Raw genomic sequence first — 56,507 nt, forward strand, 5'->3', positions numbered from 1 at the left:
ATGCCAACAACCGACCTGATGCGCCGGTCGACGATCCTGGTCGTCGACGACGAGCCGGCCAATGTCGTGCTGCTGGAGCGTCTTCTGAAGCGCGAGGGCTTCACCCGCCTGCTGACCACCACCGATCCGCGCCGGGCCCTGCCGCTGTTCCAGGAGCATCCGGTCGATCTCGTCCTGCTCGACCTGATGATGCCGGAGCTCGACGGCTATGCCTTGCTGGAGGCCTTCTCCCGCCTGATCCCGGCCCAGGCCTATCTGCCGATCCTGGTGCTGACCGCCGACGTCACTCTGGCCGCGCGCCGCCGTGCCCTCTCGCTCGGCGCCCGGGACTTCCTGACCAAGCCCTTCGACGCGGTCGAGGCGGTGCTGCGGATCTTCAACCTGCTCGAGACGCGGCTCCTGACGCTCGAGCTCGCCCGGCACGGCCTGGCGCGGCCCGAGACCGAGCGGCCGCTGTTCGAGTAGCGCGGCGGCCGAAGCGTCGTCGCCAGATCATCCATCCCCCACCACTCCGAGGGACCTCCCGTGGACTTCTCCTGGATCTCCGACCCGACCGCCCTGGCCGCTTTGGCGACCCTCGTCGTCATGGAGGTCGTGCTCGGCATCGACAACCTGATCTTCATCTCGATCCTGACCAACAAGCTGCCGGAGCACCAGCGCAGCAAGGCGCGCCGGATCGGCATCGGGCTGGCGCTGTTCCTCCGGCTCGCCCTGCTGGGCACGGTCTCGATCATCGTCCAGCTCACCGAACCGGTGTTCGAGGTCCTGGGCCATCCCTTCTCCTGGCGCGACCTGATCCTGATCGGCGGCGGCCTGTTCTTGGTCTGGAAGGCGACGAAGGAGATCCATCACAGCGTCGACCCGACCCCGGCCGACGACGTCTTCGGCACCGCCAAGGTAACGCTGGGCTTCGGCGCGGCGATCGGGCAGATCCTGATGCTCGACCTCGTCTTCTCGCTCGACAGCATCATCACGGCGGTCGGCATGACCGACCATGTGGCGATCATGGTGATCGCCGTGATCGTCGCCGTGGCGGTGATGCTCGCCGCCGCCGATCCGCTGTCCCGCTTCATCCACGCCAACCCGACCGTGGGGATGCTGGCGCTCGGCTTCCTGATGATGATCGGGATGACGCTGATCGCGGAAGGCTTCGGCGCCCATGTGCCGAAGGGCTACGTCTACGCCGCCATGGCGTTCTCGGCCCTGGTCGAGGGGCTGAACATGCTGTCCCGCCGGGCCGCGCGGCGCCGGGCGGCATCGGCGGATGCCGCCCCGCGCAAGCCGGCGGGGTAGCCGCCCGGGCACTGCGATCCGCGGGATGGCGGACGGAGACCTGGGCGCCGGCATGTGCCGGCGCCCAGGTCTTGCCATCCAGGCTGTCCCGGCCACATCCCGCCCGCCTTCGCCCTGGATTCATGATGATTGCGCTTGAGGCGATATTCTGTCGATTTCTAGATTAATCGATTTCTTTTTATTTCAATAATACTGGCTTGAGCCGGTTCGGCTCGTTTTGATAACAGGATGCTCCGTTCGATTTGAAGATTTGTCGTCGCCGGGCGCAGGCCGGCTGCGACGCTTCAGCGGCGCGACAGCGATGAAGGCCGCCCTGGCCGGCCGACGGATCCAACCTGACTGGAGGATGTTCCCCATGCACCGCAGAGACCTGATGATCTCCGGGCTTGCCCTGCTGATGCTGGCCGGAACGGCGTCCGGCGCCGGCGCCGCCGACTGGTGGGGCAAGAAGCTGCCCGGCCAGCCGCAGAACTTCATCTTCGGCTATGGATCGCTGATCAACACCGCGTCCCGCACCTCCACCGCGACCAAGCCGATCGACGCGATCCCGGTGCGGGTCTCCGCCTCCTTCGGCTACATCAGGGCCTGGGTCGACCGCGCCAGGTCGGGCTTCACCGCCCTCGGGCTGCGCAAGCCCGGCGCCGGCGAGCAGGCGATGACGATCAACGGCGTGCTCTATCCGGTCGAAGGCGACGACATGAGCCTCTTCGACCAGCGCGAGGCCGGCTACAAGCGCATGGAGGTGCCGCGCGACGCGATCGAGGGAGTGTCCTGGGAGCAGGTGCCCACCGAGGGGAAGATCTGGGTCTATGTCTCGGTCGGCAAGGACGGCACGCCCGGCGAAGGCCTGCAGCCGCCCTCGGCCGACTATCCCCTGCTGCAATCCTATGTCGATGTCGTGATCGACGGCGCCCTGGAATACGGCCCCGACTTCGCGCGCGAGCTGATCGAGACGACCGCGGATTGGAGCCCCTATTGGCTGAACGACCGCGAGCTGCCGCGCCGGCCCTGGGTCTACGACAAGAACTACGCGATCGTGGACAAGCTGCTGGAGGAGACGGCCCCGGCCGGTTCCCATCTCAAGGACCGTCTGTTCCCCGAGGTCTACGCGATCCGCAACGTGGCGCCCGCCGCCCAGTAGAGATCTTGCGAGCGGGAGAGGCGGTGCGAAGGCGGAGCGCTATGACGCCAGCCGCCGCCGTTCCTCGCGCCGGGCGGCCTGCACCTGCGGGTCGGGGTCGAGCCCGGCCGCCAGCAGCGCCCTGGTGTAGGGCTCGCGCGGCGCCTCGAAGATCTCGCGCACGATGCCGCTTTCGACGATGCGGCCGGCGCGCATGACGATGACGCGGTCGGCGAAGTCCCGCACCACCGGCAGGTCGTGGGCGATGAAGATGAAGGCGATGCCGAGCTCCCGCCGCAGCCGGTCGAGCAGCGCGATCACCTGGGCCTGGACCGAGACGTCGAGCGCGGAGACGGCCTCGTCGCAGACGATCAGCTCCGGCTCCAGCGCCAGCGCGCGGGCGATGGCGATGCGCTGGCGCTGGCCGCCGGAGAACTGGTGCGGATAGCGCCGGGCGCAGTCCGCGGGCAGCCCGACCTGCGCCAGCAGCTCCGCCACCCGCTCGCGCCACCGGGCCTTCGGCAGGATCTCCGGATGGATCGCCCAGGCCTCGGCGATCAGGTCGTGCACGGTCATGCGCGGGTTCAGCGACTGGGTCGGGTCCTGGAACACCATCTGCATCTGCCGCCGCAGGCCGAACAGCTCCTTCGGCGGCATGGCGAAGAGGTCCCGGCCCTTCCACAGGGCTCGCCCGCCGCTCGGCGTGTCGAGCTGCAGCAGCACCCGGGCGAGGGTCGACTTGCCGGAGCCGCTCTCGCCCCCGATCGCCAGCGTCTCGCCGCGATGCAGCGCGAAGGAGACGCCGTCGAGCGCCCGATAGGTGCCGTAGGATTTGGCGACGCCCTCCACCGCCAGCAGCGCCGCGCCGGCCGCCGGCTCGTCATGCATCCGGCCCTTGCCGGGCGCGGCGGCGATCAGGCGGCGGGTATAGGGGTGGCGCGGATGGTGGTAGACCTCCGCGGCGCTGCCGGTCTCGACGATCTCGCCCGCATTCATCACCACGACGCGGTCGGCCACCTCGGCGACGACGCCCAGGTCGTGGGTGATCAGCAGCAGGCCCATGCCGGTCTCCTGCTGCAGCTCCTCCAGCAGGGCCAACACCTCCGCCTGCACGGTGACGTCGAGCGCGGTCGTCGGCTCGTCGGCGATCAGCACGTCGGGCTTCAGCGCCAGCGCCATGGCGATCATCAGCCTCTGCCGCTGGCCGCCGGAGAACTGGTGGGGATATTTGCGCAGGGCCGCCTCCGGATCGGGAATCCCGACCCGGCGGACCAGCTCCAGCGCCCGGCGGACGGCCGTATCCTTCGCCTCGCCATGGGCGGTCATCGCCTCCACGATCTGCCAGCCGACGCTGTAGACCGGGTTGAGATGGCTCAACGGGTCCTGGAAGATCATGGCGATGCGCCGGCCGTTGATCCGGCGCCGCTCCTCGGCCGAAAGCCTGAGCAGGTCCCGGCCGTCGAACAGGATCTCGCCGCCGGTGATCTCGCCCGGCGGCCGGTCGATCAGGTCCAGGATCGCCGAGGCCGAGACCGACTTCCCCGAGCCGCTCTCGCCCAGGATGGCCAGGGTCTCGCCGCGGTCGAGATGCCAGCTGATGCCCTTGACGGCCTCCACGACACCGCCCGCGGTGTGGAAGCGGACGGCGAGGTCGCGGACCTCGAGCAGATGCTCAGCCATTGGTCTTGGCCCTCGTCTCCAGCCGCCAGCGCTGCACCGGGTCGAGGGCCACGCGCAGCCAGTTCGACAGCAGGTTCAGCGACAGGGTGGTGAGGATGATGGCCAGGCCGGGCCAGAAGGCGAGCCACCAGGCGTTGCGCAGATACTCCCGCCCCTGGCTCACCATCAGCCCCCAGGTGATCTCCGGCGGCTGGATTCCGATGCCGAGGAAGGACAGCGAGGATTCCGCCAGCATCACGAAGGCGAAGTCGAGCGTGGCGATGGTCAGCAGCGTCGGCAGCACGATCGGCAGGATGTGGCGCAGGACGATGCGCCGGTGCGAGGCGCCCATCACCTTCGCCGCCTGCACGAACATGCGCTCGCGGATCTCCAGCACCTCGGCCCGGGTGGTGCGCAGATACACCGGGATGCGGGTGATCGCGAGCACGATCACGAGATTGGCGACAGACGGCGCCAGCACATAGAGCACGACCACGGCCAGCAGCAGCGACGGGAAGGACATGATCACGTCGGCCAGCCGCATGATCGCCGGGCTGGTGCGCCGGCCGCCATATCCGGCGACCAGGCCCAGGGTTGCGCCCAGGATGGCCGAGCACAGGACGGCGCCGGCCGCGACCGCCAGCGTGTTGCCCGCCGCCACGACGATGCGCGCGAGCAGCGGGCGGCCCAGGGCGTCGGCGCCGAGCACGAACAGCCAGCCGCGGTCGAGCGAGAAGGGCGGCGCGTTGCGGCCGCGCAGGTTCTGCGCGGTGGCGGCCTCGGCGAGGAGATGCGGCCCCAGGATCGCGCACAGCACGACCACGAGCAGCACGATCGCCGCGGCGAAGGCGAGCTTGTCCCGCCACAGCATGCGCAGCACGCGCCCGGGCGACCAGGCGTCCGGAGCGGGAGCCGTCGCGGGCATATCGGCCACGGGGCTACTGCCGGATGCGGGGATCGAGGACGGCATAGGCGAGGTCGATCAGCAGGTTCATGACGAAGATGGCGACCGCGGTCACCGTGATCGCCGCCAGGATCACGTTGAAGTCGCGCTGCAGGATGGCGTCGATCATCAGCTTGCCGACGCCGGGGAAGCCGAAGATGGTCTCGACCACCACGGCGCCGTTCAGCAGGGCGGCCGCTTGGTCGCCCATCACCGTGATCACCGGCAGCACGGCGTTGCGCAGCGTGTGGACGAAGATGATGGACGGGGTCTTCACGCCCTTGGCGCGCGCCGTCTTCACATAGGCGGAGCCGAGCGCCGACAGCATCGACCCGCGCACCACCTGCACCAGCAGGCCGAAGGGCCGGATGAACAGCACCGCGATCGGCAGGATCCAGTGCCACGGCGTGCCGGTGCCGGAGGTGGGCAGCCAGCCGAGGTTGATCGAGAACAGGACGATGGCGACGATCGCGATCCAGAAATCGGGCGCGGCCGCGGCGACCAGGGAGACGGTGGAGGCGAAGCGGTCGAAGACGCCGCCGATGCGGAAGGCGGCGAGCGACCCGACCACCACCGCCGCCGCCATCACCAGCGCCATGGTGATCAGCGCCAGCTGCAGCGTCCAGGCGAAGCCCTCGAGCACCACGTCGATCGCCGGCCGCGCCTTGCGGATGGATTCGCCGAAGTCGAGATGCAGCAGGTCCCAGAGATAGCGGCCGAACTGCAGCAGCAGCGGGTCGTTCAGGCCGTGGATCCGGCGGAACTGGTCGCGCATCTCCTGGGTGGCGTCAATCGGCAGGAATAGCGCGGTCGGGTCGCCGGTCATCCGCGACAGGAAGAACACCAGCACGATCAGGCCGATCAGCGAAACCAGGCTGGCCAGCGTGCGCTGCCTCACGAGTTTCAGCATTCCGGTCCGCCTTCCGCGCCTATTTGAAGCCGATCTCGGCGAGCTGCAACTGCGAGTTGGTGGCGATGGTCGGCTTGAAGTCGATCCGCTCGTTCACCCGGGCGAAGCTGACCATGTGGAACAGCAGCACATCCGCCACGACGTCGTCATGGAGATAGGCGAAGAGCTGGGACCACAGCCTGGCGCGCTCGTCGCCGGAGGCGGCGCTGGCCTGCTCGATCAGCGCGTCCGCCTTCGGGTCGCTGATGCCCGACTGGCGACCCTGCGAATGGTACTTGAAGTACATCGAGAACACCGGGTCGCCCTTGGCGTTGTCGTGCTGCGCCGCGACCAGCTGCGGCGCGCGGCCTTCAGGGTAGGGCTTGGAGTAGAGGCCCTCGAACTCCGCCACCTCGTGCATCTTCAGGTCGACGTTGAAGCCGGCCTCCTGGAGCATGCCGAGCAGCGCCTCCATCACCTCGGTGACGTTCGGGAAGTTGTTGGTGCGGCCGACCAGCTCCAGCCTGGTGTCGACCGGCACGCCGTCGGCCTTCGCCTGGGCCAGCAGGGCCTTCGCCCCCTCCGGGTCATAGGCCGGCACCTTGACGTCCTTGTTCCAGCCCAGCGTGGTCGGCGGGACGATGGCGGTCGCCAGCTCGGTCCCCTTCGGCAGGATCGTGCCGATGAAGGCCTCGCGGTCCACCGCCATGTTCAGGGCCTGGCGCACGCGCTTGTCGTTCAGTGGCGCCATCGAATGGTCGAGGCGCAGATAGAAGGTCTCCGAGTTCAGATAGGAGAAGTCGGTCGCCGGGTTGGTCGCGTCCTGCTCCGAGATCGAGGGCGCGATGTCGGCCTCGCCCGTCTCCACCATCGCCGCGCGGACCGCGGAATCCGGCCGGAACACGTAGGTCGCCTTGGTCACGGCCGGGGGCTTGCCCCAATAGCCGTCGCGGCGCTGCAGCACGATGCTCTGCCCCGGGGTCCATTCCGACAGCACGTAGGGGCCGGTGCCGACCGGCTTGCGCGTGAACTCGACCGGCGTCTCCGACGGCACGATGGTCAGGAGCGACATCAGGAGCGGCAGGATCGGCTGGGCGGGATCGGTGGTGATGTCGATGGTGTGGTCGTCCACCACCTGGGTCGAGATCGTCATGCCGCCGAAATAGCGCGGGGATTCGCAGCTGATCTTGTCGCTCATCGCGCGCTCGATCGAGTGCTTGACGTCGTTGGCGTCGAAGGCCGAGCCGTCGGAGAAGGTGACGCCCTGCCGCAGATGGAAGCGCCAGGTCTTGTCGCTGACCGCCTCCCAGCTCTCGGCCAGCCGCGGCACCAGGCCCTTGCCGCCGCCGACATCCAGCTCGGTCAGCGTCTCCGAGACGTTCTCCAGGATGATGCGGCCGATGTTGGAGCGCGTCGCCATGCAGGGCTCGACCAGGTCGACCTCCTCGCCCAGCACGATGATGACGTCGGTCTTGGCCTGCGCGAAAGCCGGGCCGAAGGACAGCACCGCCAGCGCGGCGCCGATCAGCGGAACTCTGGGCAACACCCTTGGCCTCCCTGACGATGGTCGTTCCGGCATCCGGATCCGGCGACGCCGCCGAGGTTCCCCGCATGCCCGCCTTCCTGTTGCCTCGGACTATGCGGTTTTCGAGCCGGTGTTGTCAACTTGTGGTTCACGAGCTGCGCCTCCAAGACTCGCTGCAGAACGGATAATGCTTTTAGTGATTTGAAATCATGGAGGATTTTGCAACCTTCATGGTTTTGGGATACGCTGATACAACTTGACAACTCGTCGTCCGGCCAGCATCGTGCGGACCGTCCACGATCTGGGGGAGGGACCGTTGAGCCCCGATGAGATTGCCGCGCGCATGACGGGCGTCGTCGCCCCCGGTCCGGCGGGACGGCTCGAGGCCTTCCTGCCGTCGCCCGTGGCGCAGAACCACGCCGCCTTCCTCGCCTTCCTGCCGGACGGCTCGCTCGCCTGCGCCTGGTTCGGCGGCACCATCGAAGGCGCGTCGGACATCTCCATCCACGTCTCGACCCTGGCGCCCGGCGCCGCGCAATGGGCCGCGCCGCGGCGGATGAGCGGCGATCCCGCGCGGTCGGAGCAGAACCCGGTGATCTTCGTCGATCCGGACGGGCGCATCGTTCTCGTCCACACCGCGCAGCCCGCCGGCAACCAGGACGAATGCCTGCTGCGCTGGCGGACGCTCGTCCATGCCGGCGGGCAGATCTCCGCCGGGCCGGCGCGCGAGCTCGACCTGCCGCGCGGCACCTTCGTGCGGGCGCCGATCGTGCTGCGCGACGACGGCGCCTGGATGATGCCGGTGTTCCGCTGCGTCGGCCTGCCCGGCCGGCGCTGGACCGGCAGCCACGACACCTCCGCGCTCGCCGTCAGCCGCGACCGCGGCGAGACCTGGCAGCTCACCGAGGTGCCGGGCTCGGTCGGCTCGGTGCACATGACGGTGGTGCCGCTCGGAGGCGGGCGGCTCGCCGCCTTCTACCGGCGCCGGCAGGCGGATTTCGTGCACCGGTCCGACAGCGCGGACGGCGGGCGCACATGGTCGGCGCCGCGGCCCACCGACGTACCGAACAACAACTCTTCGATCGGCGCCATCCGCCTGTCCGACGGCCGCATCGCGCTGCTGTGCAACCCGTCATCGGCCGCGACCTCGCAGGATCGGCGCCGGTCGCTCTACGACGAGATCGGGGATGGCGGCGACGCGCGCCCGGACGCCGAGGGCGGCTGCTCGCCGGTCTGGGGCGTGCCCCGCGCGCCGCTGGCCCTCTGCGTCTCGGAGGATGAGGGCCGCAGCTTCCCCCTGCGCCGGATCGTCGAGGACGGTCCGGGGACCTGCCTGACCAACAACTCGCTCGACGGCCGCAACAGCGAGCTGTCCTATCCGGCCCTGGTGGAGGGGCCGGACGGGGCGCTCCACCTCGCCTTCACCTGGCACCGGCGGGCGATCAAATATGTGCGCCTCGCCCCCGGCTGGATCGACGGGCGCGGGGCCTGAGCCGGAGCCCCGGCGCCGGTCAGAACGAGACCTGCTTGAAGGCGCGGGTCTGGGCGGTGAGGGCCTGTTCGGTGGGCAGCCGCTCCATCGAGCTGGCGCCGTAGAAGCCGTGGCAATGGCGGCAGCGCTGCAGGACGTAGGCGGCGTCCTCCGGCATCGCGATCGGCCCGCCATGGCACAGCACGATGATGTCGGGGCGCACGGCCAGCGCCGCCGCGGCCCAGTCGTCGATCAGGGCGACGCAATCGTCCAGCGTCTTCGCGGTCTCGGCGCCGATCGCGCCGCCGGTGGTCAGGCCCATATGCGGCACGATGATGTCGGCGCCGACCTCGGCCATCGCCACCGCCTCTTCGGCCGAGAACACATAGGGCGTGGTCAGCAGGTCGAGGGCATGGGCCCGGGCGATCATCTCGACCTCCAGCCCGTAGCCCATGCCGGTCTCCTCCAGGTTCTGGCGGAACACCCCGTCGATCAGGCCGACGGTGGGGAAGTTCTGCACCCCGGCGAAGCCCATGGCCTTGAGCTGGCCCAGGAAATGGTCGGTCAGCAGGAACGGATCGGTGCCGTTGACCCCGGCCAGCACCGGCGTCTTCTGCACCACCGGCAGCACCTCGCGCGCCATCTCGACCACGATCTCGTTGGCGTTGCCATAGGCGAGCAGACCGGCGAGGGAGCCGCGGCCAGCCATGCGGTAGCGGCCGGAGTTGTAGATCACGATCAGGTCGATGCCGCCGGCCTCCTCGCATTTGGCGGAGAGGCCGGTGCCGGCGCCGCCGCCGACGATCGGCTCGCGGCGCTCGACCATGCGGCGGAACCTGGCCAGGAGGTCGGCGCGGGCGAAGCGGGTCATTCGGGCATCCTCGACGGTCAGTGGTGGGCGATGGTCCGGAACTCGCGCACCAGGGCGGCCGCGAACTCCGGGTCGTTGATGTGCAGCGGCAGCTCGATCAGCCGCCGGTCGGCGGTCTGCCGCAGGTCGCGGCGCAGCGCCTGGAACAGGGCGTCGTCCGCGGCGGGATCATGGAACGGTTGGCCCCGCGCGTCGATGGCCGAGATGCCGCCGAGCGGCAGCAGGAAACGCACCGGCCCGGGGCAGAGGTTGAGGCGCGCGGCGATCCAGGTGCCGATCGCCGCATTCTCCTCCGGCGTCGTCCGCATCAGCGTCACCTGGGCGTTGTGGACATGCAGGCGCCGGCCGCGGAACTTTTCCGGCACCGTCTCCATCGCCCCGAAATTCACCATGTCGACGGCGCCGGTCGATCCGACATAGGGCAGGCCGGTGCGGGCGATCGCGCCGAACCGGTCCTCGCTGCAGGCGAAGACGCCGCCGACCAGGTGGTCCGCGACCTCGGTGGTGGTGGCGTCGATCACGCCGCGCAGGAAGCCGCCCTCGGCCAGCTTCTCCATCGACTGGCCGCCGGTGCCGGTGGCGTGGAACACCAGGCAGTCGTGATCCTGCTCCAGCAGGCGACGCACCTCGGTGACGCAGGGCGTGGTGACGCCGAACATGGTCATGCCGATCGCCGGCCGGTCGCCGGCGCCGGCAGTGGCCCGCCATGTCGCCATGCCGGCGACGGCATGGGCTGCGTTGGCGATCACCCGCCGGCTGATGGCGTTCAGCCCGGCGATGTCGACCACCGAATGCATCATCGTCAGGTCCGTCGCCCCGACATAGGGCGCGACATTGCCGGAGGCGACGGTCGACACCATCAGCTTCGGCAGCCCGACCGGCAGGGCGCGCAAGGCCGCCGTGACCAGCGCGGTGTTGCCGGTGCCGCCCAGCCCCAGCACGGCGTCGATATCGTCGCGCGTCGCCAGGTAGCGGGTCAGCGCCGCCGCCATCGCCGTCACCGCCACGCCGCGGTCGCCGGCGCCCAGCACCGCGGCGGCGCCGTCCGGGTGGTGGCCGGCGACCTCGGCCGCGGTCACGTCGGCCTCCTCGCCGCCGCCACGGGTGCCGACATCGACCAGCTGCGCCGCGACGCCGGCCGCGCGGATGCAGTCGCGGGCATAGGCCAGCTCCGTCCCCTTCGTGTCGCAGGTTCCGATCACCAGGACCGCCATGTCTCTCCCTCCCCGTCGCCCGGTCGCCACGCCGGCTTCGCCAAAAAGCATATTGCATATTGTGTATTCTTAACAAGCGGGATAGGGTGGCCTCCATGAGCGCTGAAAAACACCTCACCCTCCGCGAGCGGATCCGCGACGAGCTGGTCCGGATGATCGTCAGCGGCGAGCTGCCGGCCGGGGCCTCGATCGACGAGAAGAAGCTGGTCGAGCGGCTGTCGACCAGCCGCACCCCGTTCCGCGAGGCGATCGGCACGCTGGAGCGGGAGGGGCTGATCGAGATCCGGCCCTATCGCGGCTTCTTCGTGCGCCAGCTGTCGCGCAAGGATGTCGAGGACCTGTACGACCTGCGCGAGACGCTGGAGGCGATGGCCGCCAGGCGGGCGGTGGAGCGCGCCACCGACGGCGACATCGACCGGCTGTCCGCGGTGCTCGACCGCGCCGTGCAGGCGCTGCGGGCGGACGACATGGCCGCCTATGCCGCGGAGGATCGGCGCTTCCACGAATTCATCGCCGAGCTGTCGGACAACCACGCCCTGGTCGACACGCTGTCGCGCCTGGCGCTGCAGATCCAGATGTGCCGGGTGATCGCCAATCGCAGCCGGGATTTCGCGGAACGCGCGGCGGATGAGCGCGACCGCATCCTGGGCGCCTTCCGCCAGCGCGACGCCGGACTGGCCGCCCGGCTGATGGCCGAGCACATCGCCGATGTCCGCCAATCCGTCATGGCGCAGCTGATGGCCGACGCCGCGGAAGGCTGATCGCGCATCGGGCCGGCCCGGCAAGAGGCCCAGCGCCCGATCAACAGGGAGGATCTGGGAATGTTGAGACGTCTTGGCCTGGGGCTCGCCCTGGCCGCCGCCGGCTTCGCCGCGGGCCTCGCGCCGGCGAAGGCCGAAATCCTGAAGATCTGGGGGCCGGAGCAGATCACCGATCCGGTGATCGCCGATCTCTGGAACGGCCTGAAGGCCGATTTCGAGAAGGCCAATCCCGGCACGACGGTGGAGTTCATGGTGCCGACCGGCACCATCTCGAACGGCGCCGTGCAGGCGGCGATCCAGTCCGATGCCGGCCCGGACCTGGTGCTGACCAATTCCGGCGTCGGCCGGGTCGGCATCGTCGCCAAGGCCGGGCTGGTGGTGCCGCTGACCCGCTATTACGACGAGCGCGGCTGGAAGGCGCAGCTGTATCCCTGGCTCTACGACACGCTGAAGGGGCAGTTCGGCGGCGAGATCTACGAGATCCCGGACGGGCTCGACGTCATCGGCGTGTTCTACCACAAGGACATGTTCGCCGAGCATGGCTGGACCATGCCGGACAGCTATGAGGGCTTCCTCAAGCTGCTCGGCGAGATCAAGCAGGCGGGCATCCAGCCGCTGACCGTCGGCCCGCGCAACAACGCCAATGGCGGCCACCTGTTCGGCAACCTGCTGCAGGGGACCGCCGGCCGTCAGGGGGTCGGCGAGGTGCTGTCGGGCCAGCGGCCCTGGGCCGACCCGGCCATGGTCAAGGGCGCGCAGCGCCTGGTCGACCTGGTTGCCGCCGACTATGTCCAGCCGCAGATGGTCGGGCTCGACCTCGACGCCGCCGCCCGGCTCTGGTTCACCAAGCGCGCGGCGATGATGGTGGCCGGGCCCTGGTTCACCAACAACGCCCGCAAGGCTGGCTTCGACATGGCCAATGCCGGCTACGCGACGATGCCGTCGGATATCGCCGGCGACTCCCTCGCCACCGGCGGCGTGGGCTGGAGCTGGATGCTGCCGAAGACCTCGCGCCACCCGGACCTCGCCCTGAAATGGCTCGACTACATCCTGTCGGATGCGGTGATGACCCGGCGGGCCTCGCATGCCAGCAGCTGGATGGTCTATCCGCGGGCGCTGTCGGGCCTGACGCCGAGCCAGCCGGTGCTGGCCAGCGTCTTCGCCGCGGCCGACAAGGGCGTCGGCTACAACCCCAGCGTCTACATGCCCGGCAACGTCCTCGAGACCTATCTGCAGGTCATCCAGGGCCTGATCGGCGGCCAGATCGACGCCGCGGCAGGCATGGCCCAGATCGACGGCCAGATGCAGCAGGAACGGGATGGCGGCCCGCAGCCCTTCCCCGCCCGGCCGGGCGGGGAAGGGCTGCGGGCCGCCATCCCGTTCCTGCTGCCGGCGGTCGGCCTCTACGCCCTGTTCACCCTGCTGCCGATTGCCGACACCCTGCGCCTCAGCGTCACCGCGGCGGATACCGGCGCCGGGGCGGCCGCGGGTAGCGGCTTGCAGAACTACGCCCGGCTCGCGGGCGACCCGATCTTCTGGCAGGCGCTGCGCCAGACCGTGGTCTGGCTGGTGCTGCACCTGGTCTTCGCCGGCGGCCTGGGCTTTGCCCTGGCCCTCGCGATCTCCGGGCTCAAGGCCGGGCGGATCTTCTACCGCTGCGCCTTCTTCCTGCCGCATGTGGTGTCGCTGGCCGTGGTCGGCGTGATCTGGAGCAAGATCTACGACCCCTATTTCGGCCTGATCAACGGCGCCCTCCACACCCTCGGCCTCGACAGCCTGGCCCGCGGCTGGCTGTCGGAGCCGTTCCTGGTGCTGTTCTCGATCAACCTCGCCAGCAGCTGGCAGGGCTTCGGCCTGTACATGCTGCTGTTCATCGCCGGGCTGCAGGGCATCGACCGCACCCTCTACGACGCGGCGGAGGTCGACGGCGCCACCGCCTTCCAGAAGCTGCGCCACGTCACCATCCCGGGGCTGCGCGAGGTCATGACCTTCGTCGCCTCGCTGGCGCTGATCAACGGGCTGAAGGGCTTCGCCACGATCTGGGTGATGACCCAGGGCGGGCCGTTCTACCGCAGCGAGCTCTTGACCACCTACATCTACAAGCTGGCCTTCCAGCTGCAGGATCACGGCCGGGCCGCGGCGCTGTGCGTCGTGCTCAGCCTGATGGCGATCGCCATCACCGTCGGCTTCAACCGCTGGCGGGAGCGGATGCGATGAGCCGCCGCTCCCGCTCCGACCGCTGGCGGGCGCTGGGCCTGCTGCCGCCGCTCGCCTTCCTCCTCGGGCCGTTCCTGTGGCTGCTCGCCTCCAGCCTGAAGACCGAGGCCGAGATCGCCACCGCCGACCCGTTCTCGGCGCCCGACCGGCTGATGTGGGCCAATTATGTCGACGCCTGGCGCATCGGGTCGTTCGGCGAGCTGATCCTGAACAGCCTGGCCAACGTCGCGGCGGTCGTGGTGCTGATGATCCTGGTCTGCGCCCCGGCCGGCTACGCCTTCGCCAAGATGCGGTTCCGCGGCAGCGGGGCGCTGTTCTATCTGCTGATCCTCGGCCTGACCGTGCCGATCCAGGCGATCGTCATCCCGCTGTACCAGCTGCTCTCCGGCCTCGGGCTGCTCGACAGCCTGGCCGGGATCACCCTGGCCCAGGTCGGCAACGGCATCCCCTTCGGCGTGTTCCTGATGCGCAACTTCTTCCGCAACGTCCCGCATGAGCTGCTGGAGGCGGCGCGGGTCGACGGCTGCGGCCATGGCCGCATCCTGCTGCGGATCTTCCTGCCGATCTCGGCCCCCGCGGTGCTGGCCCTGGTGGTGATCAGCGCGCTCGGCACCTGGAACGACTTCTTCCTGCCGCTGGTGGTGCTGATCTCGCCCGAGGTGCAGACCCTGCCGCTCGGCCTGGTGCGCTTCGCCGGAACCTATTCGACCGATCACCGCCTGGTCTTCGCCGGCACGGTGATCTCCTTCCTGCCGATCGTTCTCCTCTACATCGCCACCCAGCGCCGCTTCACCGAAGGCCTGACCCAGGGTGCCCTCAAGGGATGACCGCATGACCAGCATCACCTACAACTTCGAGTATGAGCGGCGGCTGAAGGCCTGCTTCATCGGCGCCGGCGGCCATTCCTACCGCAACATCTACCCCTCGCTGCGCTACGCCCCCGTCGATCTCGCCGCCGTGTGCGACGTCGATGGCGCCCGGGCCGCAGACTACGCCCGGCTGTTCGGCGCCGGCCGCAGCTACACCGACCACCGCGAGATGCTGGCGGCCGAGAAGCCCGACGTGGTGTTCATCGTCACCGCCTACCATCCGGACGGCCGGGTGCAGGCGACCGGCCTGGCCCAGGACGTGCTGGCCGCCGGCGCCCATGTCTGGATGGAGAAGCCGACGGCCGCCAGCCTGGCCGAGGTGCGCGATCTGGAGGCGGCGAGCGGGCGGCACGGCCGCTTCGTCATGACCGGGCTGAAGAAGGTGTTCTTCCCGACCATCGAGAAGCTGAAATCGATCATCGACAGCCCGGAATTCGGCCGTGTCTCGTCGATCGCCTTGCGCTATCCGCAGGCGCTGCCGCCGCCGGAGCGCCGGGGCGACCTGGTGGCGATGCAGAGCTTCCTCGACCACATCTACCACCCGGCCGCGATCCTGCTGCACCTGATGGGACCGGTCGACCGGATGAGCTACGAGTGGGAGCCGGCGAACGGCGCCGCCGTGGCGTCGCTGCGATTCAAGAGCGGCGCCATCGGCAGCCTGCATTTCGCCGCCGGCCAGTCCGGCACCAGCCCGCTGGAGCGGGTCGAGGTGATCGGCGACCGCGCCAATGCGGTGGTCGAGAACGGCGTCCGGCTGACCTATTACCGGCGGGCGGCGCTGCCCGCCTATGGCCGGGCCGCGTCCTTCATCCAGGGCGACGACGAGGCCCCGATCGTGTGGGAGCCGGAATGCTCCCTGGGCCAGCTCTACAACAACAACCTGTTCTATCTCGGCTATGTGCCGGAGATCCTGCATTTCTGCGACAGCGTCCTGGCCGGCACGCCGCCGGCCAAGGGCACGCTGCAGGACGCCGCCCGGATCATGGCCCTGTTCGAAGCCTTCCAGCGCACGCCGGCGGGCGTGACCGTCAGTCTCTGACCTCTTCTCGGAGTTCGACTTCCATGACCACCCATCCCTGCGTGGCCGATGCCGCCCGCCGCGAGACCGCCATCCTCGACTGGGGCCGGCTCGACTGGCTGGTGACCGGGGCCGCCATGCCCGGCGCCGAGCTGACCTTCGGCCTGGTGACGATCAAGCCCGGCGAGCGCAACCCGCTGCACTCCCACCCCAATTGCGAGGAGGTGCTGTACGTCGTCTCCGGCCGCTGCGAGCACCGGCTGGGCGACGAGATCCTGGCGCTGGAGCCCGGCTCGGCCATCCGCATCCCGCGCGGCGTGCCGCACTGGGCGCGCTGCGTCGGCGACGAGCCGCTGCAGGCGGTCATCGCCTTCTCCTCCGGCGACCGGCGCGCCGACCTGCACGAGGAGCAGGGCGTGGCCTGACGGCCAATGGACCTGCCGCATCACAGGGCCAGGTCCAGCACGCGGCCCTCGAAGATCCGGTCGCGCGATCCCTCCAGGTGTCGGCGCATGGCGGTCCGGGCCAGCTCGGCGTCCCGGCTGCGGATCGCCTCGAAGATCGTCCGGTGCTCCTCCAGCACGCCGGCGAGGCCCGATCGCGGCCCCATCAGCGACACGCCGTGGAACTTCATGCCGACGGCGATGTGCTCGCGCAGCGCCTGCAGGGACGACACGTAGTAGTGGTTGTTCGCCGCCTTCGCGACGGCGAGGTGGAAGGCGAAATCGGCGTCCTCACGGTGCCGGTGCGCCCGCGTCGCGTCGCGCATCAGGTCGAGGGCCGCGGCGATCGCCGCCAGCGCCGGCTCGTTCCAGCGCAGGGCGGCGTAGTGGGCGTGATCGGGCTCGATCGTCAGGCGGAACTCGTAGCAACGCTGGATGTCGGCGATCGTCTCGACCGGTGAATAGCCCAGCGCAAGCCGATCCGCCTGCACCGCCTGCGGCTTGACGAAGCTGCCGGCCCCGCGTCGCGAATAGATCAGCCCGTCCTCGCGCAGCCGGCCCAGCGCCTCGCGCACGATCGGGCGCGACACCTGGAACTGCGCCGCCAGCTCATGCTCCCCCGGCAGCTTCTGGTCGGGCTGGAACTGGCCGCCGCCGATCTGGGTCAGCAGATGCTGGTAGACCTTCTGGACCAGGGGTGTCTGGCGCCCGCGCCCCGCCGCGTCGGCCGCGGCCAGGACGGAGTTGTCTTCAAGGGCGCCCTGTTCGGCCATGACATCGTCTCGCAGGTGATGGCCCGGGTCTCGGCGGGCGCGGATCATCCTATTATCTGCGGTTTCCGGCCGCCCAGATCAACCGTTCTCCCCTGTCCGACGGACGTCGGCGCAGCGGAATGTTGTTAACCTGTGATCGCGGTCCCGCGTTCGGCCGGCCCGTTTCCTTCGATTTGTTTTTACAACATGTTGACAACAAGATGGGCCGGCGGTTCAATGCGACATCCGAATGCGACGGGCATCGCCCGGGCGAGAGACTTCACGCGAAAGGCCGGGGGAGGGCGATGACGCGGCTGCAGCTGATCGCAGACGACCTGACCGGCGCGCTCGACACGGCGGCGCCGTTCGCCGGCGCGGCCGGACCGATTCCGGTCTACTGGACGGACGCGCCGCACGTCTCGCCGGCGGCCGGCATCGCCCTCGACAGCGGCACGCGGGAGGCCGGGCGGGACGAGGCGCGGATCATCCTGGCAAGGCTGGTCGCCGGGCTGCCGAAGGCGCCGGACGCGATCTTCTACGCCAAGCTGGACAGCCTGCTGCGCGGCCATGCCGGGGCGGAGATCGCCGCCTGGCTCCAGGTCCTGATGCCGGCCTATTGCATCATCGCGCCGGCCTTTCCTGCCCAGGGCCGCATCACCCGCCACGGCGTGCAGCTGGTGCGCAAGGCGGATGGCTGGTGGCCGGTCGGGGCCGACCTGGGCGCCGAGCTGCGGCACGAAGGGCTGGCGGTGCGGCATCGCCGCCCCGGCGATCCGGTGCCGCCGGGCATCAGCCTGTGGGACGCCGAGACCGAGGCCGACCTCGCCGCCATCGCGGCGGCCGGCCGCGCCCTCGAGGCGCCGGTCCTGTGGTGCGGCAGCGGCGGACTGGCCGGCGCGCTGGCAGGGACTCTCCGCCGCCCTGCCGCTCTCCCCGTCGAACCGGCCGGCCCGGTGCTCGGGCTGTTCGGCACCGACCATCCCGCCACCGCGGCGCAGCTGGCCGCCTGCGGGCCGCTGGTCACCGTCCTGCCCCATGGCGGGAATGACGCCGCCGCCCGCCTGGCCAGGCAGCTGACCGACCGGGGCATCGCGCTGGCCACCGTGTCGCTGCCGGACGGGCTGGCGCGCGACGAGGCCGCCCGGCGCATCGGCGACGAGCTGGGGACCCTGGCCCGGCGGATCGACCCGCCCGGCACTCTGCTGGGCGCCGGCGGCGAGACCCTGCGGTCGCTGTGCGTGGCCTTGGAGGCCGAGCGGCTGGATCTCGATGGCCATCTCCTGCCCGGCGTGCCCCACTCGATCCTGCGCGGCGGGCGGTTCGACGGCGTCCGCGTCATCTCGAAATCGGGCGCGTTCGGCGACCCCGGGCTGCTGCGACGGCTGCTCGGCCTCGAACGGGCGGAGCTGCAAGGAGCGCACGCATGACACCTCATCTCGCCATCACCATGGGGGATCCGGCCGGCGTCGGCCCCGAGATCATCGTCAAGGCCTGCGCGCGGCTGCAGGACAGGCTGGCGGCCGGGGAGCTGCGCCTGCTGGTGATCGGCAGCCGGGTGTCGCTGGAGGCGGCACGGACGGCGCTGGGCAGCGAGCTGGAGTTCCCCGAGGTGCGGGAGGGCGACGCGTCCTGGCCGGCGCTGGCCTGCCTGCAGGCCGGGCCGGAGGGCGAGCCGATCCGCCCGGGCGTGCTGTCGGCGGATGGCGGGCGCTTCGCCTATCTGGCGGTGGAACGGGCGGTGCGGCTGGCCCAGGCCGGGCGCATCCAGGGCATGGTCACCGGACCGCTGAACAAGGAGGCGCTGAACAAGGCCGGCTACCATTTCGCCGGCCATACCGAGATGCTGGCCGAGCTGACCGGGGTCCGCGGCTCGGTGATGATGCTGGCGCACGGCAACATGCGCGTCAGCCACGTCACCACCCATATCGCGCTGCAGGACGTGCCGGCCCGGCTGACGCCGGAGCGGCTGCGCACCGTCATCGACCTGACCGACCGGGCGCTGGCCGGGCTGAGGCTGCCGCGCCGCCGCATCGCGGTCGCCGCCCTGAATCCGCATGCCGGGGAGGGCGGGCTGTTCGGCCGGCAGGACATCGACATCAGCGAGCCGGTGATCGCCCGCTGCGTGGCCGACGGGCTGGACGTGGTCGGCCCGGTGCCGGGCGACACCGTCTTCGTCAAGCTGCGCGCCGGCCAGTACGACGCGGTGGTCGCGATGTATCACGACCAGGGCCACATCCCGGTGAAGCTGCTGGGCTTCAACGTCAATCCGGAGACCGGGACCTGGGACGCGCTCAGCGGCGTCAACATCACGCTGGGCCTGCCGATCATCCGCACCTCGGTCGACCACGGCACCGCCTTCGACATCGCCGGCAAGGGCATCGCCAACGAGCTGAGCCTGATCGAGGCGATCGAATATGCCGAGGCGCTGGCCGCCGCCGGCGCCGCAGCCTGACGGACCCCGCCATGACCACCGACGACATGACCGCCGGCGACCCGACCCGCCCGATCGACCTGACCCGTCCGCGCCGCGTCGAGTTTGGCTCGGGCACCGCCCCGGCCGCGGGCCGCTGGATCCGGGAGAACGGCTTCGCCCGCGTGCTGGTGGTGGCCGACGCCTTCAACGCCGCCCGGGTCGACCTGCTGGGCCTCGCCGGCGCGGCCGTGACGGTGTTCGCCGAGATCAAGCCGGAGCCCGACCTGCCGAATCTGGAGGCGCTGCTGGCCGTGGCCGAACGGGCCGAGGCCCAGGTGGTGGTCGGTTTCGGCGGCGGCAGCGCCATGGACATGGCCAAGCTGGCCGCGGTGCTGCCCGGCAGCGGCCAGTCCCTCGCCGATGTCGCCGGCGTCGAGAAGGTGGCGGGCAAGCGCGCGGCCCTGGTCCAGGTGCCGACCACCGCCGGCACCGGCAGCGAGGCCGGGACCCGCGCCCTCGTCACCGACCCGGTCACGCGCAGCAAGCTGGCGGTGCAGAGCCGGCACATGCTGGCCGACCTCGCCGTCATCGACCCGGACCTGACGCTCAGCGTCCCGCCCGCGGTCACCGCCGCCACCGGCGTCGACGCCCTGGCCCATTGCGTCGAGGCCTATACCAACCGCAAGGCGCATCCGGCGATCGACCTCTACGCCCTGGAAGGCGCCCGGCTGGTCGGCCGCTGGCTGCCGCGGGCGATCGCGGATGGCGGCGACCGGGCGGCGCGCGCCGGCCTGGCCCTGGCCTCGTTCTACGGCGGCCTCTGCCTGGGCCCGGTCAACACCGCCGGCGGCCATGCCGTCGCCTATCCGCTGGGCACCCGGCACCATGTCGCGCATGGCGCGGCCAACGCCCTGGTCTTCCCGCATGTGCTGGCCTTCAACGCCCCGGCGGTGCCGCAGCGCACCGCCGCCGTGCTGGCCGCGCTGGGGCTCCGGGCCGCGACCGACCCCGGCGCCGTGTTCGACGCCGCCTATCGCTGGTGCGCCGGCCTCGGCTGCGAGATGCGGCTGTCGGCCTATGGCGTGCCGCAGGACGACCTGCCGCGTATGGCGGAGGAGGCGCATGCCATCCGCCGGCTGCTCGACAACAACCCGCGCGACCTGTCGCGCGACGACATCCTGGCGATCTACCGCGCGGCCTATTGAGCCGAGTACGCCAGACACGGAGGAAACATGATCACCGGTCCTTTCGTCGCCATCGTCACCCCGTTCGATGGGGACGAGGCCATCGACCATGCGGCGCTGCGCCGCCAGGTCGGACGCCAGGCCGCCGCCGGCAACGGCGTGTTCTGCGCCGGCACCAATGGCGAGTTCTACGCCTTGTCGGTCGAGGAGAAGGTGCGGCTGGCCGAGACCTGCGTCGAGGCCGCGGCCGGCCGGGTGCCGGTGCTGGCCCATATCGGCGAGATTGCCACCGGCCAGACCATCGCCCTCGGCCGGCAGGTCGAGCGGCTGGGCGTCAAGGCCGTCTCGGCGATCACGCCGTCCTTCATCGCCTGCTCGCAGGCGGAGCTGACCGACCACTACCGGCGCGTGGCCGATGCGCTGTCGGTGCCGCTGTACCTCTACAACATCCCGGCGCGCACCGGGAACACGCTGGAGCCGGACACCGTCCGGACGCTGGCCGACCATCCCAACATCATCGGCATCAAGGACAGCGCCGGGTCGCAGGAGAGCCTCGACGCGTTCCTGGCGATCGCCCGCGACCGTCCGGATTTCGACGTGCTGGTCGGGCCGGATTCCCTGGTGCTGCACGGGCTGCGCCATGGTGCGGCGGGCTGCATCTCTGGCCTCGGCAATGTCTGCCCGGTGACCCTCAACGGCATCCATGCCGCCTTCGTCCGCGGCGACCTGGCGGCGGCCGAGGCCCGCCAGGCCCGATTCAGCGCCCTGCGGCGGGAGTTGTACGCGCTAGGCTTCCCGCCGGCGATGGTCAAGCGCGCGCTGTGCCATGCGATGCCGGAGGTCGGCCGCAGCCGCGGCCCGGTGCTGATCCCCGAGACGGCCGACCGCCGGATCGCCGAGATTTCTGCGGCCTATGTCGAGGCCGCGGGCCAGCCGGCGGAATGACGGTGCGCAACGTCCTGGCGCTGCCGAGGGGCGAGGAGGTGCATCCGCGCCACGTCGTCCGCATCTGAGCGGTCGCCCCCGATCAGCCCAGGTAGCGCTTGAACCACGCGATCGTCCGGTCCCAGGCCAGCTTGGCGGCGGCCTCGTCGTAGCGGGGCGTGGAGTCGTTGTGGAAGCCGTGATTGGTGCCGGGATAGATGTAGGCCTCGTAGGTCTTGCCCTGGGCCTTCAGGGCGGCCTCGTAGGCGGGCCAGCCGGCATTGATGCTGGCGTCGGTCTCGGCGTAGTGCAGCAGCAGCGGCGCCCTGATCCGCGCCACATCCTCCGGCTTCGCCTGCCGGCCGTAGAACGGCACGGCGGCGCCGAGCTCGGGATAGGCCACGGCCGCGGCGTTGGCGACGCCGCCGCCGTAGCAGAAGCCGGTGATGCCGACCTTGCCGGTGGTCAGCTCGCTCTTCATCAGGAATTCGACCGCAGCGAAGAAGTCGTTCATCAGCTTGGCGGGATCGACCTTCTGCTGCAGCTCGCGGCCCTTGTCGTCGTTGCCGGGATAGCCGCCGACCGAGGTGAGGCCGTCGGGGGCGAGCGCGACGAAGCCGGCCTTGGCCACGCGCCGCGCCACATCCTCGATATAGGGGTTGAGGCCGCGGTTCTCATGCACCACGACCACGCCCGCCACCCGGCCGGCGGCCTTGGCGGGACGGACCTGATAGGCACGGACCTCGCCGTTGCCGTCGGGCGACCGGTAGGTGATGTACTCGGCGACGATGTCCGGGTCGGTGAACGCGACCTGTTGCGCCATCGCGTAGTTCGGGCTCAGCGACGCCAGGATGGCCGCCGCGCTCAGCCCGGCGACGGCGAATGTGCCGGCGCGGTCGAGGAACTCGCGCTTGGTGATCTTCCCATGGACGTAGAAGTCGTAGAGCTCGAGCAGCTCCGGCTGGAAGTCCTTGGCCGTGAGACGGGTCATGAAGCGCTTCCCTTTCCAGGCCGCCTCGAGTCCTGAAGCGGCGACACGAACCTCACGTTCGTCGCGGCCGGAACCGTCGGCGGAATCGTCGCGGCTGCGGCGGGACGACCGTCTCGCCATCCGGCCCCCGCATTCTCTCATCTCGCCACATTTCGGGCTGACGGCGGCCTATGGCTCGCGGGCGCGGGCGGCCAGGGCCCGTGCGCCCGCCAGCGACAGGCCGTCCAGGGCGCGGCCGGTCAGCCCGGGGTGCTCCGAAGCGGCCAGCCGGGTCAGGACGTCGCCCGGAGGCATCTCCAGGAAGACGGTGGCGCCGTGCTCGGCCATCAGCGCGACGCTGTCGGACCAGCGCACCGGATGGGCCAGGTTGGTCGCCAGTTCCTCCCGCACCGCGTCGGCATCGCGCAGCATCCGGGCCCGGCGGTTGCCGATCATGGCGATGCGCGGCGCCGCGATCGGCACCGCCTCGGCCTCCGCCGTCAGCGTCGCCGCCGCCCGGTCCATGAGCGGCGCATGCGACGGCACGGCGACGGCCAGGCGCTCCGCCCGCCGGGCGCCGGCCTGCCGTGCGGCCTCGATCGCCCGGTCCAGCGCCGCATCGGCGCCGCTCAGCACGAACTCCGCCGGGCCGTTGAGATTGGCGAGGTACAACGGTGCGGCCGCGCCGTGGATCGCGCCGACGATCGCCTCGACCCGGCGCTGCGGCAGCCCGGTCACCGCGACCATGCCGTATCCGGCCGGGCAGGCCTGCTCCATCAGCCGCGCCCGGCGGTCGACCACGCGCAGCGCGTCGGCGAAACCGATGGCCCCGGCCGCCACCGCGGCGGCGAAGGACCCGACCGACAGGCCCGCGACCATGGCGGGGACGACGCCTTCCGCCGCCAGGGCCCGCGCGACGGCGACGCCGGCGACGGTCAGGCCGATCTGCACCGCCACCGTCGATTGCAGGGCGGTCTCGCGATCCAGCTCCCGGACCTCCTGCCCGAGTGCGGCCCTGGCCTCGGCCAGCGTCGCCGCGACGGCCGGATGGTCCGGCAGGCGGTGCAGGAAGCCGGGGCTCTGCGCGCCCTGGCCGGGGAACAGGAAGGCGAGGCTCATGCGGGCTCGGCCCAGGGATCGCGGACCAGCCGCGGCCCGGTGAAGGTCTTGACCGCGACGGCGCCGCCTGCGGCGACCTCGGCCAGGCTGCAGGCGCCGAGCGGCGTCTCCACTGCGACGTCGACCCGGGCGGGCAGGGCCGCCAGCAGTGAGCGGGCCTCGGCGGGGCCGATCCGGCCCGGGGCGCGCAGGACGATGTCGAGATCGCTGTCCGGGGTCGCCGTCGGATGTCCGGTGGCGAGCTCGAAGCCGACGCTGCCGGCCAGGCCCCAGTCCGACCCGGCGAGCAGTGCGGCGACGGAGTCGAGCGCGGCCAGCGCCGGAATTTCGGCTTGGCGCGGATGCGCGTGCCAGGCCCGGGCGGCGGCCAACTCCTCCGGCGTGACGCACGCGACGACCGCGGCAGGCGGCAGCCAGGCGGCGCAGCGTTCGGCACGGCCGGATCCGCGGATGCCGACCGGCAGCAGGCCGTTGCACGCCATCGCCCGCCGCACCACTGCCCCGGGTACCGCCGCCAGCGACGCCACCGTCCAGCCGGGCAGGTCCCGGGTCACCTCGAGGACGGCCGCAGAATCGACCCGCAGCAGGTCGTGGGGGCGGAATGGTCCGGCAAGCGGGGTAGCGCCTACCTTTTCCAAGTCCCCCCTCCCCTTGCGGGAGGGTAGGGGGGACTCGATTGTGGTTCCGCCCCGTTCTCTCATCTCACTCGGCGTCCCACTGCTCGGCCAGCCGCCGGCGCACCTCGATCGAGGCGGCGCGGCCGTGTTGCGCCGCCGGTGAGGCCAAGCGGGAGGAGAGGTCGCGGCGGCCCGAAGCGCGGATATCAGCCACTGCCGCCACAAGCTCGGCCCGCACCCGCTCGACATCCGCAGCGCCCGGCGTGTCGGCCGCAACGCCCTCGATCAGCCGGTGCAGCAGGCCCAGCCCGGCATAGGCGCGGATGCCATAGGCCATCGGCGGGACCTGCTCGCCCAGCCGGTCGAGCTCCGCGACCGTGCGGCAGGTGACGCGCGCCGCGGCCTCCCGGCCCATCGCATGCACCAGCACGCCGTCATCGGCCAGCGCCAGGATCCGGTTGGCCTGGTAGCCATGCGCCAGGAAGGCGCCGGACATCGCCTTGCCGACCAGGAGCGCCACCACCGGATGCCCGGCCAGCCGGGCCGCGGCATAGGCGTCGGCGGCCGCGGCGCAGGCCAGGTGGATGCCCAGCATCTCCTCCTGCCGTCCATAGGCCTGGCTGGTGACGTCGACCAGAGCGATGACCGGGCGCCGAGGGCCCTCTCGATCGGCGTCGATGACCTCACGGACCGTCGCGGCCAGGCCCCAGCCTTCGTCCAGCCCGACCTCGCCGTGCCGGGCCCGCGGGAAGCGGTTGGCCGGATCGGGCACCACCGCGATGAAGCGCGCGGTCTCGCCGCCCAGCGGCGCATCGGCGGCCAGCACGGTTGAGGTGCCGTCGACGGCCGTCCCCGGCCCGGCCAGGGCCGAAAGCCAGGTCCGGCCCAGGCTGTCGGATGGGATGCTGGTCATGACACGCTCTCCTCGCCCCACAGGTCCCGCAGTTGTTGCGGCGTCGGCGGCGCGGCCGGGTCGATCGCCGCCAGTCGCGCCCGGTACAGATCGACCGCCATGCTGCGATGCTGCCGCGGCGGCCCGGCGGCGAAGGCGGCGCGCACCGCGTCGGCGATCGCCCCGGCATCATCCGCGACCAGCGCGTCGACGAAGCCGGCGGCCCGGCGCTGTTCGCCGCCGATCAGGCTCCAGATCAGAGTGCGGTCGGAGGAATCCAGCTCCTCGATCCCGGCCTCCTGCTCGATCACCTCCGGCCCGTTCATGCCCAGCCGGGCCTGGCGGGTGACGATCAGCGTGCTGCACAGCGCCGCCGCCAGCGACATGCCGCCGAAGCAGCCGACCATGCCGGACACCACCCCGACCACCGGCACGTGCGGCCGCAGCGCCAGGATGGCGGCCTGGATCTCGGCGATGGCGGCGAGGCCCAGATTGGCCTCCTGCAGCCGCACGCCGCCGGTCTCGAACAGGATCACCGGCCGGGTCGGGATGCCGCGCTCATGGTCGGCCAGGGTCCGTTCCAGCGCCCCGGCGATCTTGGCGCCGGCGACCTCGCCCATGCTGCCGCCCTGATAGGCGCTCTCGATCGCGGCCACCACCGCCGGCCGGCCGTCGATGCGGCCGCGGGCCAGCACCACCCCGTCGTCGGACTGGGTCGGGATGCCCTGCAGCGGCAGCCAGGGCGACACCAGCCGGTCGAAGGGCCCGAGGATCTCGCGGAAGCTGCCTTCGTCCAGCAGCGCGCGGGCGCGCTCGCGGGCGGTCCGCTCGATGAAGCTGTTGCGGTTCGCGATGGCGTTCATGACCGTGTCGCCTCCACCGCCTGCTCCAGGCGCAGCGCCACCATGCCGGGCGTGGCCCCGAAATCGTTGATCTCGACCGATGCCGCGACGCCGTGGCGGGCGATGAAGCGGTCCAGCACCGCCTGCCACACCGCGCCGTAGCCGTCGACGCTGGTGGTGACGCGGATATGGGCCTGGCCGTCCGGCGAGGGCTCGATCAGCACCTCGAGGTTGCCGGAGCCGACGACGCCGACATGGGCGCGCCGCGGCACGGGCGTCGTCGCGGGGTAGTCGAAGCTCAGGCGTTCCATGGGGCGAAGCTCCGGTTGATGCGGTCGAGGAACAGGGCGGCGGCCAGCAGGTCCGCCGAGCCGCCGGGCGACACCCAGCGGGACAGCAGGTCGGCGTCGAGCGCCCGCAGCGCCGCGCGGCCGGCCGGGGTGGCAGTGCCGCCGGCCGCCAGCACGGCGCGGGCGCCGGACTGCGCCGCCGCCAGCGCCGGCCGGCCTCCGCGATGCAGCAGGCAGGTGTCGTCCAGCGACGCCATGACCGCTAGCAGCGCGTCCAGCCGCGCTTCGGTCTCGGCGGCCCCGGCGGCACGGCTGGCCCGCAGGGTGGGGAGGGCGATGTCGACGACATGCGGGAAGCCGGCCCGGGCCTCGCCGCGGGCGCCGGCGGCGCCATGCGCCTGCCGCACCCGCTCGCCGTTGCTGGACGCCCGCGGCGCGAAACGGTCGGGCCAGAATGCGATCGCGGCGGCCGCGGCGGCGATGCGGCGGGTATCGACCGGGCCGGCGATTGCCGCCCCGGCCAGCAGCAGCCCCAGCGCCCAGATCGCGCCGCGATGCGCGTTGCTGCCGCCGGTCGCGGCCATCATGTGGACCTCGCCGGCCCGGCCGATCGCGGCCAGCTCCTCGCGCAGCGCCTGATCCGGGACGCGGTCTCGGGCGGCCTCGGCCATGGCGCGGAAGGCCGGGCGCAGGGCCCGGGCGCTGCGGCGCAGCGTCTCCAGGTCCAGGTCGCGATGCGCGCCGGGGCCGCGCCGGTCGACCAGCCCCGGCTTCGGGGTCAGCTCCGCCTCCTCGATCAGCGCCCAGACGGCGAGGTCGGCGAGGGTGTCGGGGGTGAGAACGGTCGAAGGATTCCCCTCTTTAGTCCCCCCTCTCCTCGCGGGAGGGGGTAGGGGGAGGGGGTTGCCGAGGACAGGCTCCGCGCGCTGGTGGTCAGATCTTCGATCTCGCCGGCCAGTGACAATCCGGGCCGGCTTGGGCCGAGGGAACCCCCCCCCTAGCCCTCTCCCGCAAGGGGAGGGGGGACTCAGGAAACTTAAGGCATCGATCTTGCCCATGGCCGGTCACCAGCTGCGGAACCGGGCCGGCGGCCGGTACAGCCCGCCGGACCAGTCCACCAGGTCGTCGATCGACCGCGCCGCCAGCAGCGAGCGCTGGGCCTGCAGCCGGCTGACGCCGAGATCCTCGGGATAGGCGACGATGCCGCGGGCGCGCAGATCGGCGGTCCGCTTCGCCTCCGCCCGCCGGCCGATCTCGGTGGCGCCGGCCACCGCGGCGATGGCGGCGCGCCGCTCCTCGCCGCCCTCGGCCTTGTAGAGATAGGCGATGCCCTCCTCGGTCACGACATGCGAGACGTCGTCGCCGTAGATCATCACCGGCGCCACCGGCATGCCGCTGTTGCGGCCGACCTCGACCGCGTCGAGCGTCTCGACGAAGGCCGGAACGCCGCCGGACTTGAAGGTCTCGACCGTCTGCACCACCAGCTTGCGGCCGCGCGCGACCGGCGCCTTCGAAGTCATCAGGCTGAGCCAGGCGTCGCTGGCGTGGCGGCGGCCGCGCGGGTCGTGGCCCATATTCGGCGCGCCGCCGAACCCGGCCAGCCGCCCCAGCGTGACGGTGGAGGAGTTGCCGTCGGCATCCATCTGCAGGGTCGAGCCGATGAACAGGTCGACGCCGTACTGCCCGGCCAGCTGGCAGAACACGCGGTTCGACCGCAGGCCGCCGTCGCGGCCGACGAAGAAGATGTCCGGCCGGGCGCGGATATAGTCTTCCATCCCGACCTCGCTGCCGAAGCAGTGGATGCTCTCGACCCAGCCGCTCTCGATCGCCGGGATCAGCGTCGGGTGCGGGTTCAGCGCCCAGTTGCGGCAGATCTTGCCCTTCAGCCCCAGGCTCTCGCCATAGGTCGGCAGCAGCAGCTCCACGGCCGCGGTGTCGAAGCCGATGCCGTGGTTCAGCGCAGTGACGCCGTGCCGCTCGTAGATCCCGCGGATGATCATCATCCCCATCAGGATCTGCAGCTCGCCGATATGGCGCGGGTCGCGGGTGAACAGCGGCTCGACCGCGAAGGGCCGATCGGCCTCGACCACGAAATCGACCCAGGACGCGGGGATGTCGACCCGCGGCAGCTCGTCGACGATCTCGTTGACCTGGGCCACGACCACGCCGTGGCGGAAGGCTGTGGCCTCGACGATGGTCGGCGTGTCCTCGGTGTTGGCGCCGGTGTAGAGGTTGCCGTGCCGGTCCGCCTTCTCGGCGCAGACCAGCGCCACCTGCGGCGTCAGGTCGACGAACATCCGGGCATAGAGCTCGACATAGGTGTAGATCGCGCCGATCTCGAGCTTGCCGTCCTCCAGCAGCTGCGCCACGCGCAGGCTCTGCGGCCCGGCAAAGGAGAAGTCGACTTTGCGGGCGATGCCCCGCTCGAACAGGTCAAGATGCTCGCGCCGGCCCAGGGTCGAGATCAGCAGGTGCAGGTCGTGCACCTTGCCAGGGTCGAGCCCGGCCAGGGTGCGGGACAGGAAATCCGCCTGCTTCTGGTTGTCGCCTTCGAGCGCGACGCGGTCGCCCGGCTCGATCAGCGCCTCCAGCGCGTCGCCGATCCGCTCCGGCTTCAGCACCGGGCCGTCGGCGAAGGCGGCGGCGCGCTCCAGGCGCCTTTGCTTGCGGGCGGGCAGCGTCGACCAGGGCTGATCCATGGTGTGTCTCCGCAGCATGTCGGGTCGACGGGTCAGTGTATACGAATGCCGTCGGTGTTCCGGAATATGAATACAGAGATTGCGTTTGGCAAGGCGTTGGGATACGTTATCGTCGTTAAAATCAATTAACGTGCACGGGGGAGGCCTGATCTTGGCCCTTCAGGATACGCCCGTCGACGACCGTGCGTCATTGTCGGAGCGCATTCGCCTGGCGCTGACCGACGAGATCTCCACCGGCCGCCTGCCGCCCGGCACGGTGCTGGACGAGGCGCAACTGGCCGACACCTATGGCGCCTCCCGCACGCCGGTGCGCGACGCGGTGCGCCAGTTGGCCGCCGCCGGGCTGGTCGAGATCCGGCCGCGCCGCGGCATCGTCGTGCTGCCGATGACGATCGAGACCCTGTCCGAGATGTTCGAGGTCACGGCCGAGATCGAGGCGATGTGCGCGCGCATGGCGACCAACCGGATGACGGCGCTGGAGCGCGGCCGGCTGATCGAGCTGCACGAGGACTCCGAGGCGCTGCTGCGGTCCGGCGACATCGCCGGCTACGACGCCTTCAACCTGGCCTTCCACGAAGGCATCTACCGCGCCACCCACAACGGCTTCCTGGTCGAGCATGCGCTGCAGCTGCGCGCCCGGCTGCTGCCGTTCCGGCGCACCCAGCTGCGCTATCCCAACCGCCTGGTCCAGTCGCGCGACGAGCATGGCCGGATCCTGCGGGCGATGACCCGCGGCGACCCGGACGAGGCCGCCTTCGCCATGCGCGAGCACATGCTGAACGCCGGCAGCGCCCTGGCGCGCTTCCTGACATTGGAGCCCGGCCAGACGGGCTGACGCCGCGGCCACGGGACGCCGCCACCGGACAACGAGAACGACAGGAGAGGAAACGCGTGTCTGCGCAGATCGCATCCATCATCGGGCTGGTGGTGATGTTCGTCATCGCCACGGCCCTGCCGATCAACATGGGCGCCCTCGGCTTCGCCATGGCCTTCCTGGTCGGCGGCGCCGTGATGGGCATGTCGGCGACATCCATCCTGGCGGGCTTCCCGGGCGACCTGTTCGTCACCCTGGTCGGCATCACCTATCTCTTCGCCATCGCCCAGAACAACGGCACGGTCGACTGGCTGGTGCACTATGCCGTGCGCCTGGTCGGCGGCCGCATCTCGGTCATCCCTTGGGTGATGTTCGCGGTCTCCGCCGTGCTCACCGCCATCGGCGCGGTCAGCCCGGGCGCGGTCGCCATCATCGCGCCGATCGCGCTGCGCTTCGCCGCCCGGTACAAGATCCACCCGATGCTGATGGGGCTGATGGTTGTGCACGGCGCCCAGGGCGGCGGCTTCTCCCCGATCAGCATCTATGGCGGCATCACCAACCAGGTGGTGCAGCGCGCCGGGCTGCCGGGCGACGAGATCGTGCTGTTCCTGTCCAGCCTGGCCTTCAACGCCGCGGTGGCGCTGGTGATCTTCTTCCTGTTCGGCGGCCATCGCCTGCCGGTGCGGCGCCCGGCGGAGGATTTCGAAGGGCTGGTCGACGCCGTGCCCGCCGGCGCCTCGGTCCCGGTCAGCGGCCATGGCGGCACGCCGGCGCGGCCGGCCGCCCCCCGGCCGGATGCCGTGCACCGCGAGGGCGAGGACCATCACGTCGCACTCGATCGCGAGCAGGCGCTGACCCTGGCCGGCCTCGTGGTGCTGGCCGTCGCCTCGCTGGCCTTCAACTTGAATGTCGGGCTGGTGGCCATGAGCGTCGCCGTGGTCCTGGCGCTGCTGTGCCCGCGCGGGCAGAAGGGCGCGGTCGACAAGATCAGCTGGTCGACCGTGCTGCTGATCGGCGGCGTCATCACCTATATCGGCGTGCTGCAGAAGGCCGGCGCGGTCGATTATGTCGGCGGCGGCGTCTCGACCATGGCGGCGCCGCTCCTGGGCGCGCTGCTGCTGTGCTATGTCGCCGGCGTGGTCTCGGCCTTCGCCTCGTCGGTCGCGGTGCTGGGCGCCACCATTCCGCTGGCCGTGCCGCTCCTGATGCAGGGCCATCTCGGTGTGCCCGGCATGGTGGCGGCGATCGCGATCTCGACCACCATCGTCGATGTCAGCCCGTTCTCGACCAACGGCGCGCTGGTGGTGGCCAACGCGCACGGCATCGACCGCGACGCCTTCTTCCGGCAGATGCTGATCTACAGCGCCATCATCGTGCTGATCGGGCCGCTGCTGGCCTGGCTGGCGCTGGTGGTGCCGGGGCTGCTCTGACCCCGGTGGGTTCGGGCCGGCCGCCGTCAGGGCCGGCCGGGAGGGGATGGCGGAAGAGAGTGGGAGTCGAACCCACCAAGGACCGGCTCGCGGCCCCTCCCGGATTTGAAGTCCGGACGCCCCACCGGGGACGATTCTCCTCCAGGCCCCTCGGCCGGCATCTCGCCGGTCGAGGGACGAAACAGGTCCAGCCGGTGCCGGTTCAGCCGGCGCAGGTCCCCCCGGCGCAGGGTCACCCCGTGGCGGTCGAAGAACTCCAGGATCTGAATAGCAACCTTGCGGCCGCTGTCCACCTGATCCCGGAATTGCGCCGCGGTGAAGCCGGTCTCGTGGGCCTCGGCCAGCCGCACCAGGATGCCGACGATCTCGGCGACGGTCGGGCGCAGGAAGAAATGGTCGTGCGCCACCTCGTCGGCCCGGCCCATGCGCCCGATGCGCTTCAGCAGGCGCCGGATCTCCGCCTCGTCGACGCCGGTGTCGCCGGCGATGTCGCGCACCCGCGGCGGGCGGAACCGCGCATCCCCGCCGAGGCGCGGGCGGATCTCGTCCCACAGCGCCTCGTCGGCCTCGGGCAGATGCGCCTCGTGGCCGGTCAGCCGGACCCAGGCGCCGTCCAGCGCCACCTGGTCGGCCCGCGCCAGCGCCCGCAGCAGGGCGGCGAAGGCCGGTGCCGGCAGGCGCGGCCGCGACTGCAGGCGCAGCCGTTCGAAGCCGATGCCGGGCAGGTCGGGGTTGTCGCGGTGGAAGGCGCCCAGCGTCTCCAGCAGCCCCTGGGTCAGCTGCGTCCAATCCTCCGCGGCCAGGACGACGCGCTGCCCCCCCGCCGCGATCCGGACCAGGCCCAGCCGTTCGGCCAGCTCGTCCACCCGCGCGGCGCCCAGCGCCCGGTCGCGGCCGAAGGCGTCGAGGTCGACCAGATGCTGCGGGGCGGCCAGCAGTGCGGTCAGCGCCGCCTCCGGGTCGTCGAGCGCCAGCGCCGCCAGCTGGGCCAGCCGCTCCGGGCCCCTGCGCTTGCGCGCCGGGGCCCGCAGATCGACCAGGCGCCCGCCGCCGATGGTGCGCTGGGCCGAGGTGTCGCGGACGACGTAGCGGTCCCCGGAAGCGGCGGCGACCGGCCGGTCCAGCACCAGCTGGACGAAGGCCTCGCCACCCGGCGGGATCGGGTCGTCGCCCAGCAGCACGATCCGCGCCCCGACCTCGGCCGCCGCGGTGTGGAAGCGCACCGGGAACCACTGCCCGATCGGCCTGCGCTCGCTCGGCAGCACCCGCAGCGTCGCGTCCACCCGGTCGGTCGGGGCGTGCAGGGCGGGGTCGAGCACGACGTCGCCGCGGGCGAAGGCCTCGCGCGTCACCCGTTCCCCCGCCAGGTTCAGGGCGCAGCGCTCGCCGGCGCGGCCGCGCTCGGCCGGGCGGTTTTGCGCATGGATCGACCGCACCCGCACCGGCAGGCCGGACGGGCTGGCCATCAGCTGGTCGCCGACCGCGACCGATCCCGACAGCACCGTGCCGGTGACGACGGTGCCGGCGCCGCGCAGGGTGAAGGACCGGTCGACCGCCAGCCGGAACCGGCCCGACGCCTCGCGGCCGGCGAACTCCATCGCCTCCAGCGCCAGCCTCTCGCCCAGCTCCTCGACGCCTTCGCCGGTGATGGCCGAGACCGGCAGGATGTCGGCCCCGGCCAGCGCCGTTCCGGCCAGGGCGGCCCGGATCTCCGCCGCCACCGCTTCGCGCCGGTCCGGCGCGGCCAGGTCGGCCTTGGTCAGGGCCACGACGCCGCGGGAGATGCTGAGCAGGTCGATGATCGCGAGATGCTCGCGGGTCTGCGGCATCACGCCGTCGTCGGCCGCCACCACCAGCAGCGCGAAGTCGATGCCGGAGGCGCCGGCCAGCATGGTGTGCACCAGCCGTTCATGACCTGGCACGTCGATGAAGCCCAGCACCTCGCCCGTCGGCGTCGGCCGGTAGGCGAAGCCGAGGTCGATGGTGATGCCGCGGGCCTTCTCCTCCTTCAGCCGGTCGGTGTCGACGCCGGTCAGCGCCCGCACCAGAGCGGTCTTGCCGTGGTCGATATGGCCGGCCGTGCCGATGATCACGGCGTCGCCTCCGGCAGGGGCCGGCGGGCGAGGGCTTCGGCCTCGGCGATCCCGGCGGGGTCGAGCGCGGCCCGGGCCGGCCCGAGGGAGCGGCCGGCCAGGGCGCTGCCGCCGGCCTGGCCGCGGATCAGCCAGGCCAGGGCCAGGACCGGATCCGCCGCCACGCCGGATCCCAGGTGATAGGCCGCGCCGAGCATGGATTGCGCGTCGGGTTCGCCGCGATCGGCGGCCATGCGCCACCAGCGCACGGCCTCGGCGGGGTCGCGCGCCACGCCGAGCGCGTTGTGATGCAGCATGCCCAACCGGGTCATGGCCGTGGCGACGCCCTGCCCGGCGGCGCGCTGCGCCCACAGCCGCGCCTCGGCCGGATCGAACAGAGCGCCGTCCTCCACCAGCATCCAGCTCAGCATGTCCTGGGCCGCGGCGTCGCCCTGTTCGGCGGCGGCGCGGTACAGCGCGGCGGCACGGCCGTCGTCCCGCGCCACGCCTTCGCCGCGGAAATGCAGCGTCGCCAGGTTGCGCTGGCCGACCGGGTCGCCGGCTTCCGCCGCGAGGGTCAGCCACCGTACGGCCAGCGTCAGGTCGCGCTCGACGCCCAGCCCCTCGGCGAAGCAGGCGCCGACATTGCTCTGGGCGCGCGCTACGCCCTTCCGCGCCAGCGGCCCCCAGATGGCGAGGGCGGCCGCATGGTCGCCGGCGCGCGCCGCGGCCGAGGCGGCGGCCAGCTGCTCGGCTATGCCGGGCGAGGGGGGCGCCGCCGCGCGGGCGCGGGTGAGGCGGTCAAGCCAGCCCATCACCCGCTCCAGCCGCGAGCGCGGCGAGAGAGGCCAGGAACCCGCCCTCGTCCTCCAGGCACCGCAGGTCCAGCAGCAGCGCGCCGTCGGCGACGCGCCCGATCACCGGCACCGGCAGCCCGCGCAGCGCGGCCGCCAGGGCGTCCAGCGCCCGGCCGCTTCCCTCCCGCGGAATCAGGGCCAGGGCGGCGCTGGGCAGCGTCTCCAGCGGCAAGGCGCCGGATCCGATCTGGCTGGCGCAGGCCCGGACCTCGACCGCGGCGCGGCCGGCCAGGGCCTGCTGCACCGCGGGCAGGACGCGGCGGGCCTGCGCCTCGATCTCTTCGGCCTGGCGCGCCCGCAGGCGCAGGGTGGGCAGGCGCTCGGCCAGCCGGGCGGGATCGCGGTACAGCCGCAGCGTCGCCTCCAGCGCCGCCAGCCGGATCTTGTCGACCCTGAGGGCCCGCTTCATCGGGTTGCGGTTGATCGCGGCGATCAGCTCGGCGCGGCCGACGATGAAGCCCGCCTGCGGTCCCCCCAGCAGCTTGTCGCCGGAGAAGGTGACGAGGTCGGCGCCGTCGGCCACGGCCTCGCGCACCGTCGGCTCATGCGCCAGGCCAATGGCCGAGAGATCGGCCAGGGTGCCGGAGCCCAGGTCGTGCACCAGCAGGATGCCGTGCTGGCGCGCCAGCGGCGCCAGCTCCCGCGCCGCGACCTCGGCGGTGAAGCCGGCAATGCGGTAGTTCGAGGTGTGGACCTTCAGGACCAGCCCGGCTTCCGGCCCCAGCGCCGCCGCATAGTCCTTGGGATGGGTGCGGTTGGTGGTGCCGACCTCGGTCAGCACCGTGCCGGCCCGTGCCATGATGTCGGGCATGCGGAAGGCGCCGCCGATCTCGATCAGCTCGCCGCGCGAGATGATCGACCGGCGCCCCTGGCCCAGCGTGTTCAGCACCAGCAGCACCGCCGCCGCATTGTTGTTGACGACGGTCGCGTCCTCGGCGCCGGTCAGCTCGCGCAGCAGGTCCCGCAGATGGTCGTCGCGCTCGCCGCGCCGGCCGGTGGCCAGGTCGAATTCCAGCGACACCGGGCTGCGCATGGCCTCGACCGCCGCCTCGACCGCCGCCTCGGCCAGCAGGGCGCGGCCGAGATTGGTGTGCAGCACCGTGCCGGTCAGGTTGAAGACCGGCCGCTGGGTCGACCGCGCTCCGGCGGCCAGCGTCGCCGCGGCGGTCGCCGCCACGCCCTCGGCATCGGGCACAGGCGCGCCGCCGCGCACCGCCTCGCGCGCCACGGCCAGGGCGCCGCGCACCGCGGCAGCGGTCTGGGCATGGCCGAAGGCGGCCAGCGCCGGCGCCACGACGGGGCTCTTCAGCACGTGGTCGACCGAGGGCAGGCCGCGCAGGCGGGCGGCAGCGTCTCCCGCCATGTCAGTAGCCCAGCAGGAAGGGGTTGAAGCCGCCGCGCTCGTACGGGCCCTCGCTCATCAGCAGGTCGAGGCCGAGGCTGGCCGCGTCGTCCGCCACCGGCTCCAGGTCGGGGTCCTTCACCTGGTACAGCACCTTCACATAGTGATGGCAGCTGTCGCAGGTCTCGGCCTTCACCGTGCCGGCGCCGCCCTCGACCTCCTGATAGCCGATGCCCTTGGTGCTGCCGCACAGCACGCATTTGATGCGGACCTGGTGCCAATAGGTTCCGCACAGGCTGCAGGCGCAGAAGCGGATGCCGTGCGCGCCGCGCCAACCGACCACCATGGTGCTGACCGGCGGCCCGCCGCAGCAGGGGCAGGCGCCGTCGCCGACCGGACCCAGCGCCGCGGCGTCCAGCCGCGCGGCCATCCGGCTGAAATGGACCTGCAGCGCCGCCGCCACGAAGGCGTGCTCGGCCAGGGCGTCCGCCGGGACCGCGCCCGACAGCACGGCGCGCAGCATGCCGTCGCGCCCGGCCCGGTCGGCCGCGCGGACCCGGGCCAGCGCCCCGGCGGCAGCCGGCGGCATCTCGATCTCGGCCGCGGCGCCGGTGAAGCGGTCGAAGATCGCCTCGAAGGCCGCGTCGGGGGCGAAGCCGGTGCGGTCCAGCGGCGGCATGGCATGGGCGCGGGCGCGGGCCAGCGCCGCCGCGTCGGGCATCGCCGGCTCGGGCAGGTCGTCCTGGATCCGGTACTGCAGCTCGACGAGGTCGGCCAGGAAGCGCAGATAGGGGCCGATCTCGCTGCGCGCCGCCAGGGCGCGCAGGCGCAGCGTGCGGTCGATGCACAGCTGCAGCGGGTCGGGCAGGCGGGCGAAGGGCGGGGCCGCGACCTCGCCGATCACGGTCGGGTCGGGCCGGGCCGTATCGTCACTCATTCTCGATCCTCACGAACCCGACGGGCCACGTGATGCGGGACTCGTCACTGCTGTGTCTACGGGGCCGTCTTCTTGTCCGCGCCGGGCCGCCGCGCCACCAGCTCGCGCAGCCATTTGCGGTGGTGGCGCCAGGCCCAGCCGCCGGTCACCCGGCCCCTGGTCATGGCGCCGATGGTGCCACGGACCCAGATCGCCGCATAGACGTGGACGATCCAGACGCAGATGATCACCACCGCCGCCAGGGCGTGCACCAGGATGGCGATGCGCTTCTGCTCGATCGTGGTGAAAGGATAGAAGTACTGGTCCCAGACCACGAAGCCGCTGGCGATCAGCACGATGATCAGGATCGACATGCCCCAGAACACGAATTTCTGGCCGGCATTGTACTTGCCCAGCTCGGGCAGGTTCTCCTCGCGCCCGGCCAGCACGTCGCGGGCCCGGCGCAGCCAGGTGTTGTCCTCGCTCTTCCACAGATTGGCCTTCCAGAAGCGGATGAACAGACCGCAGAAGGAGAAGAACAGCACCACGCCGATCCAGGGATGCAGCGTCCGCGTCATCTGCCCGCCGCCGAACAGCGCGGTCAGGAAGAACAGGCTGGGATGGAACATCGCCAGGCCGGACAGGGCCAGCAGCACCAGGCTGGTGGCCGTGATCCAGTGGTTGATCCGGGCGCCGACCGTGTAGCGGTCGACGATCACCGGCTTGCCGGGATGGACGTCGTCGCCGGGCAGGACGTCGTCCGGCCGGGGATCGGTGGCGGCGGTCACGGGCGTCGCTCCTCCGTCAGCTCCTCGGCATGCTGCTCATCCTCCGGCGTCACGCGGTTGGCGCCGGCGAACAGGTGGTGCAGCACGCCGGCCACGGCGGCCAGGCCGATGGCGCCGAGGCCGACGACCTTGGTCACGCCCTTCCAGGCCTCGACGATCGGGCTGATCGTCGGGTCCTTCGGCAGGCCGGCATAGATCTCCGGCTTGTCGGCGTGGTGCAGCACATACATCACATGCGTGCCGCCGACGCCGGGCGGGTCGTACAGCCCGGCATTCTCGAAGCCGCGGGACTTCAGGTCCTTGATCCGGAAGTCCGCCCACTCCTTCATCTCGTCCTTGGTGCCGAACACGATGGCCTGGGTCGGGCAGGCCTTCTGGCAGGCCGGGCCCTGGCCGACCGCGACGCGGTCGGAGCACAGCGTGCACTTGTAGGCCTTGTGGTCGGTCTTGGAGATGCGCGGGATGTTGAACGGGCAGCCCTTGATGCAATAGCCGCAGCCGATGCAGTTCTCGTGCACGAAATCGACGATGCCGTTCGAGTACTGCACGATGGCGCCCGGCGCCGGGCAGGCCTTCAGGCAGCCCGGGTCCTCGCAATGCATGCAGCCGTCCTTGCGGATCAGCCATTCGAGGTTCTGGGTCTCCGGGTTCTCCCATTCGGTGAACCGCATCAGCGTGAACATGTCCGGCGTCAGATCGTGCGGATTGTCGTAGACGCCGATGTTTTCGCCGACCGGCTCATGCGTGTCGTTCCACTCGACGCAGGCCGACTGGCAGGCCTTGCAGCCGATGCATTTCGACACGTCGATCAGCTTGGCCACCTCGGTCTGCCGCTGGGCCGGCGGCGTGATCGTGGAGGCCGAGCGCCGGATCAGGTCCTGGTCGCCGAATTTCGGGGCGCCCGGGGCGACGGTGGGGTTCGGGATCGGGGGAAACATGGTCCTATCTCCCTCACGCCACCGGCGGCCCGGACGAGGCCTCGATGTTGACGCAGAAGGCCTTGAACTCCGGCGTCTCGATGTTGGCGTCACCGACGAACGGCGTCAGGACGTTCGCCCCGAAGCCCTTCTTCGCCGCGCCGACGAAGCCCCAATGGATCGGGATGCCGACGATGTGCACGGTCTTGCCGTCGCACACCAGCGGCCGGATCCGCTTGGTCACCACCGCCTTGGCGAAGACCGAGCCGCGCTTCGACCACACCCGCACCCAGCCGCCCTTGGCGATGCCCTTCTCCGCCGCCAGCTGCTCCGAGATCTCGACGAAGAACTCCGGCTGCAGGACCGCGTTCACGTGGTTGTTCTTGGTCCAGTAGTGGAAATGCTCCGTCAGACGGTACGAGGTCGCGGCGTAGGGGAAGTCCGGCGAGGCGATGTCGGCGAACTGGGCGAAGTCGTCCGCGAACACCCGGGCCGCCGGGTTGCCCCGCACCTTCGGTGCGATGGCGTTGGCGACCGGGCTCTCGAACGGCTCGTAATGCACCGGGAACGGCCCTTCCCGCATCAGGCCGCGGGCGAACAGCCGCGAGACGCCTTCCGCGTTCATGATGAACGGCCCGACATCCTCCGGCTTCGCCGTCGGCGAGATGTCCGGCACGTCATAGCCGGTCCACTTGCTGCCGTTCCATTCGATCAGCTTGCGGGACGGGTCCCAGGGCTTGCCGGAGACGTCGCAGGAGGCGCGGTTGTACAGGATCCGCCGGTTGGCCGGCCAGGCGAACGCCCAGTTCAGATAGGCGCCGGTGTCGTCCGGGTCGGAGTTGTCGCGCCGGGCCATCATGTTGCCGGCCTCGGTGAAGCTGCCGGCATAGATCCAGCAGCCGCTGGCGGTCGACCCGTCGTCGCGCATCACCGCGAAGTTCGGCAGCTGCTTGCCGGCCTCGACGATCTTCTTGGTCGGGTCGGCCGGGTCGAACAGGTCCACCAGGGCGGACCCGTTCATCTCCTTCGCCAGCTCCTCCGCCTTCGGCTCGCCCGGGTCGGCATAGGCCCAGTTCAGGTTCAGGATCGGGTCGGGGAAGGCCCCGCCCTCGGTCCGGTACAGCTCCTTCAGCCGCAGATGGATCTGCGCCATGATCCAGGCGTCGGTCTTCGCCTCGCCCGGGGGCGTGCCGCCGGGCCAGTGCCATTGCAGCCAGCGCCCGGAATTGACCAGCGACCCCTCGTCCTCGGCGAAGCAGGTGGTGGGCAGCTGGATCACCTCGGTCTGGATCGAGGCGGTGGCCGCATCGTTGTAGACGCCGTGGTTCTCCCAGAACCGCGCCGTCTCGGTCTCCAGCGGGTCCATCACCACCAGCAGCTTCAGCTTGGACAGCGCCTCGGCCAGCTTGGCCTTGTTCGGGAAGGCCTGAAGCGGGTTGAACCCCTGGCAGAAATAGAGGTTCATCTTGCCCTGCTTCATCAGCTCGAAGGCCCGCAGGATGTCGTAGTTGGGCACGTCGAGCTTCGGCAGCCAGTCATAGGCGAAGTCGTTCTCCGGCGTCGCCGCCGCGCCGAACATCGCCTTCTGGAAGCTGACGAAGAACTTCCTGTAGTTCTGCCAGAAGCTGGTCTGGTTCGGCCGCAGCGGCTTGTAGCCGCGGGTCGACATGTAGGTGGCGAAGTCCTTTTCCGTGTCCCGGGGCAGGTTCATGTAGCCGGGCAGCGAGTTCGACAACAGCCCGATATCGGTCAGCCCCTGGATGTTGGAATGGCCGCGCAGCGCGTTCATGCCGCCGCCGCGGATGCCGATGTTGCCCAGGATCAGCTGCAGCATCGCCATGGTGCGGATGTTCTGGGCGCCCTTGGAATGCTGCGTCCAGCCCAGCGCGTACATCGAGGTCATCGCCTTGGTCGGCGACGAGCACTCGCCGACCATCTCGGCCACCTTCAGGAACTTGTCCTTCGGGGTGCCGCAGATGCGCTCGACCATCTCCGGCGTGTACTGGGCGACGTGCTGCTTCAGCAGGTTCCACACACAGCGCGGATGCTGCAGCGTGTCGTCGACCACGGCATAGCCGTCCGGGCCGATCTCGTAGTCCCAGGTCGACCGGTCGTAGTCGCGCTTGCCCTCGTCATAGCCGGTGAACAGGCCCTCGCTGTAGCCGAAGCCCTCCTTCACCAGGAAGGTGGCGTTGGTGAAGGCCTTCACATACTCCCACTGCACCTTGTCGTTCTGGATGCACTGGTTGATCAGGCCCAGCAGGAAGGCAATGTCCGTGCCCTGCCGGATCGGCGCGTAGAAATCCGCCACCGACGCCGAGCGGGTGAAGCGCGGGTCGACGACGATCAGCTTGGCGCCGCGGTTGGCCTTGGCCTCCGTCACCCATTTGAAGCCGCAGGGATGGGCCTCGGCGGCATTGCCGCCCATGATGACGACGAGGTCGGTGTTCTTGATGTCGGTCCAGGAGTTCGTCATGGCTCCACGGCCAAATGTCGGGGCGAGACTCGCCACCGTCGGGCCGTGTCAGACGCGCGCCTGGTTGTCGAACGCCAGAATGCCGGTGCTGCGCACCACCTTGTATGTCGCGTAGGCGGTTTCGTTGGTGGTCGCCGAAGCCGCGAGGAAGCCCGTGGTCAGCCATCGGTTGACCGTCGTGCCGTCCTTGTTCTTGGCGATGAAGTTCGCGTCGCGGTCGTCCTTCATCGCCCGGGCGATCTTGTCCAGCGCCTCGCCCCAGGAGATCCGCTCGAACTTGTCCGATCCCGCGCGCCGCAGCATCGGATGCTGCAGCCGCGTGGCGGACCGGACCGTGTCCAGCAGCGCCGCGCCCTTCGGGCACAGCGTGCCGCGGTTGGTCGGGTGGTCGGAATCGCCCTCGATATGGGTGATCTCGGCCTTCTCGCCCTTCCGGAGGTCGCCCTTGGAGTAGAGGATGATGCCGCAGGCCACCGAGCAGTAGGTGCAGGTGTTGCGGGTCTCGGTGGTGTTGGCGAGCTTGAACGGCCTGATCGCGGCGGCGTAGGCCGCCTCGATGTCGCCGAAGCCGAAGGCCCCGAGCGTCGTTCCCGCCACACCCGCGCCGGCCCCTTTCAGGAAGCCGCGGCGCGAGAGCTTCATGTCCATCTGGACCTCCCGGAAGCCTGTTCCGCAAAAAACATACCGAATTAGGACAAAGGCTACGCTTGGAACGGTTCCAAGTCAAACGGGCGATGGGTTCCTATACCTTCGTATTGTTTTGCTATTACAACAGCTTATTGCGGCTCATTCGCACGGGGGAAATGGAGGGGTGAGACGGCGAGACGCGGCAGGCTCCGGGTTGACCTTCCGCCCGCCTTCGCCGTCTAATCGCCGCCGTGGCGTTTCCCAGCGCTCCCGCGTCGCGGGGCTGCATCGATGCCGACAGGCCGGTCCGGCCGCCCGCAGGGCGGTGCGATGCCGCTTGGCCGCTGGTGCCGCCGTCTTCCGTCATCCCCGAATTCCCGCAGCCGGCCGTGTCGGGCCGCCCGCGCCCGCGCGCGGATCAGGAGCGCAAACCATGAGCAGCCGTCGTGATCTCCTCCGGGCGGGCGCCGCCCTGTCCGCTGTCTGGGCCATTCCCGCCTGGGCAGGGCGGGCCGCGGCAGGCGATGCCGTGTTCGCGCCGTCGCCGGGCGACTGGCGCAGCTTCGCGCTGACCACCCGCATCGCCCTCGACCGCGCCAAGGTCGGTCCCGGCCGGGTCGAGGCCTGGGTGCCGCTGCCCGGGCTGGAGGCGGCGGGCTGGAGCCGACCCGGCGACACGCGCTGGACCACCAACGCCGCCTCAGCGGCCATCGAGCACGACCCGGCGTCGGGCGCGGCCCTGCTGCATCTCGCCTGGGCGGCGGACGACGCCGCGCCCAGGGCCGAGGTGACCAGCCTGGCGGCGCTGCGCGACCGCGCGGCCGATCTCGCGGCGCCCGGTCCGGCCCCGGCCCTGGCCGAGGCGGAGCGCCGCCGGTACCTGCAGCCCAGCGCGCTGATCCCGACCGACGGCATCGTCCGGGAGACGGCCGACCGCATCACCGCCGGCGCCGACGGCGATCTCGCCAAGGCCCGCGCGCTCTACGAATGGGTGGTCGCCAACACCTACCGCGACGCCGCTTTGCGCGGCTGCGGCAGCGGCGACGTCGCGGCGATGCTGCGGGCCGGCGCGCCGTTCGGCGGCAAATGCGCCGACATCAACGCGCTGTTCGTCGGCCTGGCGCGCGCCTCCGGCATTCCCGCGCGGGACGTGTACGGCATCCGCGTCGCGCCGTCGCGCTTCGGCTACAGGAGCCTCGGCGCCAACAGCACGACCGTCACCAAGGCGCAGCACTGCCGGGCCGAGGTCCATCTGGCCGGCTTCGGCGGGGTCGCGGCCGATCCCGCCGATGTGCGCAAGGTCGTGCTGGAGGAGCCGCCGGGCAGGCTCGCCCTCGACGATCCCAAGGTGGTGGCCGCGCATCGCGCCCTGTTCGGCGCCTGGGAGGGCAACTGGATCGCCTATAACGACGCCCATGACGTGGCGCTGCCCGGCAGCGCCGGCCCCGCGGTCGGCTTCCTGATGTATCCTCAGGCCGAGGTGGCGGGCGTGCGGCTCGACTGCCTCGACGCCGACACCTTCGCCTACAGCCTGGAATCGGCCGAGATCTCGGCGTGATCGGAGGAAGCCCCATGATCCCGGCACCCCGCGACGGCGACGTCGCCGCCCCGGTCCGCCTGACCAGCCTGGCGCATGGCGGCGGCTGCGGCTGCAAGCTGGCGCCCGCCGTGCTGCAGGAACTGCTGGCCGGCCAGCCGGCGGCGGCGCCGTTCCGCCAGCTGCTGGTCGGCACCGAAACCGGCGACGACGCCGCGGTCTGGCAGCTCGACGACGAGCGCTGCGTCATCGCCACCACCGACTTCTTCATGCCGGTGGTCGACGACCCGCGCGATTTCGGGCGGATCGCGGCCACCAACGCGATCTCCGACGTCTACGCCATGGGCGGGCAGCCGATCTTCGCGCTGGCCATCCTCGGCATGCCGCTGGGCAAGCTGCCGGCGGAGACGGTGCGCGAGATCCTGGCCGGCGGCGCGTCGATCTGCGCCGAGGCCGGGATCCCGGTCGCCGGCGGACATTCGATCGACGCTCCGGAGCCGATCTACGGCCTGGCGGTGATCGGCACCTGCCGGCCGTCGGAGCTGCGGCGGAACTCGGGCGCCCGGCCAGGCGACGCGCTGATCCTGACCAAGGCGCTGGGCGTCGGCGTCTACTCCGCCGCCTTCAAGAAGCAGGCGCTGCCGGCCGAGGCCTATGCGGAGATGGTCGCCAGCACGACCCAGCTCAACCGCATCGGCGCCGAGCTGGGGCGGGAGGCGGCGGTGCACGCCGTCACCGACGTCACCGGCTTCGGCCTGCTCGGCCATGGGCTGGAGATGGCGCGCGGCGCCGGCGTCACCCTGGCGATCCGGCAGGACGGGCCGGCGCTGTTCGCCCAGGCGGAGGCGCTGGCGCGGGACGGCTTCGTCACCGGCGCCTCGCACCGCAACTGGGCCAGCTACGGAGCGGAGGTGACGCTGCCCCCCGGCCTGCCGGAGTGGCGCCGCCACCTGCTGACCGACCCGCAGACCTCCGGCGGGCTGCTGCTGTCCTGCGCCGCCGACCGGGCCGATGCGCTGCTGGAGCGCATCACCGCAGCCGGCCATCCGGCCGCCCGCCGGATCGGCACGGTGGAAGCCGGCCCGGCGGGTGTGCGGATCGAGGCGTGACATCAGCCGGTCGATGGACGCATAGCCTCTTTCGCTTGCGAGACCTTTTCAGAATCACCCGAACCGTCCCGTGCCTTTCACTCTCCCCCCTCCCGCAAGGGGAGGGGGAGGATAGAAGAGATGGGCCGGCTCAGACGGCGGTGTTCGGAAAAAGTCTCGTTTGCGGAAGAGGTCATCCCGCCAGCACCACCCGCACCGTGCGGCCGGCGGCGCCGGGCGGCAGGTCCACGGTGACGCCGTCCTCCGCCCTCCGGCCGGCGGCTTCGTCGCCGATGCGCAGGTCCAGCACCCGGTCCGGCGCCAGCGACGGGAAGCGCAGCCAAGCGCCGGCCGGCAGCTCCGCCGGCAGGGTGACGGCAATGTCGCCCTCGCCGAAGCGCAGCTGCGACAGCCGGCCCCGGAGATTGGTCTCCAGCAGGGTCCTGCTGCCGCGGCGCAGGGCCAGCACACCCTCCGCGACCGCGACCGTCACCGCGCCGGCCGGGCTGGCGATGGGCCCGAGCGTGGCGTCGGCGCCGTCATTCACCAGCTCCCACCCGCCCCAGGGGTTGACGTCTATCACCCGGGCGACGCCGAGGGCCGGCATCAGCGCGCCCCAGCTGTAGAAGCCCTCGGTGTCCGGCTGGTCCATCGGCTCGCCGGTCTCGGCGTTGAAGTTCTCCGGGCACAGCCGCCGCTCGTCCCAGGCCCGGCGGAACAGCCGCAGGCTGTCCTCGGCCAGCTTCGCCGCCTCGGCCTCGAAGCCGTTGCGACGCAGCCCGTGCCAGACCATCCAGTTCAAGGGCGGCCAGATCCGGCCGCGCCAGTAGGAATTGTCCTTCGCCGCCGGGTCGTCGCGGGTCGTGCCGGGGATGACGAAGTCGCCGCCGAAGGTGGCCGGGTCCTCGAGATGAGCCAGCAACTGCTGCGCCTGCTCCGGCGAGGCGGCGCCGCAGATCAGCGGATAGAAGCTGGTCGGCCCCAGGCTGCGGGCGAACTGGCCGGACCACAGCCGGTTGGCGAAGATGCCGCGGCTGTCGTCCCACAGCTCCGCACCGATCTTCGCCCGGGTGCGGGCGGCGGTCTCGGCGTGCGACGCGGCGGCCGCGTCGTCGCCCAGCTCCGCCGCGATCCAGGACAGCACCTCGGCGTCGAAGGCCAAGAGGCTGTTCAGCCCGACATCCTCGCAGCGCAGCGTCCGCGTCTCCGGGTCATAGGCCGCCTCGTCGTGGATCGGCGAATTGTCCATGCTGGATTCGTTGCGGGCGCCGAAGGAGGTGCCCTTGTACAGCCCCTCGCCGACATCCGAGGTGCCGTAGGAGACGAGGCCCCGGCCGCGCGGGTCGCGTTCCCGCCACCACCAGGCGTGGTTGCGCGCCAGGGTGCCATAGGCCAGCTCCAGCATCGGGCGGGAGCGGGAGCGGAGCCAGATCAGCCACAGCAGGAACGACCCGATCGGCAGCTGGGTGCGGTCGACCCAGGCGTCGTTGGCGGTCAGCAGGCAGGCGAGGTTGCCCTCCGGCGTGGCGCTGGCCAGCGACGCCGCCAGGTTCTCCCGCGCCATCTCCTGATCGAGATAGCCGGTCAGGAGCGCGTTGTAGAGCTGGTCGTTCAGCCAGACGCCGAAGCCGCCGAATTTCGACAGGTTCCAGTTCCGGCTGATCGAGGTGTAGGGCCGGCGGTTGACCTCGTCCCAGACGGTGTTCCAGGCCATGACGTCGCGCAGCGCGTCCAGCGCCCCGGCCTGGGCTCCGGTCTGGCCGGGCAGGGCGGGCGCCTCGCCCGGCTCGGCCGCCAGCGCCTTGGCGCGCTCGACCGCCAGGTCGGCCCGGTCGGCCACGGCGACGCCGATGCCGCCGTCGCGCATCATCTCCAGGTTGAAGCGCAGCACCAGCACCGGCGCCGCCTCGGACCGCGCACCGAGATGGAAATAGCCGTGCGTCTCGTAATCCTCGGCCACGGCCTCGACCGCGGCGTGGCCGGTCACCTGCACCGGCGGCTCGGCGCTGGCCAGGGCGACGAAGCGGTGCCCGACCTTGACCACGGCGGCCCCCGCAGGGTCCCAGCGCACGGTCTGGCCGTCCTCGGCCGACAGGCAGAGGTTGAACCAGAATCGCAGACCCCATTCGCCGGTCTTCTGCGTCTGCCAGGTGCCGGACAGCTCGAACGGCCCACGCTTCGCCCAGCGCCAGGCCAGGCCGGTGCCGGCATGGTCCAGGTCCAGCTCCACCAGGCTGCCGTCGAGGGCGTGGCGGCCGTAGCGGACCGACCTGGCCGGGAACAGCGTCGCGCTGCGGGTGCTGTCGGCATAGGCCAGCGGCGTCACCCGCACGCCCAGCGGCAGGAACACCATCTCGGCCGGGCGGCTGGACCAGGTGTTCCAGGCCCGGGCGAGGGGGATCGTGGTGTCGCGCAGCATCAGGACCTCATGTCAGGCTCCAGCCTGTCCGCCTTGTGGAACCGTCATGGCGAGCCCCGAAGGGGCGTGGCCATCCAGGCGGCACCGGCCTCTGGATGGCCACGGCGCTGCGCGCCTCGCCATGACGAAGGAATGCGAGTACCGCCGGTATCAGCTCCAAGCCCTGAGCACCGCTTCGGTCGTGACGATCTCCACCTGCTGGTCGAAGCGCGGCAGGATCAGGTCGAGCGTGGCGTGGTGGCCCGGCAGCGACGAGCTGGTCATCGCGTCGGACACGGCGACGATGCGGAAGCCGCGGTCGATGCCGTCGAGGATGGTGCCGAGGACGCAGACATCCGTCTCCACCCCCGTGACGATCAGCGTGTCGGCGCCCAGCGCGGCCAGCCGGTCGACGAATTCCGGCGCGGCGAAGGCGGAATGGGTCGGCTTGTCGATGACGCTGCCGGCCGGTGCCAGCGCCGCCAGCTCCGCCACCAGGTCCAGCATGCCGGGCGCCAGGTTCGGCCGGGTCACCGCCCGCCAGTGGGTGTAGTAGCGGCGCCAGGTGCCGGGCGCGTCCTCCGCCCTCTCCGGCGTCACGAAGCGCGGGAACAGGGTGCGGCCCGCTTTCGCCAGCGCGGCGACGTTGGGGACGACGCCCATCAGCGCCGGGGTCGACCACACCGTGTCCTCGGCGAACAGGCGCTGCAGGTCGATGGCGATGTGGACGGTGTTTGGCGACAGCGGCCCGAAGCGCAGCACTCAGTCCTCCAGCGCGATGGTGTGGGCGGCGGACCAGCCCAGGGTGACGGCGGAACCGGGGGCGGGCGCGGCGGCATCTTGCGACCGGTTCTGGGCGAAGACCTTCAGCTCCCGCCCGTCCGGCCCTGCCAGCAGGTAGGTGGAGACCGCGCCGGCGTAGATCACCTCGCGCAGCGTCGCCGGGATCGCGTTCTCGAAGGTGGTGTTCGGGGCCAGGATCTGCATCTTCTCCGGCCGCACCGCCAGGGTGACCTTGGACCCGGCCGCCGGCAGCTGGCCGGCGACCCGAATTGTGCCGCCCTGCACCTCGACGCTGCCCGCCGTCACCGTGCCCTCGAGGAAATTGGCGTCGCCGAGGAACCCGGCGGCGAAGCGGGTGCGCGGCCGCTCGTAGATCTCGCCCGGCGCGCCGTCCTGCACGATCCGGCCGCGGTCCAGGATGGCGATGCGGTCGGACAGGGTCAGCGCCTCCTCCTGGTCGTGGGTGACGAAGATGGTGGTCAGTCCGCTCTCGCGCTGGATGCGCTTCAGCTCGACCTGCATCTCCTGCCGCAGCCGCCGGTCCAGCGCCGACAGCGGCTCGTCCAGCAGCAGCACGGTCGGCTTGGTGACGATGGCGCGGGCCAGCGCCACGCGCTGCTGCTGCCCGCCCGACAGCTGCTTCGGGCTGCGGTTCTCGAAGCCGGACAGGCGCACCATCTCCAGCGCCTCGCGCGCCTCCTTCGCGGCGGAGGGGCCGCGCACGCCGCGCCGGTTCAGCCCGAACATCACGTTCTGCAGCACGGTCATGTGCGGGAACAGGGCGTAGGACTGGAACACCATTCCGATGCGGCGCTTCCACACCGGAACGCGCGTTACCTCCTCCGCGCCGATGCGCAACTCGCCCTCGTCCGGCACCACGAAGCCGGCGACGATGCGCAAGAGGGTGGTCTTGCCGGAGCCGGAGGGGCCGAGCAGGCTGGTGAAGCGCCCGGCCTCGAAGCTGGCGCTGATCCGGTCCAGGACGGTGGCGGGCCCGTAGCGCTTGCTGACGGCGGAAACCTCAACGCCGCTCACGGGCGCCTCCCATGTTCGACAAGAGGGCGAAGGCCAAAACCAGGACCATCGAGGCGCCCAAGAGGATGGTGGAGATGGCGTTGATCTCCGGCGTGAAGCCCTTGCGGATGGCGGAATAGATCTCCACCGGCAGGGTGGTGACGCCGGGCGTGGCCAGGAAGTAGGAGACCACGAACTGATCCAGCGACACGGCGAAGGCGAACAGCGCCGCGGCGATGATGCTGGGCAGCAGGAGCGGCAGGGTGACGGTGAAGAAGGCGTGCAACGGGGTGGACCCCAGGCTCATCGCCGCCTCCTCCAGATCGGCGCGCTGCGACTGCAGCCCGGTGCCGACCACCAGCACGACATAGGGGATGGCCAGCGCCACATGGCCGATGGTCATGGCGAACAGGCCGCGGCCGATGCCGGTGGAGAAGAAGAACACCAGCATGGCGGTGCCGGTGATCAGCCAGGGGATGGCGATCGGCGGCAGCAGCAGCAGTTGCAGCAGCGACCGGCCGCGGAACCTGCGGCGCGACAGGGCCAGCGCCGCCGGGGTGCCGATCGCGGTGGCCAGCACGGCGGTGACGACGGCCAGGATCAGGCTGTTGCCGCTGGCCGACAGCAGCCGCTCGTTGTCCGGCAGCCTGGCGAACCAATCGAGCGAGAACTCGAAGGGCAGCTGGTACAGCGGCGAGGCGTTGAATGCCATCACCACCATCACCGCGATCGGCAGGTACAGGAAGGCGATGACGGTCCAGAGATGGGCGAGGCCGAGACGCTTCATGGGCGGGCCCCCCCGGTCGCGGCACCGCCATCCCTCGCCGTCATTGCGAGGAGGCGAAGCCGACGAAGCAATCCAGGGGCCGCAGCGAGCCGCCCTGGATTGCTTCGCTGCGCTCGCAATGACGGTGCTGGGAACGTTGGGAGAGTGCTCATCACGGCCGCGCCCCCTGCTGCCGCTTCAGCACCGGCGAGGCCAGGGCGAAGATCGCCAGCACGATCGCCAGCATGGTGAAGGACAAAGCGGCGCCCAGCGGCCAGTTGAAGGCCTGGGTGAACTGGTCCTCGATCACCGTACCCATGGTGACGCCGACCCGGCCGCCGAGGATCCGCGGCTCCATGAAGCTGCCGATCACCGGCACGAAGATCAGGACCGAACCGGAGATCAGCCCCGGCATGGCCAGCGGCAGGATGATCTTCGAGAACAGCACCGGCGCCCGGGCGCCCAGGCTGCGCGCGGCCTCCAGGATCTGGTCGTCGATCGCGACCAGCGACAGGTAGCAGGTCAGGATCATGTAGGGCAGATAGGCGTGCACCAGCCCGACGATGATGGCCGGGTAGGAGTAGAGCAGCCCCAGCGGCGCCGCATCCGGGAACACCCAGTGGTAGAGCCCGTCGATGATGCCGCCGTCGCGCAGCACCATGGTCCAGGAGAAGACGCGGACCAGCCCGTTGGTCCAGAACGGCAGGATGATCAAGAGGAACAGCACCTGCCGGGTGCGGCCGAAGGTGGAGCGCGCCAGGGCCAGCGCCGCCGGCAGGCCGATCGCGGCGCAGATCAGCGTGGTCCAGATCCCGATCGACAGCGAGGTCCAGGCGACGTCGCGCAGATAGGGCCGCTTGAGGAAGGCGAGGTAGTTGTCGAGCGTCCAGACGATCGCCCGGCCGCCGAAGGGCGCCACCTTGAGGAAGGAGAAGCCGAGCATCATCAGCAGCGGCAGGAAGATCGCCAGGGTCAGCCAGCCATAGGCCGGCAGCAGCAGCCCCGCCGTGGCCAGCCAGCCGCGCTTCTCGGCCGGGGCCGCAGGGGCGGCAGGCGCACTGGTCGCCGCCAGCTCGGTCATCGGATGCCGCCTCCGGTCACGATCACGTCCAACTCTCGCATCCTATCGGGCAAAGCAACGCCTCTGCCCCTTTACTCTCCCCCTCCCCCTCCCCTTGCGGGAGGGGAAGGAGGGGCTCTCCGCCGGAGCCGACGACCCAGGACTGGTCCCGGCCTCGACATACCCCTCCCCCTACCCCCTCCCGCAAGGGGAGGGGGAGAGTAAAGGGGCAGGCCGCATCGACCTCGGGTTATCCAGCGTAGAACGCCTTCGTCTCCTGCCACAGATCCGAGAACGCCGTACGCTGGTCGTCGCTCAGCGGCGACATGAACTGCAGCTGGGACAGGTACTCGGCCTTGTGGATCTGCTTGTTCAGGTCGTCGGCCGGCAGCGCCGCCATGGCCTTGGCGTTGGCCGAGGCCGGGGCGCCGATATTGGTGGCCCAGTAATCGTAGAAGCCGGGGTCGATCATGTAGTTGATGAAGGCCAGGGCCGACTCCTTGCGGGTGCTGGTGGCCGGCACCGACAGCCCGTCGATCCAGCCGATGCCGCCTTCCTTCGGCACCACAAAGTCGACCGCCAGCTTGAAGTTGCGCTGCGACCGCACGGCCGCGCCTGACCAGTAGATCGAGACGTCGAACTCGCCGGCGGCGAAGGCCTTGTTCCACTGGTCCTCGCTGGACCACAGCAGCTTCACGCCCGGCTTCAGCTCCTTCAGCTTGGCGGCGACGGCGTCCATGTCTTTGGGCGCGTTGATGTCCTGCCCGGTCAAGAGCGCGCCGATGCCGATCGCGGTGACGGCGTCGTCGAACAGGGCGACGCGGCCGGCATAGGCCGGGTCGGCCAGCACCGACAGGCTGTCGGCCTTGACCTTGTCGCGGCGCAGGCCCAGCGCGTTGATGCCCCACAGCCAGGACACGCCATAGGCCTTGCCGTCCTTGTGGAAGTTCGCGTGGTCGCGCAGCGCCGGCGCCAGGTCGGCGGCGTTCGGCACCTTGGCCAGGTCGATCGGCTCCAGCAGCTCCTCGGCCTGGGCCTGCAGGGTGCGGGCGCTGTTGATCAGCACCACGTCGTAGGTGCCGGGGTTGGTGCGCAGCTTGGTCAGCATCTCTTCTTCGGAGTTGAAGTAGTCGTGCCTGACCTCGATGCCGGTCTTCTCGGCGAAGGCCTTCAGGGCCCAGGCCTCGTCGGTGCCATAGCCCTGCCAGTTCAGGACATAGATGGTCTCGGCCGCCCGCGCCCGGCGCAGCGGCATTGCCCCGGCCAGCGCCCCGGCCCCGAGCAGGGCGCCGAACCGGCGCCGATTGAGTGTGACGGACATGAAACGCTCCCCGGCGGTTATTGTTTGTACACAAACGATGCTAGCGCGGGGTGGCTGGGGTTGTCAAATTACCTTCGAGGGGGCTGGCCGGTCTTCTGGTAGGCGAAAATCTGACGCTTTGACGACTAGAGATCACGGAACGGAGCGACGCTAGTTTGAACTTTCGTGTCATTAAAGCCGAAGCGACGGAGGGCGGAGGCTACCGACGCTTGATTCAATTTTGGGTATGGTGACGGCCCCACGATCACACGTGTTGGAGCGGCGCTCACCGCACCATCGTTGGTCGACACGTTCATAAACCTAACTATCGCATGCGGAATCAAGGTTGATCCACTGGAATGGAATGTGAGGTCGTTAACCGATTTTTTATCAGCCAATGGATCTGAGACCAGGCGCCATTCTGCCTCAGACCGGAACGCGGGATGCTTAAAAATAGCAGCCATATATTGAAATTCGATCAAAGTTAGGCTGATGACATTGGACAAATACTCATCTCTTTCGGAGATTTTCCTCGGCACTTTTCCGATCAACTCTATTTTTGACTCAATAAGGTTGTGAAGCATTTTCTCCTTGACGTCATCGTCATAGATACACTTTACGAGTCTAAACCCTTGCGCGTTGGCGATATCGCGTAGTGTTCGTGCAGAAAATCCGATCGCGACGCCGGCCGGGCGCGCATAAGCACGCCATTGCGATAGGTCATCTGAGTGTTCAGAAAAAGAAATAACAAAAGTATTAACCGCAAGTGTTTCAGAATTCTGAAGTTCTCTCATGAGCTGGAACAGATACGACCTGCATCTGTTTCCATGTAGAGTAGGGCTGACGCCTTTGGGGGGTATAAACGTTCCAGCCATTCGCGCGTATGCCATATCCCGACATAGCTCTGCGGAGCCATGATATTCTGTTTGGTCATTTAGAAAGCGAATGTCAGTCGACCAAATTTGCTCCGATCTAATGATATCCAATAGGTTTGCGAAACGTGTATAATGGTACAGATGAGGAGAGGCCGGTTTTTCGGGTGAAGGCTTTGACATTTCGGGGCGGACTTAAACAGGGAGGCCGTAGTGTACCTTGTTTGTGGCCCTAGGGAACAGAGCAACGATCCTGCAGCGCAAAGATGCGAGCGCGGAGCGGCAACGATCGGCTCGTGAAACACGGACGCCGGGTCCCAGCGACAGCCCTCTTCGAGGCGGCTATTCCGTTCGCGATGCACATCTACAGCTTGAATGAGAAGGCACTCTCGTTTGTGCAAAAACATATGTCTGTGAAGCGTCACTCTACCTTGCTTGAGAGGCTGGCAGCGGCTCGTGGTCACGAAATTGTCTCGTCATCGAGCCCTCTTGCCAGCAAGAGCTAGCACCTGGTTCAGAGGCGGGCTGATTCGGATTCCTAGGCACTTCGTTGTCAGCAACTTTTGCTTCCAAGTATTAACCTGCCACCCCCTCCCCCAGCAGCCCCTTCAAATAGGCGATATCTCCTCTCAGGAACGGCAGCACCTCGTCGCCCATGCGCTGGCCCTGGCCGCTCGGGTGGCTGTATTCGGCCGGCAGGCAGTAAGCCCCGCTGTAGCCCGCCTTCCGCAGGGCCTGCACGAAGCCGCGCCAGGAATAGGCGGCGTGCCGGTGCGTGGTCCAGTGCACCTTGTAGACCGCGTCCTCCTCCGGCGGCGTCAGCCGGCGCTGATAGGCGCTCTTGAAGTTCGCCAGGCGCAGCCGGCCGGACAGGATGTCGACCGCCAGCTCCACCGGCTCGCCCGCCACGCCGCAATGCGCCATGTCCAGCACGGCGCAGACATGCTTCGGGTCGTAGCGCTCGATCAGGTACAGCACCCCCGCGGCGCTGCCGATCTGGGCGCCGGAATGGTTCTGGATGCCGATGGCCACGCCGTGCCGCTCCAGCGCCGGCAGCAGCGCATCGAACCGGCGGCGCCAGCCGTCGACCGTGGCGCGGAATCCCGACGCCGGGTCGACCGCGACGCAGATGCGGATCAGCGGCACCCCGGCCTCGCCGCAGGCGGCGACAGTGGCCTCGTCGACCGGGCCGGCGATGCTGCGGATCGCGAGGCCGCGCGACGCCAGGGTGCGGGCGGCGGCGGGCAGGCCGCTTGCCGCGGTCTCCGGCGTCACCTGGTAGCCGGGGCGCACCGGCAGCTCCACCCCCTGGAGGCCGAGTCCGGCCACCGTGTCGGCCAGCTGCGGCAGCGGGCCCGTCCAGGGCTTGGTGAACACGGTCAGGATCGGCTCGGGCACTGGTTCCTCCAGGGGCGGGCCGGCAGGGTCAGGCCGCCGGCAGGGGCGGGTATCGGGGGATGTCGAGGCCGCCCGCCCGGGCCGTGGCCACCAGGCTGCGCCAGACCCCGTCGCTCAGCGGCACGCCGCCGGCGATGCGCCCGGCCCGGCGGCGCGCCTCGGGCCCGCCGGGCAGCAGCACCCCGCCGCCGGGCTCGGCCGGGCGGCAGGCCTTGAAATGGTCGATGTAGCGCGTGGTCTCGGCCGCCAGGTCTTCGGCCGAGCCGAACTGCCCGGGCGCCATGTAGATCGACAGCATGCCGTTGCAGAAGCGGCGCGGCCCCGGCCCGGCGCAGCCCGATCCGGTCAGGGCGCCGGCCACCAGCTCGCAGATCAGGGCCAAGCCCGACCCCTTGTGCTCGCCGAAGGCGCGGATGGCGCCGAGCCCGTTCTGGGCGCTGCGCACGGCGCTGCCGGGCACGGGCGGGCCGTAGAGGGTGTCGGGGTCGCGGCTCAGCCGGCCGTCGGGCTCGATCAGCGCGCCCTCGGGCAGGGGCTTGCCGCCATTGGCCGCCACCAGCACCTTGCCCTCGGCCACCAGCGAGGTGGCGAAGTCCAGGATCACCGGCGCCCGGCCGGGCACCAGGAAGCCGGCGGCGAAGGGGGCGGTGGAGAAGCGCCGCTCGACCCCGCCGAAGGGCGCCACCAGCTCGCTGCCGGCGACGTTGACGAAGTGCAGCGAGCAAAGGCCGGACTCGGCCGCCATCTCCGCCCATTCGCCGATGCGGCCGAGATGGCCGGCATGGCGCAGCCCGACCACGGCGACGCCGCCCGCCAGCGCCTTGTCGATGCCGAGGCGCACCGCCTGGGGCCCGACCGTCTGGCCGAAGCCGTAGCCGCCGTCGACCAGGGCGAAGGCTGGGGTGTCGGTGACGATTTCGGCGGTCACGTCGCGCCGCACCTCGCCCTGGGCCAGCATGGCGACGTAGCGCGGCACGCGGATGACGCCGTGGCTGTCATGGCCGGTCAAATTGGCGGCGACGAGATAGCGGGCGATGCGCCCGCTCTCGGCGGCGCTGCAGCCCTGGGCGGCGAAGATGTCCCCGACCAGCTGGGTCAGGGTGTCGTGGCGGATCAGCATCGAGGGTCCCATGAATGTCATTTCAGGCCGGTCGTCGCGATCCCCTCGATCAGCCGGCGCTGAAAGACGAGGAACAGGACGATCAGGGGGACCAGCGACAGCAGCGACATCGCCAGCATCGGGCCCCAGGCCGAGACGCCGGTCGAGGCCATGAACAGCCGCAGCCCCTGCGGCACCGTATAGGAGGCCATGTCGGTCAGATAGACCAGGGGCGTCAGGAAATCCTCATGGGTCCAGATGAAGGAGAAGACGGCGGTGGTGACCAGGGCCGGGGGCGATCGGCACCCGCTTCCACGACGTCTTCAACACGCCGCAGGGCCGCGCCGCGGTGGTGTATCGCACGCCGTTGCGCCGCGAGGCCACGCCGGAGGACGTGGCCGAGGCGGTACCTGGCCTCCGACCGCGCCTCCTTCCTGGCCGGCGAGATCCTGCAGATCAACGGCGGCATCGGGTTCTGATGCCGACGAACCCGTGATCGAGCTTTTTGCTCGCAGAGAACCGTCATTGCGAGGAGGCGAAGCCGACGAAGCAATCCAGGGGCCACGCCAAACGGCCCCTGGATTGCTTCGCTGCGCTCGCAATGACGGTTCTTTCATGTGGTTCTGAGCCCTCGCGGCGGGCTTCGCACCGCCTTGAACCAAAGGCCAATGCCGGTGCTTCCTGCTTGACCCGCCGAGTCCCGCGGCGTTCAATTCCTCACTTGCCGCCAAGACAAGGATGCCGCCGATGCGCACGGTCCTGGTCGCTGACGATCACCCGATGTTCCGCGAGGCTCTCGCCGGCACGCTGAAGTCGCTCGACGACCAGGTCGACGTGCTCGAGAGCGGCACCTTCGGCGAGGCGGTGGACCGCATCGCCTCGGTGATGGACATCGACCTGATCCTGCTCGACCTCCGCATGCCGGGGATGAACGGGGTCAAGGGCGTGCGCTCGCTGCGCACCCGGCGGCCGGACGTGCCGGTGGCGGTGATCTCGGCCCTGGCCGACAGCTTCGTCATGCGCGAATGCTTCGACGCCGGCGCGGTCGGCTACATCCCGAAGTCGCTGTCGCGCGACGCCATCGTCTCCGCCATCTCCACCATCCTCGACGGCGGCAGCTACACCCCGGGCCTCGACGCCATCGGCCCGGGCGAGCCGGAGGAGGACGAGCCGCTGGACGAGGCGGTGCGCTGCCGGTTCGAGCTGCTGACCAACCAGCAGCGCAAGGTGCTGGAGCTGATGGCCGAGGGCCTCCTGAACAAGCAGATCGCCTACGCCATCGACGTCCAGATCACCACGGTCAAGGCGCATGTCTCCAGCCTGCTGCAGAAGCTCGGCGTCTCCAGCCGCACCCAGGCGGTGATCCTGTTCCAGAAGTACCGCCGGGCTCTCTGATCGTCCCGCGACGAGGGCGTAGGTTGGGTTCGCGAAGCGAACCCAACAGCTGCTCGGGCTGCGCGATGTTGGGTTCGCAGCCGCGAACCCAACCTACGTCCAAGCGGCATCCCGGCAGTCTCACCGCCGCGCCGACGCGATCAGTGCCCGCAGCCGGGCGGGCTTGATCGGCTTGGTCAGCAGGCTCACCCCGGACAGCGCCTGCACCATCGACTGCACCTCCGGGCTGCGGTCGGCGGGGATCACCGCGGCCGGGATCTCCTCGTCGAGCGCGTGGCGCAGGGCGATGATCAGCTCGGTGCCGCGCTGCCCGGCGTCGAGGTGGTAGTCGGCCAGCACGATGTCCGGCCGGAAGCCCTCCGCCCCGATCCGCGCCTCGGCCCCGGCTTTGTCGGCCGCGGCGGCGACGCGGCAGCCCCAGCTGCGCAGCAGCCGGGTCATGCCGTCGAGGATGGCGGGGTCGTTGTCGATCACCAGCACGCGCACGCGGTCGACCGCGCCCGGCACCACCGCCGCCGCGGCCGGCCGCGGGCCCATGCAGTCCTGCGCCGGGTCGGTCAGCG

The 56,507-nt window shown here is 70.6% G+C and carries 50 protein-coding genes, 1 tRNA gene and 1 pseudogene (1 of these 52 only partly in view); 18 read left to right on the top strand and 34 right to left on the bottom strand.

What is annotated here, in order from left to right; all coding sequences use genetic code 11:
* From LG391_RS30595 to LG391_RS30605, 3 genes are all read left to right on the top strand, one after another.
* Complete coding sequence (locus LG391_RS30595) at positions 1-465, top strand: response regulator (RefSeq protein WP_225772229.1); 465 nt, start codon at positions 1-3, stop codon at positions 463-465.
* A gap of 120 nt (positions 466-585) precedes the next feature.
* Positions 586-1,293: a TerC family protein gene (locus LG391_RS30600; protein WP_374200815.1), complete on the top strand. Its 708-nt coding sequence runs from the start codon at positions 586-588 to the stop codon at positions 1,291-1,293.
* A gap of 355 nt (positions 1,294-1,648) precedes the next feature.
* Complete coding sequence (locus tag LG391_RS30605; protein ID WP_225772233.1) at positions 1,649-2,434, top strand: gamma-glutamylcyclotransferase family protein; 786 nt, start codon at positions 1,649-1,651, stop codon at positions 2,432-2,434.
* Positions 2,435-2,473: 39 nt separating this feature from the next.
* Here LG391_RS30605 and LG391_RS30610 read toward each other — a convergent pair whose 3' ends face one another.
* From LG391_RS30610 to LG391_RS30625, 4 genes are read right to left on the bottom strand one after another with little or no spacing between them, the layout of a single operon-like run.
* Positions 2,474-4,093: an ABC transporter ATP-binding protein gene (locus LG391_RS30610; protein ID WP_225772234.1), complete on the bottom strand. Its 1,620-nt coding sequence runs from the start codon at positions 4,091-4,093 to the stop codon at positions 2,474-2,476.
* Entirely contained in the window at positions 4,086-4,997 is a 912-nt protein-coding gene (locus LG391_RS30615; protein WP_225772331.1) for an ABC transporter permease, read from the bottom strand. Before LG391_RS30615 ends, LG391_RS30610 begins: the two co-directional genes overlap by 8 nt.
* Before the next feature lie 13 nt (positions 4,998-5,010).
* A complete protein-coding gene (locus LG391_RS30620) occupies positions 5,011-5,925 on the bottom strand; it encodes an ABC transporter permease (RefSeq protein WP_225772236.1) in 915 nt (304 codons plus the stop codon).
* A 19-nt stretch (positions 5,926-5,944) separates the two neighbouring features.
* Positions 5,945-7,447, bottom strand: coding sequence for an ABC transporter substrate-binding protein (locus LG391_RS30625; RefSeq protein ID WP_225772238.1), 1,503 nt, complete (start codon positions 7,445-7,447; stop codon positions 5,945-5,947).
* 298 nt (positions 7,448-7,745) lie between these two features.
* On the opposite strand from LG391_RS30625, the gene LG391_RS30630 reads away from it, so the two are divergent.
* Complete coding sequence (locus tag LG391_RS30630) at positions 7,746-8,921, top strand: exo-alpha-sialidase (protein ID WP_225772240.1); 1,176 nt, start codon at positions 7,746-7,748, stop codon at positions 8,919-8,921.
* A 19-nt stretch (positions 8,922-8,940) separates the two neighbouring features.
* Here LG391_RS30630 and LG391_RS30635 read toward each other — a convergent pair whose 3' ends face one another.
* The gene (locus tag LG391_RS30635) at positions 8,941-9,771 is read right to left on the bottom strand and encodes a phosphoenolpyruvate hydrolase family protein (RefSeq protein ID WP_225772241.1); all 831 of its coding nucleotides are present in this window, start codon (positions 9,769-9,771) and stop codon (positions 8,941-8,943) included.
* A 17-nt stretch (positions 9,772-9,788) separates the two neighbouring features.
* On the bottom strand, positions 9,789-10,985 hold the full coding sequence (locus tag LG391_RS30640) for a Tm-1-like ATP-binding domain-containing protein (protein WP_225772243.1): 1,197 nt from the start codon (positions 10,983-10,985) through the stop codon (positions 9,789-9,791).
* Positions 10,986-11,080: 95 nt separating this feature from the next.
* Between LG391_RS30640 and LG391_RS30645 the strand changes: the two genes are divergently transcribed.
* The 5 genes from LG391_RS30645 to LG391_RS30665 are packed head-to-tail and all read left to right on the top strand — an operon-like array spanning position 11,081 to position 16,275.
* Positions 11,081-11,746, top strand: coding sequence for a GntR family transcriptional regulator (locus LG391_RS30645; protein WP_225772246.1), 666 nt, complete (start codon positions 11,081-11,083; stop codon positions 11,744-11,746).
* A 60-nt stretch (positions 11,747-11,806) separates the two neighbouring features.
* A complete protein-coding gene (locus LG391_RS30650; protein ID WP_225772248.1) occupies positions 11,807-13,963 on the top strand; it encodes an extracellular solute-binding protein in 2,157 nt (718 codons plus the stop codon).
* Positions 13,960-14,790 (top strand): carbohydrate ABC transporter permease, encoded by an 831-nt coding sequence (locus LG391_RS30655; protein ID WP_225772250.1) that lies wholly within the window; start codon positions 13,960-13,962, stop codon positions 14,788-14,790. The genes LG391_RS30650 and LG391_RS30655 overlap by 4 nt, the downstream gene beginning before the upstream one ends.
* Positions 14,791-14,794: 4 nt before the next feature.
* Positions 14,795-15,871 (top strand): Gfo/Idh/MocA family protein, encoded by a 1,077-nt coding sequence (locus LG391_RS30660; protein WP_225772252.1) that lies wholly within the window; start codon positions 14,795-14,797, stop codon positions 15,869-15,871.
* A 23-nt stretch (positions 15,872-15,894) separates the two neighbouring features.
* A complete protein-coding gene (locus tag LG391_RS30665) occupies positions 15,895-16,275 on the top strand; it encodes a cupin domain-containing protein (protein ID WP_225772254.1) in 381 nt (126 codons plus the stop codon).
* A 20-nt stretch (positions 16,276-16,295) separates the two neighbouring features.
* Here the strand turns inward: LG391_RS30665 and LG391_RS30670 are convergent, their stop codons facing one another.
* On the bottom strand, positions 16,296-17,066 hold the full coding sequence (locus LG391_RS30670; protein ID WP_225772256.1) for a FadR/GntR family transcriptional regulator: 771 nt from the start codon (positions 17,064-17,066) through the stop codon (positions 16,296-16,298).
* A 284-nt stretch (positions 17,067-17,350) separates the two neighbouring features.
* Between LG391_RS30670 and LG391_RS30675 the strand changes: the two genes are divergently transcribed.
* From LG391_RS30675 to LG391_RS30690, 4 genes are read left to right on the top strand one after another with little or no spacing between them, the layout of a single operon-like run.
* Entirely contained in the window at positions 17,351-18,472 is a 1,122-nt protein-coding gene (locus tag LG391_RS30675) for a four-carbon acid sugar kinase family protein (RefSeq protein WP_225772258.1), read from the top strand.
* Positions 18,469-19,497, top strand: a complete 1,029-nt coding sequence (pdxA, locus tag LG391_RS30680; protein ID WP_225772260.1) for a 4-hydroxythreonine-4-phosphate dehydrogenase PdxA — start codon at positions 18,469-18,471, stop codon at positions 19,495-19,497. Before LG391_RS30675 ends, pdxA begins: the two co-directional genes overlap by 4 nt.
* Before the next feature lie 11 nt (positions 19,498-19,508).
* Positions 19,509-20,663, top strand: coding sequence for an iron-containing alcohol dehydrogenase (locus tag LG391_RS30685; protein ID WP_225772262.1), 1,155 nt, complete (start codon positions 19,509-19,511; stop codon positions 20,661-20,663).
* Positions 20,664-20,690: 27 nt separating this feature from the next.
* Entirely contained in the window at positions 20,691-21,587 is an 897-nt protein-coding gene (locus tag LG391_RS30690) for a dihydrodipicolinate synthase family protein (RefSeq protein WP_225772264.1), read from the top strand.
* Between the two features lie 82 nt (positions 21,588-21,669).
* Here the strand turns inward: LG391_RS30690 and yghX are convergent, their stop codons facing one another.
* From yghX to mdcA, 8 genes are all read right to left on the bottom strand, one after another.
* On the bottom strand, positions 21,670-22,557 hold the full coding sequence (gene yghX, locus LG391_RS30695; RefSeq protein ID WP_225772266.1) for a YghX family hydrolase: 888 nt from the start codon (positions 22,555-22,557) through the stop codon (positions 21,670-21,672).
* 168 nt (positions 22,558-22,725) lie between these two features.
* Entirely contained in the window at positions 22,726-23,655 is a 930-nt protein-coding gene (gene mdcH, locus LG391_RS30700; RefSeq protein ID WP_225772268.1) for a malonate decarboxylase subunit epsilon, read from the bottom strand.
* Entirely contained in the window at positions 23,652-24,293 is a 642-nt protein-coding gene (locus LG391_RS30705; protein ID WP_225772271.1) for a malonate decarboxylase holo-ACP synthase, read from the bottom strand. Before LG391_RS30705 ends, mdcH begins: the two co-directional genes overlap by 4 nt.
* Before the next feature lie 64 nt (positions 24,294-24,357).
* Positions 24,358-25,185 carry a biotin-independent malonate decarboxylase subunit gamma gene (mdcE, locus tag LG391_RS30710; RefSeq protein ID WP_225772273.1) on the bottom strand — a complete coding sequence of 276 codons (828 nt, stop codon included), beginning with the start codon at positions 25,183-25,185 and terminating at the stop codon, positions 24,358-24,360.
* A complete protein-coding gene (locus LG391_RS30715; protein WP_225772275.1) occupies positions 25,182-26,027 on the bottom strand; it encodes a biotin-independent malonate decarboxylase subunit beta in 846 nt (281 codons plus the stop codon). Before LG391_RS30715 ends, mdcE begins: the two co-directional genes overlap by 4 nt.
* Entirely contained in the window at positions 26,024-26,317 is a 294-nt protein-coding gene (locus LG391_RS30720; RefSeq protein ID WP_225772277.1) for a malonate decarboxylase subunit delta, read from the bottom strand. Before LG391_RS30720 ends, LG391_RS30715 begins: the two co-directional genes overlap by 4 nt.
* Positions 26,305-27,354, bottom strand: coding sequence for a triphosphoribosyl-dephospho-CoA synthase (locus tag LG391_RS30725; protein WP_225772279.1), 1,050 nt, complete (start codon positions 27,352-27,354; stop codon positions 26,305-26,307). The genes LG391_RS30720 and LG391_RS30725 overlap by 13 nt, the downstream gene beginning before the upstream one ends.
* 6 nt (positions 27,355-27,360) lie before the next feature.
* Positions 27,361-28,995 carry a malonate decarboxylase subunit alpha gene (gene mdcA / locus LG391_RS30730; RefSeq protein ID WP_225772281.1) on the bottom strand — a complete coding sequence of 545 codons (1,635 nt, stop codon included), beginning with the start codon at positions 28,993-28,995 and terminating at the stop codon, positions 27,361-27,363.
* A gap of 151 nt (positions 28,996-29,146) precedes the next feature.
* Between mdcA and LG391_RS30735 the strand changes: the two genes are divergently transcribed.
* Entirely contained in the window at positions 29,147-29,830 is a 684-nt protein-coding gene (locus LG391_RS30735) for a GntR family transcriptional regulator (protein ID WP_225772283.1), read from the top strand.
* A 56-nt stretch (positions 29,831-29,886) separates the two neighbouring features.
* Positions 29,887-31,239, top strand: coding sequence for an SLC13 family permease (locus tag LG391_RS30740; protein WP_225772285.1), 1,353 nt, complete (start codon positions 29,887-29,889; stop codon positions 31,237-31,239).
* Between the two features lie 47 nt (positions 31,240-31,286).
* Here the strand turns inward: LG391_RS30740 and LG391_RS30745 are convergent.
* The 8 genes and pseudogenes from LG391_RS30745 to fdnG form a co-directional block, all read right to left on the bottom strand.
* Positions 31,287-31,382, bottom strand: a tRNA-Sec gene (locus tag LG391_RS30745).
* A 117-nt stretch (positions 31,383-31,499) separates the two neighbouring features.
* A pseudogene (gene selB / locus LG391_RS30750) lies at positions 31,500-33,332 on the bottom strand (selenocysteine-specific translation elongation factor); the annotation flags it as partial.
* Positions 33,329-34,126, bottom strand: a complete 798-nt coding sequence (locus LG391_RS30755; RefSeq protein WP_225772286.1) for a tetratricopeptide repeat protein — start codon at positions 34,124-34,126, stop codon at positions 33,329-33,331. The pseudogene selB and the gene LG391_RS30755, both read right to left, overlap by 4 nt.
* Positions 34,113-35,531: an L-seryl-tRNA(Sec) selenium transferase gene (gene selA / locus LG391_RS30760; protein ID WP_225772288.1), complete on the bottom strand. Its 1,419-nt coding sequence runs from the start codon at positions 35,529-35,531 to the stop codon at positions 34,113-34,115. Before selA ends, LG391_RS30755 begins: the two co-directional genes overlap by 14 nt.
* 1 nt (position 35,532) lies before the next feature.
* Positions 35,533-36,447 (bottom strand): formate dehydrogenase accessory protein FdhE, encoded by a 915-nt coding sequence (fdhE, locus tag LG391_RS30765; protein WP_225772290.1) that lies wholly within the window; start codon positions 36,445-36,447, stop codon positions 35,533-35,535.
* A gap of 56 nt (positions 36,448-36,503) precedes the next feature.
* Entirely contained in the window at positions 36,504-37,214 is a 711-nt protein-coding gene (locus LG391_RS30770) for a formate dehydrogenase subunit gamma (RefSeq protein ID WP_225772292.1), read from the bottom strand.
* Positions 37,211-38,152: a formate dehydrogenase subunit beta gene (gene fdxH, locus LG391_RS30775; protein WP_225772294.1), complete on the bottom strand. Its 942-nt coding sequence runs from the start codon at positions 38,150-38,152 to the stop codon at positions 37,211-37,213. Before fdxH ends, LG391_RS30770 begins: the two co-directional genes overlap by 4 nt.
* A gap of 13 nt (positions 38,153-38,165) precedes the next feature.
* Entirely contained in the window at positions 38,166-41,255 is a 3,090-nt protein-coding gene (gene fdnG, locus LG391_RS30780) for a formate dehydrogenase-N subunit alpha (RefSeq protein ID WP_255646947.1), read from the bottom strand.
* Positions 41,256-41,667: 412 nt separating this feature from the next.
* Here fdnG and LG391_RS30790 point away from each other — a divergent pair, with 412 nt between their 5' ends.
* A complete protein-coding gene (locus LG391_RS30790; RefSeq protein ID WP_225772302.1) occupies positions 41,668-42,792 on the top strand; it encodes a transglutaminase-like domain-containing protein in 1,125 nt (374 codons plus the stop codon).
* Positions 42,793-42,806: 14 nt separating this feature from the next.
* Entirely contained in the window at positions 42,807-43,880 is a 1,074-nt protein-coding gene (selD, locus tag LG391_RS30795) for a selenide, water dikinase SelD (RefSeq protein ID WP_225772305.1), read from the top strand.
* 172 nt (positions 43,881-44,052) lie between these two features.
* On the opposite strand, the gene LG391_RS30800 is transcribed toward selD, so the two are convergent.
* The 10 genes from LG391_RS30800 to LG391_RS30845 form a co-directional block, all read right to left on the bottom strand.
* Positions 44,053-46,278 carry a trehalase family glycosidase gene (locus tag LG391_RS30800; protein ID WP_225772307.1) on the bottom strand — a complete coding sequence of 742 codons (2,226 nt, stop codon included), beginning with the start codon at positions 46,276-46,278 and terminating at the stop codon, positions 44,053-44,055.
* Positions 46,279-46,428: 150 nt separating this feature from the next.
* The gene (locus LG391_RS30805) at positions 46,429-47,019 is read right to left on the bottom strand and encodes a cysteine hydrolase (protein ID WP_225772310.1); all 591 of its coding nucleotides are present in this window, start codon (positions 47,017-47,019) and stop codon (positions 46,429-46,431) included.
* A complete protein-coding gene (locus LG391_RS30810; protein WP_225772312.1) occupies positions 47,020-48,075 on the bottom strand; it encodes an ABC transporter ATP-binding protein in 1,056 nt (351 codons plus the stop codon).
* Positions 48,062-48,841: an ABC transporter permease gene (locus LG391_RS30815; RefSeq protein WP_225772313.1), complete on the bottom strand. Its 780-nt coding sequence runs from the start codon at positions 48,839-48,841 to the stop codon at positions 48,062-48,064. Before LG391_RS30815 ends, LG391_RS30810 begins: the two co-directional genes overlap by 14 nt.
* 151 nt (positions 48,842-48,992) lie before the next feature.
* On the bottom strand, positions 48,993-49,901 hold the full coding sequence (locus tag LG391_RS30820) for an ABC transporter permease (RefSeq protein WP_225772315.1): 909 nt from the start codon (positions 49,899-49,901) through the stop codon (positions 48,993-48,995).
* A gap of 229 nt (positions 49,902-50,130) precedes the next feature.
* On the bottom strand, positions 50,131-51,201 hold the full coding sequence (locus LG391_RS30825) for a PotD/PotF family extracellular solute-binding protein (RefSeq protein WP_225772317.1): 1,071 nt from the start codon (positions 51,199-51,201) through the stop codon (positions 50,131-50,133).
* Positions 51,202-51,326: 125 nt separating this feature from the next.
* Complete coding sequence (locus LG391_RS30830) at positions 51,327-51,974, bottom strand: DUF2971 domain-containing protein (protein ID WP_225772318.1); 648 nt, start codon at positions 51,972-51,974, stop codon at positions 51,327-51,329.
* 654 nt (positions 51,975-52,628) lie between these two features.
* Positions 52,629-53,450 (bottom strand): sugar phosphate isomerase/epimerase, encoded by an 822-nt coding sequence (locus LG391_RS30835; protein ID WP_304608578.1) that lies wholly within the window; start codon positions 53,448-53,450, stop codon positions 52,629-52,631.
* A 28-nt stretch (positions 53,451-53,478) separates the two neighbouring features.
* Entirely contained in the window at positions 53,479-54,582 is a 1,104-nt protein-coding gene (locus LG391_RS30840) for an Ldh family oxidoreductase (RefSeq protein WP_304608579.1), read from the bottom strand.
* A gap of 5 nt (positions 54,583-54,587) precedes the next feature.
* On the bottom strand, positions 54,588-54,761 hold the full coding sequence (locus tag LG391_RS30845) for a hypothetical protein (RefSeq protein WP_225772320.1): 174 nt from the start codon (positions 54,759-54,761) through the stop codon (positions 54,588-54,590).
* 535 nt (positions 54,762-55,296) lie between these two features.
* Here LG391_RS30845 and LG391_RS30850 point away from each other — a divergent pair.
* Positions 55,297-55,944: a response regulator transcription factor gene (locus LG391_RS30850; protein WP_225772322.1), complete on the top strand. Its 648-nt coding sequence runs from the start codon at positions 55,297-55,299 to the stop codon at positions 55,942-55,944.
* 120 nt (positions 55,945-56,064) lie between these two features.
* Here LG391_RS30850 and LG391_RS30855 read toward each other — a convergent pair whose 3' ends face one another.
* Positions 56,065-56,507: the final stretch of a NahK/ErcS family hybrid sensor histidine kinase/response regulator gene (locus LG391_RS30855; RefSeq protein ID WP_225772324.1), read on the bottom strand. It continues 2,245 nt past the right edge of the window; the window shows 443 of its 2,688 coding nt (coding positions 2,246-2,688); its start codon lies off the right edge, out of view; the stop codon is at positions 56,065-56,067.

The sequence above is a fragment of the Inquilinus sp. Marseille-Q2685 genome, from assembly GCF_916619195.1.
Taxonomy (GTDB): Bacteria; Pseudomonadota; Alphaproteobacteria; order DSM-16000; family Inquilinaceae; genus Inquilinus.

Bases quoted from the DNA above. Each gene is read 5' to 3' on its own strand.
- LG391_RS30595 (WP_225772229.1), top strand. From the start codon at position 1: ATGCCAACAACCGACCTGATGCGCCGGTCGACGATCCTGGTCGTCGAC.
- LG391_RS30600 (WP_374200815.1), top strand. From the start codon at position 586: ATGGAGGTCGTGCTCGGCATCGACAACCTGATCTTCATCTCGATCCTG.
- LG391_RS30605 (WP_225772233.1), top strand. From the start codon at position 1,649: ATGCACCGCAGAGACCTGATGATCTCCGGGCTTGCCCTGCTGATGCTG.
- LG391_RS30610 (WP_225772234.1), bottom strand. From the start codon at position 4,093: ATGGCTGAGCATCTGCTCGAGGTCCGCGACCTCGCCGTCCGCTTCCAC.
- LG391_RS30615 (WP_225772331.1), bottom strand. From the start codon at position 4,997: ATGCCCGCGACGGCTCCCGCTCCGGACGCCTGGTCGCCCGGGCGCGTG.
- LG391_RS30620 (WP_225772236.1), bottom strand. From the start codon at position 5,925: ATGCTGAAACTCGTGAGGCAGCGCACGCTGGCCAGCCTGGTTTCGCTG.
- LG391_RS30635 (WP_225772241.1), bottom strand. From the start codon at position 9,771: ATGACCCGCTTCGCCCGCGCCGACCTCCTGGCCAGGTTCCGCCGCATG.
- LG391_RS30640 (WP_225772243.1), bottom strand. From the start codon at position 10,985: ATGGCGGTCCTGGTGATCGGAACCTGCGACACGAAGGGGACGGAGCTG.
- LG391_RS30645 (WP_225772246.1), top strand. From the start codon at position 11,081: ATGAGCGCTGAAAAACACCTCACCCTCCGCGAGCGGATCCGCGACGAG.
- LG391_RS30650 (WP_225772248.1), top strand. From the start codon at position 11,807: ATGTTGAGACGTCTTGGCCTGGGGCTCGCCCTGGCCGCCGCCGGCTTC.
- LG391_RS30655 (WP_225772250.1), top strand. From the start codon at position 13,960: ATGAGCCGCCGCTCCCGCTCCGACCGCTGGCGGGCGCTGGGCCTGCTG.
- LG391_RS30660 (WP_225772252.1), top strand. From the start codon at position 14,795: ATGACCAGCATCACCTACAACTTCGAGTATGAGCGGCGGCTGAAGGCC.
- LG391_RS30665 (WP_225772254.1), top strand. From the start codon at position 15,895: ATGACCACCCATCCCTGCGTGGCCGATGCCGCCCGCCGCGAGACCGCC.
- LG391_RS30670 (WP_225772256.1), bottom strand. From the start codon at position 17,066: ATGGCCGAACAGGGCGCCCTTGAAGACAACTCCGTCCTGGCCGCGGCC.
- LG391_RS30675 (WP_225772258.1), top strand. From the start codon at position 17,351: ATGACGCGGCTGCAGCTGATCGCAGACGACCTGACCGGCGCGCTCGAC.
- pdxA (WP_225772260.1), top strand. From the start codon at position 18,469: ATGACACCTCATCTCGCCATCACCATGGGGGATCCGGCCGGCGTCGGC.
- LG391_RS30685 (WP_225772262.1), top strand. From the start codon at position 19,509: ATGACCACCGACGACATGACCGCCGGCGACCCGACCCGCCCGATCGAC.
- LG391_RS30690 (WP_225772264.1), top strand. From the start codon at position 20,691: ATGATCACCGGTCCTTTCGTCGCCATCGTCACCCCGTTCGATGGGGAC.
- yghX (WP_225772266.1), bottom strand. From the start codon at position 22,557: ATGACCCGTCTCACGGCCAAGGACTTCCAGCCGGAGCTGCTCGAGCTC.
- mdcH (WP_225772268.1), bottom strand. From the start codon at position 23,655: ATGAGCCTCGCCTTCCTGTTCCCCGGCCAGGGCGCGCAGAGCCCCGGC.
- mdcE (WP_225772273.1), bottom strand. From the start codon at position 25,185: ATGACCAGCATCCCATCCGACAGCCTGGGCCGGACCTGGCTTTCGGCC.
- LG391_RS30715 (WP_225772275.1), bottom strand. From the start codon at position 26,027: ATGAACGCCATCGCGAACCGCAACAGCTTCATCGAGCGGACCGCCCGC.
- LG391_RS30720 (WP_225772277.1), bottom strand. From the start codon at position 26,317: ATGGAACGCCTGAGCTTCGACTACCCCGCGACGACGCCCGTGCCGCGG.
- LG391_RS30725 (WP_225772279.1), bottom strand. From the start codon at position 27,354: ATGGGCAAGATCGATGCCTTAAGTTTCCTGAGTCCCCCCTCCCCTTGC.
- mdcA (WP_225772281.1), bottom strand. From the start codon at position 28,995: ATGGATCAGCCCTGGTCGACGCTGCCCGCCCGCAAGCAAAGGCGCCTG.
- LG391_RS30755 (WP_225772286.1), bottom strand. From the start codon at position 34,126: ATGGGCTGGCTTGACCGCCTCACCCGCGCCCGCGCGGCGGCGCCCCCC.
- selA (WP_225772288.1), bottom strand. From the start codon at position 35,531: ATGGCGGGAGACGCTGCCGCCCGCCTGCGCGGCCTGCCCTCGGTCGAC.
- fdhE (WP_225772290.1), bottom strand. From the start codon at position 36,447: ATGAGTGACGATACGGCCCGGCCCGACCCGACCGTGATCGGCGAGGTC.
- fdxH (WP_225772294.1), bottom strand. From the start codon at position 38,152: ATGTTTCCCCCGATCCCGAACCCCACCGTCGCCCCGGGCGCCCCGAAA.
- LG391_RS30790 (WP_225772302.1), top strand. From the start codon at position 41,668: ATGAGCAGCCGTCGTGATCTCCTCCGGGCGGGCGCCGCCCTGTCCGCT.
- selD (WP_225772305.1), top strand. From the start codon at position 42,807: ATGATCCCGGCACCCCGCGACGGCGACGTCGCCGCCCCGGTCCGCCTG.
- LG391_RS30800 (WP_225772307.1), bottom strand. From the start codon at position 46,278: ATGCTGCGCGACACCACGATCCCCCTCGCCCGGGCCTGGAACACCTGG.
- LG391_RS30815 (WP_225772313.1), bottom strand. From the start codon at position 48,841: ATGAAGCGTCTCGGCCTCGCCCATCTCTGGACCGTCATCGCCTTCCTG.
- LG391_RS30820 (WP_225772315.1), bottom strand. From the start codon at position 49,901: ATGACCGAGCTGGCGGCGACCAGTGCGCCTGCCGCCCCTGCGGCCCCG.
- LG391_RS30825 (WP_225772317.1), bottom strand. From the start codon at position 51,201: ATGTCCGTCACACTCAATCGGCGCCGGTTCGGCGCCCTGCTCGGGGCC.
- LG391_RS30830 (WP_225772318.1), bottom strand. From the start codon at position 51,974: ATGAGAGAACTTCAGAATTCTGAAACACTTGCGGTTAATACTTTTGTT.
- LG391_RS30840 (WP_304608579.1), bottom strand. From the start codon at position 54,582: ATGGGACCCTCGATGCTGATCCGCCACGACACCCTGACCCAGCTGGTC.
- LG391_RS30845 (WP_225772320.1), bottom strand. From the start codon at position 54,761: ATGGCCTCCTATACGGTGCCGCAGGGGCTGCGGCTGTTCATGGCCTCG.
- LG391_RS30850 (WP_225772322.1), top strand. From the start codon at position 55,297: ATGCGCACGGTCCTGGTCGCTGACGATCACCCGATGTTCCGCGAGGCT.